Source organism: Goodfellowiella coeruleoviolacea, from assembly GCF_024171785.1.
Classification (GTDB): Bacteria; Actinomycetota; Actinomycetes; order Mycobacteriales; family Pseudonocardiaceae; genus Goodfellowiella; species Goodfellowiella coeruleoviolacea.
Map to the genome: position 1 here is coordinate 3,896 of NZ_JAMTCK010000011.1, position 57,671 is coordinate 61,566.

A 57,671-nucleotide genomic window follows, 5' to 3' on the forward strand; every position below is an offset into this window, starting at 1 on the left:
GACACCACCACCCCACCACCCGACACCGCGACCGCCCCAGCCACCAACCCCACCCGCTCCTCGAACAACCCCGGCAACGTCCCCACAACCCGCCCAGACCGTCCTGTTGGGCCGAGCAGACGCTGGCGTTCCGCCGCGTCCAGCACGTCGCTGCTGGCGACAGGCCGATCTGGGGCGGTTGTCATCAGGCTCAGCAGCGTGAGCAACCGGGTCACCAGGAGCCTGGCGGCTTCCTCGTCACACGCGCCGTCCCGGTAGAGCAGCCGCAATCGCGGTCGTTCTCCGGGCAGCACGACCAGGGTGAGCGGGTAGTGGGTGGCTTCGAGACCGCTGATGCCGGTGATCCGCAGTTCCGCGGCCACGCCGTTGATGGCGTCCAGGTCGAGCGGGTAGTTCTCCACCACGGTCACCGTGTCGAACAACTCGCCGATCCCGGCGGCCCGCTGGATGTCAGCCAGTCCGAGGTGGTGGTGCGCGATCAACCGCGCCTGCTCGTCCTGCACCCGGGCCAGCAGCGCTGGCCACGGCTCGTCCGGGCGCAACCGCACCCGCACCGGGATCGTGTTGATGAACAGCCCCAGCATGTCCTCCACGCCACGCAGGTCGGGCGAGCGACCGGACACCGTGGCGCCGAAGACGACGTCGTCCCGACCGGTCAGCCGGCCAAGCAACACCCCCCAGGCTCCCTGCAGCACCGTGTTCAACGTCAGTCCGTGATCACGGGCCCACTCGGTGAGGCCGGCGGGAAGCTCTGCCGTGATCCGGTGCACGGCACCCGTGGCCACACCGGAGCGCACCGGGACCAGCCGGGTCGGTTCGGCCACTCCGGACAGGGCCGCCTGCCAGGCTCGCGCCGCGGCCACTCGGTCCTGCTGGGCGAGCCAGGCCAGGTAGTCCCGGTACGGCCGGGTCGCCGACGGCTGGGCAGCCGGCTCGTGTGCGGTGTACAACGCGAACAGCTCGCGCACCAGCAGGGGCATCGACCAGCCGTCCAGCAGCAGGTGGTGGTAGGTGACCACGAGGCGGTGCCGGCGCGGGCTCCGGTGCACCAGCGTCAGTCGGAGCAGCGGTGGTGCGGCCGGGTCCAGACCAGGTTCCTCGGCCAGCGCGGAATCAAGCCCGGAATCAAGCGCAGAATCAAGCGCTGAATCAAGCGCGGAATCCGCACCGTCCGCTGTGGACAGATCGATCTCGCGCCATGGCACGGTCAGTTCGTGCGGCACGAACGACGTGGGTTCGCCGTTGTCGCGGTAGCGGAAACCAGCTCGCAGGTTCGGGTGCCTGGCGAGCAGGGCGTCACCCGCGGCGCGCAGCCGCGCTGCGTCGACCGGCCCGTCCAGGTCGACGAGCAGCCGCTCCACGTACACCTCGGGGTCACCGTCGAACGTGGTGTGGTAGAGCAGTCCCACCTGCATCGGGGACAGCGGCCAGTCGTCCTGCCCGTGGTGCTCGTCGTGGCGGTGGTCCCACTGCTCACGCCGGTCCGGTGGCGGTTGCTCACCCGGCGTGGTCGGGCGAGCAACCGCGGCCAGTGCGGCGGGAGTCCGGTGCTGGAACACCTCTTCCGGGCTGATCAGCAGTCCGGCTGCCCGAGCCGCGCGCACCAGGCGGAACGCCACGACGCTGTCCCCACCGAGGTCGAAGAACCCGTCATCGACACCGACCGCCGGCAGGGCCAGGGTCTCGGCGAACAACCGGCACAGCAGTTGCTCACCTGGTGTCCGTGGCGCGCCGCTCGACACCAGCCCCTGCCAGTCCGGGGCTGGCAGGGCGGCGCGGTCCAGTTTGCCGTTGCCGGTCAACGGCAGTTCGTCCAGCGGGACAACGGCGGCCGGGATCAACGCCGGGGGCAGCCGGGAGGCGAGAAAGGCACGCAGCTCAGCCGGATCGGGCCGGCCAACCACGTAGCACACCAGACGGCGCTGTCCCGGCTGGTCCTCCCGAACCAACACCACCGCGCGCTCAACCTCCTCGTGCCCGGCGAGCACGGCCTCGATCTCACCCGGCTCGACCCGGATGCCTCGGATCTTGACCTGGTCATCGGTTCGGCCGAGGAACTCCAGATCTCCCGCACCGCCCCAGCGCACCACGTCGCCGGTTCGGTACATCCGCGCTCCGGACTCGCCGAAGGGATCGGCCACGAACCGTTCGGCTGTCAGGTCAGGCCGGTTCAGGTAGCCGCGCGCCAGTCCGGGGCCGGCCACGTACAGCTCCCCCGGCACCCCGACCGGTACCGGCCGCAGCGCGGCGTCGAGCACCCGGCAACGCACGCCGCTGATGGGCCGGCCGATCGAGATGGGCGTGTCCGCGTCGAGCGGTCCGCTCAGCGTGACCGCCACGGTCGTCTCGGTCGGCCCGTAGCCGTTCACCACGCGCCGCCCGGGCAACGCCCACCGGGCAACGGTGTCCCGGTCCAGCACCTCCCCACCGATGAGCAGCCCACGCAGTGCGGGCAGCTCGATGTCGGGCACGGTCGCGAGCATGCTCGGTGTGGCGGTGACATGGGTGATCGCCCGGTCGGCGAGTGCGGCGGCGAACGCCGCGCCGAGCACCCCGGCTCGTTCGGGCAGCACCAGGGTGGCGCCCGTGCACAACGGGGTCAGCAGGTCCGCGACCGACGGGTCGAAGGTGGGCGAAACCGCTTGCAACACCCGGCTTTCCGCATCGATGCCCAGCGCGTCGCGATGCGCTTCCACCAGTGCGGCCAGCCCGGCGTGTGCCACCACCACCCCCTTGGGGCGCCCGGTCGAGCCTGAGGTGTAGATCACGTACGCGGGGTGGTGTGCCAACAGCGGAGCGAGCCGGTCCGCGTCGGTGAGGTCCCGGGTGGACAGTTCCGCACCGGCGTGGACGATCTCGGTGGAGTCCACCAGCAACGCGGGCGCGGCGTCGTCGAGCAGCAAGGCGGTCCGCGCTGGCGGGTGCTCCGGGTCGACGGGCAGGTACGCGCCACCGGCCTTCACCACGGCGAGGACCGCGATCACCAGCTCCGGTGAGCGCGGCAACCGCAGCGCCACCACCGACTCCGGCCCGATGCCCAGGCGCACCAGGTGTCGCGCCAACTGGTTCGCGCTGGCGTTCAACTCCTGGTAGGACAGTCGTAGCGGCCCGCATTCCAGTGCGGTCGCGTCCGGATCGCGCCGCACCTGCGCCTCGAACAGCTCAGGCCAGGTCCGCGGAGTGGGCCCTGGCCCTGCTTCACCCGGCGCTACCGGGTTGTGCGTGTCGCGCTGCCGCGCGGACCGGCTCGCGGCCCGGGCAGGTGGCCTCGGCAGCCGAATCGGATCGGTCATCGGTCACTCCCCCAGGTGTTGCGCCAGCACCCGGCCGACCTGGTCGAGTGCTGGTGGCCGCAGCAGGTTCTGATGGGTGGCGGGTACCGGAACCACCTCAAGCTCACCGTCCACTACGTAGGGTCGCCACGCGGATGGCGCCGGGCGCGACTCGGCGTCCGCCATCGCTCGGATCAGCAGCACGTCTCCGCTGAAGGCCTGGGGAACATGCCGGTAGGTGAGTTCGGTGGAGTGCGCCAGCAGGGACAGGCCGGCCTCGGCGTGCCGCTCGTCCAACACCCCAGGCTCGAAGCCGGGTTCCTGCGCCGCGAGCGCACGCAGTTCCTCCCGGGAGGGTGGTGGGTGTTCAGCGGCGAACGCCGGATCGACCGGGTAGCTGTCCAGCAGGGCCAGCAGGCCGAGGCGTTCGCCGTCGCGCTGCAGGCGGACCGCGATCTCCTGTGCCACCAGCCCGCCGAAGGACCAGCCGATCAGGTGGTACGGGCCGGTGGACTGAACCGCACGGATGTGGTCGAGGTAGTACGTGGCGATGTCCTCGACCGTCGCGTGCGGTTCGCTCAGCCCGTCCACGCCACGGGCCTGCAGCGCGTACACGGGTCGGTCGGGGCTGAGCTGCCGCAGCAGCCCGGCGTAACCCCAACCGAGGCCGCCGGCCGGCGGGAGGCAGAACAGCGGCGGCAGGGAACCCGTGGCCCGCAGGGCGAGCAGCGCGTCGAACTCGACGCCGTCGCGGTACCCGTCGAGCCGTTCGGCCACCCCGGCCACGGTCGGTGCCTCGAACAGCACACCGATTCCGATGTGGACCTGAAACGCCGTGTTGATCCTGTTGACCAGCCGGGTGGCCAGCAGGGAGTGCCCGCCCAGCGCGAAGAAGTCGTCGTCCACGCCGATGTCGCCGACTCCCAGCGCCTCGGCGAACAGCTCAGCGAGCAGCCGCTCCCTCGGCGACGCCGGACCTCGCGTCGAGGTGGTGACCGGCAGGTCGGGCGCGGGCAGTGCGCGCCGGTCCAGCTTTCCGTTCGGAGTGCTCGGCAGGCTGTCCAGGGCCACCACGGCGGCCGGGACCAGGTACGCGGGCAGTTCCTCGGCGAGGGCGGCGCGCAGTTCCGCCGGTTGCACGACCGCCCCGGCCGCTGGCACGACGTACGCCACCAGTCGCCGGTCGCCCGGTCGGTCCTCCCGTGCCACCACCGCGGCCCGCGCGACCTCGGCGCGCCGGTTGAGCACGGCCTCGACCTCACCCGGCTCGATCCGGAAGCCGCGGATCTTGACCTGGTCGTCGGCTCGGCCGAGAAACACCAGGTTGTCGTCTGCCAGCTGGCGTCCGAGATCGCCCGTGCGGTACATCCGACCCCCGGGCGGCCCGAACGGGTCAGCGACGAACCGCTGCGCGGTCAGCGCCGGCTGGTTGAGGTAGCCGCGGGCGAGACCGGGCCCGGCAACGTAGATCTCGCCGGGGACCCCGACCGGTACCGGCCGGAGCGCACGGTCCAACAGGTACACGCGCAAATCGGGCAGGGGCCGGCCGACAACACTGCCGAGCCCGGCCGAGGCCAACCGCGAACCGAGCCCGAGCCGGGTCACGTGCACGGTGGTCTCGGTGATCCCGTACATGTTCACCAATTCCGGCGCGCCCTCCGGATGCCGGGTGTACCAGTCCACCAGCGTGTCGAACCCCAGCGCCTCGCCGCCGAGGATCACCTGGCGCAGCGCGGATCCGCTGAGCGCGGTGGGGTCCTGCTGGTCCGCCCGGTTCAGCTCGGCGAACGCGGACGGCGTCTGGTTGAGCACGGTGACGCCCTCGCGCGCCACCAGGTGCACCAGGTCCTGGGGTGACCTGGCGACCTCCTGCGGCACGATGACAGCCCGTCCCCCGTGCAGCAACGCGCCCCACAGCTCCCAGACGGAGAAGTCGAACGCGTAGGAGTGGCACAGCGCCCAGACATCGCGGACCGTGAAGTCGAACTGGTCGGCGGTGCTGCGGAACAGCCGCACCACGTTCTGGTGCGTCACGACCACGCCCTTGGGTCTGCCGGTCGACCCCGAGGTGTAGATCACGTACGCGGGGTGCTGGGCGGTCAGCGGGCCCCGCCGGTCCGCGTCGGTGAGGTTGGCTGCCGCCGCACCGTCCACTGTGTCCTGCTCACCGAGCACGACGACGGGAACACCCACGTCCACCGGAGTCGCCGGGGTGGTGAGCACGGCCACCGGTGCGGCGTCGGTGAGTGTCAGGGTGACGCGCTCCCCCGGGTACTCCGGATCGATCGGCAGGTAGGCCGCGCCCGTCTTGAGCACCGCCAGCGTCGCCACCACCTGGTCGAGCGACCGCGGCAGCAGCAGCGCCACCACCCGGTCTGGCCCGGCGCCGCGCTCGACCAGCACCCTGGCCAGCCGGTTCGCCCTGCCGTTGAGGTCCGCGTAGGACAGGTGTCCGGTGCCGTCCGACAACGCGATCGCGTCCGGTGTCCGCGCTACCTGTGCCTCGAACAACGCGGGCAGGGTCGACTCGGCAACCGGTCGCGCCGGCGGGGTCCAGTCCAGTGCCGGGCGCCGGACGTCGAGCGGCACCAGCGCGTCGGGCTCGCTGGCCAGCGAGCGCAGCAGTTCCAGGAGAGCGTCGGCGATCGACGCGATGGTGGCTCGGTCGAACAGCTGGGTGGCGTACTCCACCTGAACCGCGATGTCCGCGGTGTCCGCTGCTTCGATCAGCACGAACAGCAGGTCGTACTTTGCCGTGCCGAGTGCCATGCCGCCGAAGGAGGTCAGCCCGTCCGCACCGAAGTAGGAAACCTCCTGGCCCTCGATCTCGGTGAGCCTCGGGATCGTCTGGTGCACGTACATCACGTCGAACAGGGGGGTGCGCGCCAGGTCCCGCACCGGCGCGACCGCCTTGACCACCTCGTCGAACGGGATCTCCTGGTGCTCCAGGCCCGCGGTGACCACGGCACGCACCCGGTTCACCAGCTCGCGGAAGGTGGGGCTGCCATCGAGGTCCGTGCGCAGCGCGATGGTGTTGTTGAAGAAACCGATCAGGTTCCACAGTTCGAGCTTGCTGCGGCCCAGTGTCGGCGTGCCCACCACGATGTCCCGCTGGCCCGAGTACTGGGCGAGCAAGGCGGTGATCCCGGCCAACAGCACCATGAACAGCGTGGCGGACTCCTGGGTCCCCAGTTCCCGCAAGTCCCGCACCAACTCGGCCGGCAGGCGGAACTCGTGCACGTCCCCGCGGAAGTCCTTGCGGGCGGGCCGTGGTCGATCCGTGGGCAGCTCCAGGACGGGGGCGTCGTGGAGTGTGGCACGCCAGTAGGCCAGCTCGCCGTCGAGGGCGCCTGAGGCGACCAGTTGCCGTTGCCAGCGCGCGTAGTCCCGGTAGCGCACCGGAAGCGGTTCCAGCTGGGCCGGCCTGCCCTCGCGGCGCGCCCGGTACAGCTCGGCGAACTCGCTGCTCACGATCGCCGTGGCGAACCCGTCGTTGACCGCGTGGTGCATGGTGACGCAGATGACGTGGTCGTCCTCGGCGACCCGGATGACCATGAGCCGCAGCAGCGGGTCGTGTTCCAGGTCGTACGGACGGGTCAGTTCCGCGACGGCCGCCTGGTCGGCCGCGGTGGTCGGGTCGAGCGCGGTGGAGACGTCAACGAACTGGAAGAACCCCTCCAGGCGCGGGCGGATCACCAGGCGCGGCGCACCGTTGACCGCGAGGAAGTTCGAGCGCAGCACCTCGTGCCGGTCGGCCAGATCCTCGAAGGCGCCGCGCAGCGCGGCCACGTCCAGGAAGCCCCGCACCCGCGACCGCGTCGGCAGGTTGTACAGCGTGGTGCCTGGCTCCAACTGGTGGTGGAACCACATCCGTTCCTGCCCGAAGGAGAGCACCATGTCGTCGGAGCGCGTGATCGGTGGCAGGGGGTCCGCTGGTGCTGTCCGCTGCGCCTCCACGAACGCCGCCAGGTCGGCCAGCGAGGAGTGCTCGTAGGTGTCGAGCAGCTTCATGGTGACGCCGTACCTGTCCTGGATGAGCTGCACCAGCTGCATTCCGATGACGGAGTTCCCACCCATCTCGAAGTAGTCGGCGTCGTCCGGCACTTCGGTCTCGTGCAGCAGGGTGGCGAACAGACCGCGCAACCACTCCAAGACCGACCCGGTCGGCTGCTCCGGTGCCACCTCGGCCAAGCGCACCGCGGGCGGCAACACCCGGGGGGCGGCCGGCACGCGCGGTGTCGACCCGTGCTCGGGCCAGCGGACGAGTTCGTCAGCGGACCGGGCCCAGCAGCGTTCACCGCGGAAGGGGTAGCCGGGCAGGGACAGCCGCGGGGTCGAACCCGCCGGCGTGACGACCGCCCAGTCCAGGTCCACACCCAGTTCGTAAAGCCGGCCGAGAGCAGTCGGCCACCCCGCGTCCCCGGCCGGCAACCGCAGCACCTCCGCGTCGGCGCGGCCGGCCAGACAACCGGTGAGCAACTCGCTGAGTTCACCACGCGGGCCGAGTTCGACGAACACCGTTGGAGCCGAGGCCAACAGCGCGTCGGCAGCGGCCCGCACCCGCACCGGGTCGGCCGGCCGGTGCTGTTCCGGATCGTCCACATCGGATTCGTCACCGGCCAGCAGGCGGGTCGCCCGCCGGGAGATCCCTGAGCTGAGGGTCGCCGCGATCCGAACGCCACAGCTGACGAGCCGGTGGTGGGCCGCCAACTGCGCGGAGACCAGGTCCGGTGTGCCCTCGCCGTCACCGGACAGCAGCGCGACCACCTGCCAGCCCCGTCGGGCCGGGTGTTCCCCGCCCGCCACGCGCAGCAGTGCCTCGGCCAGTTCGCCGGTGCTGCGCGCGGTCACGGCGACGCGGTGCTCGTAGTGGTCCCGCCCCTGGTTCAAGGTGACCGCGACCGCGTCCAGGTCTGGCCGCTGCGCCTGGAGCGCACTGCCCAACCGTTGGCACAGTTCGGCGAGCACGGCACCGGTGCGCGCTGACACACCGACCAGCACGGGCTCATCGCCACGCGTCGAGGCCGCGGGTCGGTCGGCTTCGACGGCCTGTTCCACCACGCAGTGCGCGTTGATCCCGCCCAGGCTGAAGGAGTTCACCCCGGCGCGCCGGGGGTGGCCGTTCGCCGGCCACGGCCGGCCCTCGGTGACGACCTCCAGCCCGGCAGCGTCGAGATCGATCCCGTCGGCCGGGCGTTCGAAGTGCAGCGAGGGGAACAGCTCGCCGTGGTGCACGCTCAACACCGCCTTGATCAGCCCGGCGATCCCACCGGCGTGATCGAGGTGGCCGATGTTGGTCTTCACCGAGCCGATCGGCAGCGGTGCCTCCGCGTCGTGTCCGCTCCTGGCCAACGCCAGTCCGTGCGCCTCGACCGCGTCCCCGAGCCGCGTCCCCGACCCGTGTGCCTCGATGTAGCCGGCGGTCGCCAGGTCGAGGCCGGCCAGCCGCCAGGCCGAACCGATCGCCTCCGCCTGGGCGGACGGGCTGGGTGTGCTGATGGTCGCCGAGTGGAACCCGTTGTGCAGCACGGAGCTTCCCTGGATCACGGCGTAGATCGGGACAGCGTCGCGCAGTGCGCGCGCCACGGTGGTGAGCAGCAGTACGGCGCCGCCTTCTCCGCCTGCGGTGCCGTCGGCCCGGTGGTCGAAGGCGCGGCACCGACCGGTCGGGGACATCACCCCGGTGTAGCGGGACACCTCCTCGGCGGGTGGGCACACCGAACGCAGGCTCACCCCGCCCGCCACCGCGAAGTCCGCGGCACCCAGCACGAGTTCGCGGCAGGCGTGGTGCACCGCGACCAGTGACCCGTTGCAGCCGGTGTCCACGCCGTAGCAGGGGCCGACCGTGCCGAACCGGTAGGCGACCTGGGAGGGCAGCCCCGACGGGACCGTGCCGATCATGCTCAGCGTGTCCGGATCGCTGATCAGGTTCGCGTAGTCGGCGCTCGGTGCGCTGAACACCACCGCTGTGCGACTGCCGTGGAAGCTGGAGGGCCGGTAACCGGCGTCGGTCAGCGCGTTGTGGGTCAGGCACAGGGCGAGCCGGTGTTGCGGGTCGAGCACCTCGGCTTCCCGTTTGGACATTCCGAAGAAGCGGTGGTCGAACTCGTCGATGCGGTCCAGGTAACCCAGTGGCCCGTAGTCGACGGCCGGGTCCAGGCAGGTCGACGCGGCGCGCATCGGTGGCATGGGGCGGACGGAATCCCGGCCCGCCCGCAGGTTCTCCAGGAAATCCGACAAGCTGTCGGCCTCCGGATACCGCAGGGCGATGCCCACGATCGCGACGCCGTAACCCGCCATGTCTTCTCCTCCTCGTGAGCCGCCCGTCGCCGCCGTCAGACTTCGAAGCGCCTCGGGATGGCTTGCTCGTCGCGTCCGCCGGCCCCGCCCTGGCTCCTGGTGATCACCTCGGCCTGCTTCTCGATCGTGGGGAGGTCGAACAGCTCGGCGATGTTGATCGCGCCCGGCCAGGTTTCCTCCAGCCGCTCGAAGAGATCGATCAGCTTCAGGGAGGTGCCGCCCACCACGAAGAAGTTGTCCCGCAGACCGCTTTCGGCGTGTCCGAGCACGGCCGTCCACGCGGCGGCGACCGTGTTCTGCACCGAACTCCACTCCTCGTGCCCCGGTGCGTCCACTGGTGACCCGGCGCTGATCCGCGCGGCCAGCGCGGCACGGTCGGCCTTGCCGGTCGCGGTCACCGGTAGCCGGTCGATCCACTCGAAGCGTTCCGGGATGGCGTGCTCCACCAGGTGCGCTCGGCAGAACTCGCGCAGGACGAGGGTGGACGGCCGGTCGGCGCCGGTCGTGTCCGCGACCAGGAAGGCGACCAGCTGGCCGTGGCCGAACACGGCCACCACCTGCCGGACTGCCGGGTGTTCCTCCAGGACGTGCTCGATCTCGCCGAGTTCGACCCGGTTGCCGCGAATCTTCACCTGGTGGTCGACACGGCCGTGGAACTCCAGCTCACCGCGCTCGTTGACGCTGGCCAGGTCCCCGGTCCGGTACAGCCGTTCGCCAGGTCCGTGACCGGTGGGGTCGGCCACGAACCGTTCGGCGGTGAGTGCGGGTCGCGCCGCGTAGCCCATGGCGACGAACCCACCGATGTAGAGTTCACCGGTGGTTCCCGTGGGCACCGGTTGGAGCCGCTCGTCGAGCACCAGGGCCCGTGCGCCAGGACACGGTTTGCCGATCGGCACGGTCGGCGCCGAGGCGTCGACCCGGTGCGCCGTGCAGGACACCACGGTTTCGGTCGGCCCGTAGATGTTGACCAGTTCCGTGGCGGGCAGCTTCTCCTGGTGCCGCTTGGCCAGCTCGCGAGTGCACACCTCACCCCCGACGATCGCGAGGGTCAGGCTCGTCAGTGACCGCGCGTGATCGAGCAGCAACCGGTAGAACGACGGCACGACAAAGGTGTGCGTCGCCGCGTGCTCACGGGCCAGGCGTGCCACTTCCACCGGGTTGGGGAGTTGGCGGCGGTCGGGGAAGACGGCGGTGCCGCCCTGGCCGAGAGTCCAGAACAGGTCGCCGAGTGCCCCGTCAAAGGACATCGACATCACCACCAGGAACACCGGGCGCCCACCTCGGGCCCAGGCGTTCCGGGCCGCGACCGCGGTGGCCAGCTGGCCCCGGCTCACCATCACCGCCTTGGGTGTTCCGGTGGTCCCCGAGGTGAAGATGAGGTAGGCACAGGCATCCTCGTGCACCGGCACCGCGCTGGTTGTGGCCTGCTCCGGCACGTCGATGTCGACCAGCCGGGGTCCGTCACCCGAGGCTGCCAGCGCGGTCCAGAGTGGCGTGTCCGACGCGGCGGTGTCCGCGCCGGAGTGCACAATCGCGGCGCAGTCGCTGTCGGCCAGCAGCGCGCGGATCCGCGACAGCGGGTGGTGTGGCTCGATCACCGCCCAGGAGGCGCCTGTTCGCAGTGCGGCGAGCATGCCGACCACGGTGTCCGCGCTCTGGTTCAGGTACAGGCACACCGTGCGGCCTGGGCGCACTCCGTTCTCGACCAGCCGTCCGGCAAGTGCTGCCGAGGCCTGCTCCAGCTCGCGGTAGCTGAGTGCTCGATCGCCCACGACCAACGCGGTGGTGTCGGGCGTCCTCGCCACCTGCGCCTGAAACAGTTCGATCACTGGTTGGGCCACCTGGCCACGTTATCGACGGGCCACGGCGGCCAGTAGTTTGTTAACTCGTCAGGAAAAAGCGGTGTCTGGCAGCCGTGGCGCGCCAGCGCCGACCGGGTTGACCGGTGTTGGCCACAGCGTTGCCGACAGCACGCCGATCGCGCGTCAAGTGGACGGGATCAAGGACTTTTCCTCCTGGGGAAACATGAGTCAGGACACAGGATCGCGGGTTGCGGGACGCCTCAACAGGTCAATAGCCTGCGACCAATTTGGTTTTCCGGGAGAGCAGGAGTCTCCGCACTGACCGCCCACCCCAGCTCTGGTCGTCGCCGTTGTCGAGTCACCGCGTGGTGCGCCGGCGCCGGACAGGAGCGGACTGTTCGCAGCACTGGGCGGGAACAACAACCGAACGAACCGGGGAGCGTGCGCTGTGGCCGAGGGACAGCAACCAGCAGTCGCGGAACCTCCTGGCGAGCTGACCGAGCAACTGCTGCGGTTCTTCTCCACGCTCACCTCGGTCGACATCGGCCCCGATGACGACTACTTCGCGCTCGGCCTGGTGAACTCGTTGCGCGCGCTGGAGATCGTCACCCACGTCGAGCACGCCTACGGGATCTCCGTGGAGATCGACGATCTCGACCTGGACAACTTCCGCACGGTCACCAGAATCGCGGAGTTCGTGGCGCGCAAGCAGCGGCGGGCGGCGGATGCCAGCGGGGAGAGGCGTTAGCCCATGCTGGACCTGTCCACTCTGGTCGCACTCGCCGAGGCCGACGCCGACGGCTGGGACAGCGATGCCGGCCTGCCCGATGAGGTGATCAGGTTGGCCGCCCGGCTCGGCGTGTTCGGCATCGACCAGCCGACCGAGTACGGAGGACTCGGGCTGGGCCCGGGTGAGCTGGGTGCGGCGGCGGCGCGCCTGGGTGGCGTCTGCACGGCGTTGCGCTCGCTGCTCACGGTCACCGGGGTGGTGACCGCGGCGATCCAGCGCTGGGGCACGGCCGAACAGCGCGCCACGTGGTTGCCTCGGCTCATCGCCGGGGAAGCGGTGGCCGGATTCGCGGTGACCGAGCCGGGCGCGGGCAGTGACCTGTCCGCCGTGTGCACCCGGATCGAACCGGGTCCCGGTGGCCACCGGGTGCACGGCCGCAAGCTCTGGATCACCTTCGGGCAGGCGGCCGATGTGCTGCTGGTGCTGGGCAGGGCACCGAACGGTCCGGTGGCGGCGCTGGTGGAGACCGACCGTCCCGGAGTCGTTGTCGAGCCGGTGCGCGGACAGCTGGGGTTGCGCGGCTGTCGGCTGGCGCACGTGTCGTTCGAGGGCGTGCACCTGCCCGCTGACCGGCTCGTCGCTCCGGCCGGGTTCGGTCTGTCCCATGTGGCCAGTACGGCACTGGACCACGGCCGGTTCACCGTCGCCTGGGGCTGTGTCGGCATGGCGCGGGCCTGCCTGGCGGACATGACGGCGCACGTGTCGACCCGACGGCAGGGCGATGTCGCGCTGGCCGACCACCAGTCGGTGCGCACCCGGCTGGGGCAGGCGCACGCCGAGGTCGAGGGCGCGTGGGCGCTGTGTGAGCGGGCCGCGCGGGAACGCGCCAGCCAGTCACCGGGGCGGATCATGGCGACGGTGCTGGCCAAGTACGCGGCGGGCAGGGCCGCGGCGTCGGTCAGCCAGCGGGCGGTGCAGGCGTTGGGCGCGGTCGGCTGCGCACCGGGCAGCCGGGTGGCGCGGTTCTTCCGGGACGCCAAGGTCATGCAGATCATCGAGGGCGCGGACGAGGTCGCCGAGGTGGTGCTGGGGGATCACGTGCTGGCCGCGCACCACGGCTCGCGAGCCGACCGGGAGTGAACCCACGGGAGGGGAATCGGGTGGCACGGACCGTCAAGTGTCTGGTGTGGGACCTCGACGACACGGTGTGGGACGGCGTTGTGCTGGAACAGGACGGTGGCCGGCCCAAGCCGGAGGTGTTGCGGGTGTTGGACATCCTGGACCAGCGCGGCATCCTGCACGCGGTGGCCAGCCGGGGCGACCACGCGGCGGCCACCGAGCACCTGCTCCGCCACGGCGTCGCCGACATGTTCTCCGAGCTGCGGGTGAACTGGGGAGCCAAGTCCGCCTCGGTGCGCCAGATCGCCGAGGCGTTGAACATCGGCCTGGACACGATCGCCTTCATCGACAACGATCCGGTGGAGCGGGCCGAGGTGGCCGCGGCGCTCCCGGAGGTTCGCGTCTACCCGGTGGAGCGGTTGGCGGAGCTGCCCGACCTGCCGGAGTTCACGCCGCCGACGCTGACCGAGGAGGCCAGGCAGCGGCGGGCGCTGTACCGGGCTGACCGGGTGCGGCAGCGCAGCGAGGAGGCGTTCGAGGGCTCGCCAGCGGATTTCCTCGCCTCCCTCAACCTGGAGATGACCGTTCGCCGGGCCGCTGAGGCCGACCTGGCCAGGGCGCACGAGCTGACCGTGCGGACCCACCAGCTCAACACCACCGGCCAGACCTTCGACATCGACGAGTTGCGGGAACTCACCCGTTCACCCCGCCACGAGGTGTTGGTGGCGGCCTTGCGGGACCGGTTCGGCAGCTACGGCACGATCGGGTTGGCGGTCTCCGAGACACGCGGCACTGACAGCGTGCTGCGTCTGCTGCTGATGTCCTGCCGGGTGATGTCGCGCGGTGTGGGCACCGCCCTGATCAGCCACATCGTCGACCGGGCGCGGAACAGGGGTTTCCGGGCGGTGGCCGAGTTCGTGCCCACCGAGGTCAACCGGGTGATGTTGGTGACGTTGCGGTTCGCCGGCTTCGCCGTTGTCGACGCGGAGTCCACCCCCATGGTGCTGGCCGTGCCCGACCAGTCCGGCGCACGCCCGGACACCGGGCACGTGGTGGTCGTCGACGTGGACGAGTCCAGATGAGACAGCCGGCGGCGGAGTCGGCTCGAACGCCGGTGCCGTCGGCGCCAGTGCACGGGTGACGGACCGGACCCCACTGGGACGGAGAGGACGGTGTGGTAGGTGCCAGAGTCAGTGGAGTCCACTGTGGTCGGTGTGGTGGGTGCCGGCACCATGGGCGCGGGCGTGGCGCAGTGCGCGGCGCAGGCCGGGTACCGGGTGGTCGTGGTCGATCCCGCCCCGGAGGCGGTGGCGCGGGCCCGCGCCCGCGTGGTCGAGTCGCTGAAGTTGAGCCGCCTGCTCGCCCGTGGCACGGCGACCGCCACTCCGGACGAGGTGCTCGCCCGGGTGAGCTGGGCCCAGCGGCTGGACCAACTGGACGGGGCCGGGTTCGTCGTCGAGTGCGTGACCGAGCGGCAGGACCTCAAGGAGGCGGTGTTCGCGGAGTTGGACCGGTGCACGCCGGCCGAGGCCGTGTTGGCCTCGTGCACCTCGGCCATTCCGATCGCCGGTCTGGCCGCGCGCACCACCCGGCCGGACCGGGTGCTCGGCCTGCACTTCATGAACCCGGCGCCGCTGAAGAAGACCGTTGAGGTGGTGCGCGCACCGGCCACGTCCGAGCGGGCCATGAACGCGGCGCTGACGCTGCTGCGCAACCTGGGCAAGGACGCCGTCGTGGTGCCCGACGGGCCTGGCTTCGTGCTCAACCGGGTGCTGATGTTGACCATCGCGGAGGCCGCGGCTGCGGTCACCGCCGACACCACGGGCGCCGAGACCGTGGACGCGGTCTTCGAGCGCTGCCTCGGGCATCCGATGGGACCGCTGCGCACCGCCGACCTGATCGGATTGGACAACGTGCTCGACACCCTGAACGTGTTGCGGGCCAACACCGGCGACGACCGGTACCGGGTACCGCCGGTGCTGGCCGACCTGGTCCGGAACGGGCACTTCGGCCGCAAGACCGGTCGGGGCTTTCACGTCTACTCCTGAGTCGATCAGCCGCTGGCGGAGGGGAACGAGATGCGCGTGGACAGCGTGGGCGGGCCAGAGCCGGGTCAACCGGTGCAGACGCGGGCCGAGCGCACACCGGAGGCGACAGCGGTGGTGACCGGCGTGCGTCGGCAGGGCGTTCGGCCGACGCGGCACGGCGCGGGCCAGGCCCTCGGCCGACGAGACCGTGCCCGCCTCGCCGCAGGGACGCGGTGAGCGGCGGTGTCCGCGATCGCACTGCGGGCGGCGTCCTGGTACCTGCCCGACGACTCGCTGGCCGTGGCCGACCTCCCGGAACTCGCCGGGCTGCGTGCGGTGGAGCGCGAGACCTGTCTTGCCCTGGGCGTCGACCGGGTCGCGGTGGCTGACGACCTGAGCGCGGTCGACCTGGGGGTGCGCGCCGCCCAGCAGGCGCTGGCGCAGGCGGGGTTGCGACCAGACGACGTGGATGTGCTGATCCTGGTGCAGCCGCGGGCGCCGGAGGCGTTGATGGCCTCCGACGCCACCCACACCCAGGCGTTGCTCGGCGCGCACCGCGCGTTGTCGTTCTCCGTGGGGGATCTGGGCTGCGCGTCGATCGCACCGGCCCTGCTCACCGCCCGGGGCCTGCTGAGCGCCGATCCCGACCTGCGGACCGTCCTGGTGGTGCACGGCAGCAAACCCGCGCCGCCGCACCGCTACCGCCACCCGGTCACGGTGAACGGCGACAGCGGGCAGGCGCTGGTGGTGTCCAGACAGGGCCCGGTCCGCGTGCTCGACATCCTGGTGGAGACCAACGGCGCCTACTGGGACCTGTTCCGGGTCGACTACCGCGACCAGCCGTGGCAGCAGTGGCGGGAGAAGTGCACGAACGTGGCCACGTACTCGTTCCGACTCGGTGGGGAGACGCGCAACCGACTGCGCGCTCTTTATGACCGGCTGTTGCGGCGCAACGGGCTGCGGCCCGACGAGATCACCCACCACGTCAGCCACAACCTGTCGCTCGGGGGATTCCGCTTCCTGGAGGAGTCGCTCGGTGTCGAGATCGACGAGGTGTGCCGCACCAACCTCCGGCGCTACGGCCACCTCGGCCCCAACGACATGCTGCTCAACCTCTACGCCGCGCTGGGGCCGCGACCGGCCGGCACCACCAGCCGGGTCGTCGCGTTCAACGCCAGTCCGGCGGCGGCGTGGAGTGCGATGCTGGTCGAAACCGGGCACAAAGTGCTGGCCGGTTGACCGCTGGCGGCGCGCGGGGGCGGCTCGGGCAGCACCGAGGGGCGAGTCCCGAACCGCCGCGCCCCGTCAGGGCTGGAGGTCGGTCACTCCTCTGCCGCTGGCCATGTCCAGTGGCACCGAAACCTGGTCGTGCGCGATCAACCACTCGCCGTCGACCTTCCGGAAGCAGAACGTGGCCCGGACCCACATGCCGCTCGTCACCGTCCCGTTCTTCAGCGTCCCGCTGAGCCGACCGAAGCAGTGCCCGAACGCCACGGTCTCGTCCACGGTGAGCGTCAGATCGCGCACCTCGTAAGCCAGGTCCTGGAAGAACGTGAAGGCGTTGGCCCAGTTCTTCAGCTTCGCCGCGATCCCGACATGCCGCAGTGGCGGCTCGACGTCGAAGGACACGACGTCCGTCGTGTAGAGCCGCTTGAGGCCGTCGAGATCCTTGGCGCGGATTCCTTCGACGATCTTGTCGATCCGCTGCCTGATCTCGGCTTCGTCCACCTCGCGTTGTGCGGGCACTGCCGCCCACCCCTTCCATCCGGTGTGAAATCGTCGCTTCCCACCAGTACGACGACACGGTCCACCGGAATGTCAGGGGCGGGGGCAGCCCGGCAGGGCCAGCCCGGTCAGGAACGCCGGGCAGGCGTGGAGCCCCGGGGACATCGGCGTCCTCCCCCGCCCCTGGGGCCGCTCGGGTGGTGAACTGGGGTGGGTCAGCCGCCGACGGCTTTTCTCAGGTGCACCGCGGTGGGGCTGTCGCCGTTGTCCAGCATCTCGGCCGGTGTGCCGGTGAAGATGACCTGTCCTCCTTCGTGTCCGGCGCCGGGGCCGATGTCGATGATCCAGTCGGCCTGGGCGATGACGGCGAGGTTGTGCTCGATCACGACGACGGACCGGCCGGTGTCGACGATGCGGTTGAGCATGGCGTTGAGGGTGTCGGTGTCCGCCAGGTGCAGACCGCTGCTGGGTTCGTCGAGGACGTAGGTGTGCGCGTCCGAGGTCAGCGAGGCGGCGAGCTTGAGGCGTTGCCGTTCGCCGCCGGACAGGCTGGTCAGCGGCTGGCCGAGCCGCAGGTAGGGCAGCCCGACGTCGAGCAGCCGCCGCAGGGTGGCGGCCGCCTTGCCGGTGTGGAAGACCGCGAGGGCGTCGGAGACCTCCAGGTTGAGCACTTCGTCGATGGTGAGCCCGTGCAGGCGGTGGGTGAGCACCTCCGGCTTGAACCGGCGCCCGCCGCACTCCTCGCACGTGGTGGTGACACCGGCCATGACGGCGAGGTCGGTGTAGATGACGCCGTGGCCACCGCACGCTGGGCAGGCACCGTCGGAGTTGGAGCTGAAGAGGGAGGCCTTCACCCCGTTCGCCTTGGCGAAGGCGGCGCGGATGGTGTCGAGCAGACCGGTGAAGGTGGCGGGGTTGGACCGGCGCGATCCGCGGATCGGTGACTGGTCGACGAGGACCACCCCCTCGCGGGCGCTGAGGGATCCGTGGATGAGCGAGGACTTCCCCGACCCGGCGACACCGGTGACGGCGACGAGGACTCCGGTGGGGATGTCCACGGACACGTCCTTGAGGTTGTTCGTCGTGGCGTGCCTGATGGCGAGGTGGCCGGTTGGGGTGCGCACGGTGTCGCGCAGCCTGGGTGGTCGGTCGAGGAGACGCCCGGTGACCGACTCGGAAGCGGACAACCCGCTCGGCGGTCCGGAGTAGACGATCCGCCCGCCGGCGTCGCCCGCGCCGGGGCCGAGGTCGACGACGTGGTCGGCGATGGCGATCACCTGGGGGTTGTGCTCGATCACCAGGATGGTGTTGCCCTTGTCCCGCAGTTGCAGCATCAGGTCGCTCATCCGGGCGACGTCGTGCGGGTGCAGACCGGCGGTCGGCTCGTCGAAGACGTAGGTGACATCGGTCAGCGGCGAGCCGAGGTGGCGGACCATCTTGACGCGTTGCGCCTCACCGCCGGAGAGCGTGCCCGACTCCCGGTCGAGGCTCAGGTAGCCCAGGCCCAGGTCGACCATGGCGGTGAGCATGCCCGCCAGCGAGGCGCGCGCGGGCGCGATGGCGGGATCGGCCAGCGATTCGACCCAGGGCAGCAGCTCGGTGATCTCCCACCGGGCGCACTCGCCGATCGTGCTGCCGTTGACCGTGGCGGTCCGGGGCGCTTCGGCCAGCCGGGTGCCCCCGCAGTCGGGGCAGGGGCTGACCGTGGACGCCCGCTCGACGAACGCGCGGATGTGGCGCTGCCGGGACTCGGTGTCCTTGAAGAAGACGCGGCGCACCTTGGGCACGAGCCCCTCGTAGGTGGTGTTCATCCCGCCGAGGCGCGTCTTGGTCGGCTCCTGGTACATGAGCCACGCCCACTCCTCGGGTGTGTAGTCGGCCAGGCGCTTGTCCGGGTCGAGCCGCTCGGACTCGGCGTAGTAGCGCCAGTACCAGGTCCCCGGGCCGAAGTTGGGGACCGTGATCGCTCCCTCGTTCAGGGTCCGGGACCGGTCGACCAGCTGGGTTTCGTCGATCGAGGCGAGCCGGCCGAGACCTTCGCAGGCCGGGCACATGCCCTCGGGCAGGTTGAAGGAGAAGTGGCTCGACGAGCCGACGTGCGGGGTGGAGAGCCGGCTGAAGACCAGCCGCAGCAGCGAGTACACGTCGGTCGCGGTTCCCACCGTCGAGCGGGCGTTGGCGGCGAGGGGCTCCTGGTCGATGACGATCGCCGCGGTGAGGTTCTCCAGGGAGTCGACCTCCGGGCGGCGGTAGGCCGGCAGGTAGGTCTGCGCGAACGCCGAGTACGTCTCGTTGATGAGCCGGCGCGACTCGGCGGCGATCGTGGCGAAGATCAGTGAGGACTTGCCGGACCCGGACACCCCGGTCGCGACGGTCAGCTTGCGCTTGGGCAGGTCGACCGAGACGTTCTTCAGGTTGTGCGCCCGGGCGCCCCGCACCCGGATGGTGTCGTGGTGGTCCGGCTGGCGGTCGTTCGCGGTCATGGTGCCTTGTCTCTGTGCGGTGCGGGTGGCATTGCGGTGCGGACGGCGGTTCGCGGGCGCGCCTGGTTCAGCGCGCGAGCGAGCGGTACTGGCGGTAGGCCAGCGGCAGGAAGACCGCGGTGAGCACGGCCGGCCACAGCACGGCGAGCAGGACCGAGTGGTCCGCGGCCCAGGTGTGCGCGGCCCAGGTGGGGTTGCCGAACAGCTCCCGGACGGCGGTGGCGGTCGCCGAGAGCGGGTTCCACGTGGCGATCGCTCCCAGCCAGGTGGGCATCGTCTCCGGGGAGACGAACGCGCTGGAGAGGAACCCGACAGGCCACACCAGCACCTGCACGGACACGGCCGACTCCGGGGTCCTGAGCAGGAGCCCGAGGTAGATGCCGAGCCAGACGAAGGCGAACCGCAACCACAGCAGCAGCCCCAGCGCCACCAGGGCGGGGACGAGGCCGTGCTGCGGCCGCCACCCCACCACCAGGCCGGTGGCGACCATGACGGCGAGGCCGGCGAGCGCGTTGAGCATGTCGGCCCAGCTGCGCCCGGTGAGCACGGCGACCCCGCTGACCGGCATCGCCCGGATCCGCTCGGTGACGCCCCTGGCTGCGTCGGAGGTCACCGCCACGACCACGGACTCCAGGCCGAACAGCATGGTCATGGCGAGCATGCCGGGGATGACGAAGTCGGTGTAGGTGCCGTCGGGGATGGCCATCGCACCGCCGAACAGGTACCCGAACATCACCACCATCAACACCGGGAACAGCAGCTCAAGCAGGATCGAGGCCGGGCGCTGCCGCCAGTGCAGGAGGATCCGGCGGGTCAGGGTCGCGGCATCGCGCGACCACGAGGCGAACTGCGGTGCGCCGGTGGGGGTACTCATCGTGCTGCCTCCGCGGCTGGTGGGGTGGACGTGGTGGCGGTGTGCCCGGTGAGGTGCAGGAACACCTCGTCCAGGCTCGGCTTGCGGACGACCGTCTCCAGCCGGTCCGGCCCGACCTTGGCCTTGAGTTCGTCCGGCGTGCCCTCGGCGACGACGCGGCCCGCGTCGATGACCGCGATCTGGTCGGCCAGCTGGTCGGCTTCCTCCAGGTACTGCGTGGTCAGCAACACCGTGGTGCCGGTGTCGACCAGATCGCGGACATGGCCCCAGACCTCGATGCGGGCGGCCGGGTCGAGCCCGGTGGTGGGTTCGTCCAGGAACAGCACTGGCGGGGACAGGATCAGGCTGGTGGCCAGATCGAGTCGACGCCGCATCCCGCCGGAATAGCCCGCGACGGGCCGCTCCGCCGCCTCGGTGAGACCGAACTGGTCCAGCAGCTCACCGGCTCGCCGCCGCGCTGCCCTGGCCGTCAGGTGACCAAGCCGACCGAACATCTCCAGGTTCTGCCTACCGGTCAGGATCTCGTCCACCGAGGCGTTCTGGCCGACCAGCCCGATCCGGTACCGCACCTGCCTCGGGTGGCGGACCGCGTCGAAACCGGCCACGAACACCTCGCCGCTGTCCGGACGCAGCAGGGTGGTCAGGATCCGAACCGCGGTGGTCTTGCCGGCACCGTTGGGCCCGAGCAGCCCGCACACCGTGCCGGGCCGCACGCTCAGGTCGAATCCGTCCAGTGCGATTCGGTCGCCGTATCGCTTGCGCAGGCCGCTCGCGCGGATCCCCTCGGGCGGCCCGTTTCGCACACTCTCTCCGTACGCCATACGGAGAACGCTAGCACAGCTCTCCGTAGACCGTACGAAGTCATCGTCTATCCTGGACGCGTGGCAACCGAGAGCAGCGGCAGTGGCGATCCCGCCAGGACGATCGCGCTGTTGTGGGGCACTCTCCAACTGCCCCGACGCGGACCGAAACACGCCCTGACCACCGACCAGATCATCGCCGCCGCGGTCGAGATCGCCGATGGCGACAAGGACCTGGCCCCGCTGTCGATGCGGCGCGTGGCCGAGTCACTGGGCGTGGGCACGATGTCGCTCTACACCTACGTCGCCTCACGAGCCGAGCTGGTCGAGGCGATGTTGGACTCCGCCTACGGCGAGGCGGTCGCCGAACTTGAGAAGATCGACGCGGACGACTGGCGGGACGGCCTCCGCCAGATCGCGGCCATCGAGTGGGCGATGTACCTGCGCCACCCGTGGATGCTCCAGGTCTTCACCGGACGCCCACCGCTCGGCCCCAACGCGATCGCCAAGTACGACCTGGAACTGCGCGTGGTCGACGGCATCGGGCTCACCGACGTCGAGATGGACTCCGCGATCACCCTCGTGCACACCCACGTCGAGGGCGTGGCCCGGCGCAAGGTCGAGGCCGCCCGGGTCGAGCGGCAGACCGGCACCACCGACCAGCAGTGGTGGCAGGCGATAGCGCCAGCACTCGCCGAAGTGCACGACCCCGCGAGCTTCCCGCTCGCCGACCGCGTCGGCCTGGCAGCGGGACAGGCCCACCAGGCCGCCCACAATCCCGAACACGAGTACGCCTTCGGGCTGGAGTGCCTGATCGAGGGGATCGCGGCCCTGGTCCGCCGGGCAGCGGGCTGAGCCGGCGCCACCCGCGGACGTCGGCCCACCACGTCGAAAGCCTGGCCCGGTGCCAGCACTGCGGCACCGGGCCAGGCACTCCCGCGTTCCGGGTGGTTGGCCGGAGCTTCAGCCGAAGTTCACGTCACTGCACCACATGTAGGTCTGGTCCAGGTGCGAGGCCTGCCAGATCGTGAACACGACGTGGTGTCCCCTGTAGGCGCCAGAGGTCTGGACGTTGAACGTGATCTCCTTGGCCGGAGCGTACTTGCCGGTCTGCGTGATGAAGTCGAGGTCGCCCCAACCGAGGCGCTGGGTGGTCGGGTCGTACCCGTTCTTGCTGATGTAGACCCGGAAGTAGTCAGCGCCGTGGCTGGCCTGGTCGTACAGGCGCATCGAGAAGCTGCTGCCGACGTTGGTGGTCTTCCACGCGCCGGGCGTGTTCAGCGAGTTGTTGCGGGAGAGGGCATTGCTGCAGAGCTGCCCGTCGGGGGTCGACCCCTGGAAGTTTCCGCCAAGTCCGTCCCGCAGCGCGCTCATCCAGTTCCACATGGTGTCGGCGTTGGCCTGGAAGGCCTGCCAGCACATGGGGTCCTGCTGCTGCATGGCGGGGTTCGTGTGTTGGCTGCCCCAGGTTTGCCAGCACTGGTAGGCGCGGGTAGCGGGACTGACGATGGTGCCGTGCGCCGAGGCTGTCGGGGTCCAGACGAACATGCAGGCCAGCGTGGCGATGATCAGCGTGGTGATGCCTCGCCGTCTGGTGATGGACCCGGAGGTACTGCGCATACGCATGGATGGGCCTCCACTCTCCGGATGATCGAGCGGTGGTGATCGATTTGGGAGCGCTCCCAAAGCATTCATCAGCCTATACGTCACACACCGAAACTTCAACGAAACTTTGAGTAAGTGTTTCGACCCGTTCAACACCTCGGGACGCGATGTGCGCGACACCAGGACGCCGACCCGCTCGTGCGACGTCGGCGCCCGACGGCGATCGGGCCCGGCGCGACCGGTCAGATCCTGCGGTACACCGACGGCCGGACGCCGACGTGGCTCAGGAAGGCCGCTGACAGCGCTCCGGGACTGGCGAAACCGCACCGCTCGGCGATCTGTGCGATGGTGAGGGTGCTGTCGGCCAGCAGCCGCCGCGCTCGTTCGATCCGCAGCCGGGTGAGGAACCGGTGGGGCGTCTCGCCGGTGGCCGCCCGGAAGACGCGGATGAAGTGGTACACGCTCAGGTGCACCTCAGCGGCGATGTCGGCCAGCGTCAGCGGCTCGGCCAGCCGGTCCCGCATGAGGGCGACGCCCGCGCGGACCGCCGCGTGTTCGGGGCCCGGCAGGCGGACGTGCCGCCCCTGGGTCAGCAGGTGCGTCGCGAGGAACGCCGCGGCCGACTCCGCGTAGAGGTCGTTGGCGCCGCTGGCGGCGGGCAGCGCGCGGAGGAGCTGTTCGACAACCGGGTCGCCCGCGGCCACCGCCGCGGACAGCGATTCGAAGTCGGGCTCCGGGCCGCCCAGTTGGGCCGCGGCCCGGTTGACGGTCGCGGACGGGATGTGCACCTGGATGGTGCGCATCGGCGCCGTCGTCCGGTACTCGCGCACGCTCGCCCGGCCGGGAATCATGAGTTCCAGGTTGCCGGGAATCCAGCGCCGGCGGACCGGTTTTCCGTCGACGCGCGTCCGCATGGTCACGTCCCCGGCCACGCAGAGCACGAGGTGCAGGTCGGCCACGCCGGGCAGCCGAAAGCGGTCGACCTCGGGCGCGTGGTCGAAGCACTGCACGAGCAGCGACCGCCAGCCCGCGTCGTTCCAACTGCAGTAGGTGCGCCGCACCTGCGCTGACACGGCGAACTCCGCGTAGGGCGCCAGATCGAAGTCAGGCGAGTCGAACACCGCACAAGGCTAGTCGACCGGCCCGGCGGGTGTGGGCGGCGCGTGCGTGGGTACCTGCGCGGTGTGCGTGCGCTGACCGTTGACCCGAAGCAACCCGACTCGCTGCGGGTGTCCGAGCTGCCCGATCCCCAGCCGGCAGCCGGGGACCTGCTGGTCGAGGGGCTGGCCGTGGGGGTGTGTGGCACGGACAAGGAGATCGTGCGGGCCGAGTACGGGTGGTCGCCGCCGGACCGGCAGCGGCTGGTGCTGGGCCACGAGTCGCTGGGGCGGGTGCGCACCGCGCCACCCGGCAGCGGCTTCTCCCCCGGCGACCTGGTGGTCGGCGTGGTGCGCCGGCCCGACCCCGTGCCCTGCGGGGCGTGCGCGCACGGCGAGTTCGACATGTGCCGCAACGGCCGGTACACCGAGCGGGGCATCAAGCAGCGGGACGGGTACGGCAGTCAGCTGTGGTGCGTGGAGATCGACTACGCCGTCACCCTGGACCCCCGACTGGCACACGTGGGCGTGCTGGTGGAACCGACCACGGTGGTCGTCAAGGCGTGGGAACAGGTGTGGCGGGTCGGCGAGCGCGGCTGGTTCGAGCCGCGGCGCGCACTGGTCACCGGTGCCGGGCCGATCGGCCTGCTGGCCGCGCTGGTGGGCCTGCGCCGCGGCCTGGACGTCCACGTGCTTGACCGGGTCACCAGCGGACCGAAACCCGCGCTGGTCCAGGCGCTGGGCGCGACCTACCACCACGACAGCGTGGACTCGGTGGCCGAGCGGGTTCGGCCCGACGTGGTGGTGGAAGCCACCGGCGCGGCCAGCGTGGTGTTCGACGCGATCGCCAGCACGCCGCCCTACGGCATCGTGTGCCTCACCGGGGTCTCCCCCGCGGGGCGCACACTCTCGGTCGACGCGGGTGGCATCAACCGGGGACTGGTGCTGGAGAACGACGTCGTCATCGGGTCGGTCAACGCCAACCTGCGGCACTACCGGCAGGCCGCGCAGGTGCTCGCCGAGTCCGATGTGGACTGGTTGGGCGGGCTGATCAGCAGGCGCGTGCCCCTGGACCGGTTCGCCGACGCCTTCACCGCGCAACCCGACGACGTGAAGGTCGTCATCACCCTCGACGGGTCCGGGTGAGGCGTGTCCACCGCGCCGATCGAGGACTACGCGCTGCTGGGCGACCTGCACACCGCGGCCCTGGTGGGCCGCGACGGCGGCGTGGACTGGCTGTGCCTGCCCCGGTTCGACTCCCCCGCCTGCTTGGCCGCGCTGCTGGGCGACGAGCGCGCCGGCACCTGGCGGCTGGCGCCCGCCTCCGGTGCCCCAGCCACCCGTCGCCGGTACCGCGGGGACACCCTGGTGCTGGAGACCGAGTGGGACACCCCGGACGGCACGGTGCGGGTGGTCGACTGCATGCCGCCACGGGGTGCGACGGCCGACCTGGTGCGGGTTCGTCGCCGAAGCCCGGGCCCTGGCGGGAGTGGCTGGTGCGGGCGGTGGCGGGCGACCCGGCGGAGTTGCGCATCATGTACGGGCTGGACGGCAGCAGGCAGTTGCCCGAGCAGATTCTGGACTGGTTGCCGGGGTACGGCGCTACCAACCCGAGGGTGGCGTTGACGGGCTGCCCGGTGGTGAGGGCGCGTTCCTCGCGTGCAGCTTCTGGCTGGCGGACGCGCTGCACGGCATCGGCCGCACCGGCGAGGCGAGAGCCCTGTTCCAGCGGCTGATCGAGCTGCGCAACGATGTCGGCCTGCTCAGCGAGGAGTACGACCTCGACGCTGGCAGGCAGGTCGGCAAACACCCCAGGCGTTCATGGGTGCGGTAGGTCACACCTGGTTCAGCCCAGCGTGTATGAGTTCGGCGACCTGCTCGGGTGCTGCTAGATGCACGTCGTGTCCGGTGGCGATCTCACGCAAGGAGAGCAGAGGCGTGTCGGCAGCAGCGGCACCGAGTTGCTTGGCGAACTCACCGCGATATGCGGCAAACGCAGCACCGACCTCATCGGGCAGCATCTGCTCGAATTCCGGTTGCGTCGACGAGACCACGACCAGGCGGCACTGGGTGGCACGATAGGTCGCGATCAGGTCTAGTTCGTCGAACGCACTGATCAGCGCGGCTAGGTCTGGATCGCCGGACGCGTCAAGTTGTTCGTCGATAAACGCTCGCAGCACCGGACCTGTGGGGTTGGTGTGGCCGTCGAGGTTGACCGCGAGAGGACATTCGGGGTGCATGGTGGCCCACAAGGCGGCTACCATGCCGCCAAGCGAATGGCCTACCACCGCAGGCCGAACAAGGCCGAAATACTCGATCACCTTGGCGAGGTCCATCAACGCCGTCTGCCAATTCCAGGCTCCTGGCCGGAAGTTGTAGCTGACGACTCGCAGGTCGGGCAAGAACCGGATGAGCGGATCCCAGTCGTACATCGTGCGGCCGCCGCCATGGAGCAACACGACCGGGGGCCCATCACCGCCATGATCACGCATCTCCATGACCGTACTGTGCACGCTGTTATCTCGGGCGGCAACGGATTAGATTCTGAATCAGGCCACTCGGCTCTCGACTGTGTCCGCTGGCGCGGCATCCAGCCATCTCAGCCGTCACGCACCAGCGCAACTGGACGATCCGCCGCCTGGACTACCTACCCAACCTATCCCGTTCCGGCTGGAGACCTCGGCCGGGACGCGCAACTTCCGGGACTTCCTCGCCCGCGCGGCCGACCTGGTCGCCTCCCACGGCGGTTCGCTGTCCGGCGAACACGGTGACGGCCAGGCCCGGGGGCAGCTGCTGACCCGCATGTTCGGCCCGACCGTCGTGCGGGCGTTCGCCGAACTCAAGGCGCTGTTCGACCCGACCAACCGGATGAATCCGGGCAAGGTCGTGGCGCCGCACGCCGTGGACGAGGATCTGCGGCTGGGCGCGGCCGGCCGGGCCCTCCGCGGCCTGGCCAGTGCCCGGCGTGCCCCCTCGGGCACCCAGCAGGCTCGGCGGCGCGGCCGACGCGCCTGAGGCATCCGTCCACACGCGACGCCAGTTGGGTGTGCACCCGCGACTTCAGCGCAGCCGGTGGCGATCAGCCGTGTCGTGCCGCAGGCTCATCCCGTGCCCCGGTGCCTCGCCCGGCGCCACCGTGCCGCCGCCGGGATCGAGAACCCCGGTGAAGAACTCCGACTCGATCCGGTCGTGGTCGGCGAACCACTCGATGTGCCGGAAGTTCGGTGTGGCCACGGCGATGTGCGCGGACAGGTTGGGCGCGCAGTGCGCGGACACGTCCCGGTTGTGGGCGGCGGCCACCGCCGCGATCCGCGCCCACTCGGTGTACCCGCCGCAGCGGGTCACGTCCACCTGCACGCAGTCCACCGCGGCGGCACCCACCATCCGGGCGAAGTAGGGCAGGTCGTAGCCGTACTCCCCGGCGGCCACGTCCGGGCTGGTCCGCGCTCGCACGTGGGCCAACCCGGGCAGGTCGTCGCTGGAGACCGGTTCCTCGAACCAGGTGACGTCCCACTCGGCGAGCCGCTGTCCAACGCGGACGGCCTGCCCGACCGAGTAGGCCCCGTTGGCGTCGACGAAGACCTCCGCCCGGTCGCGCACCCGCCCGAGCAGCGTGGCCAGTGGCAGCTCCACCGAGCGGGCGGCCAGGTCCCACAGCGCGATGTCCACAGCGGACAGTGCCGAGGCCGCCAGTCCTGGCCGGCCCACGTTGCGCACGGCGCGTTGCATCGCGTGCCAGCCCGACCGGACGTCGAGCTGGTTGGTGCCGACGACAACGCCGGCCAGCATCCCGTTGACCAGGTCCGCGCAGCTGGCGTCGGTGTAGGTCCACCCCAGACCGGTCCTGCCGTCGGCCCGCGCCGTCACGACGACGATCGTGGTGGCGTCCCACGCGAGCGTCCCGTCCGCCTCGGGCACGGGCGTGGGCACCCGGTAGGCGCTCGCACCGACCGATTCGATCATCGCGCCCTTCCTCCCCTGAACGGCGGGGTGGCCCGGCCCCTCCAGCATGCACCAGGCCCGGCGGCGGTGCCGCGTCAGCCGGTGCCGGCGTTGGGTTCCTCGCTGGCGCGCAACAGGTCCTCGCGGGCCCTGGCCACCCGCGACCGGACCGTGCCGACCGGGCAGCCGCAGACCTCGGCGGCCTCCTGATAGGACAGTCCCAGGATCTGGGTGAGCACCAGCACTTCGCGGCGTTCCCGGTCCAGCCCGGCGAGCAGCAGGTTCAACTCCACCACGTCCTCGAAACCCGCGCGCACCCCGCGGTCCCGCGCCTGCGCCTGTTCGGCCGCGTCGACCCAGTCCACGCCGGCGCTGGTGCGGGGCCTGGCCACGGCCGAGCGGACCTGGTCGACCACGACCCGGCGGGCGATCGACAGCAACCACGTGCGGGCCGAGGAACGGGCGGCGAACCGACGCAGGCTGCCCAGCGCGCGCAGGTAGGTCTCCTGGGTCAGGTCGTCCGCTGCCGCGACACCGGCCAGGTGCGCCACGAAGCGCCACACGTCACGCTGGGTAGCGCGGACGAACTCCTCCAGCGCACGCCGGTCGCCTCGACCGGCGGCCAGCGCCAGCTGGGTGGTCGGTAGGTCCGCACTGTCCGGGCTCGTCATGATCAGGCAGCGTAATCCAGGACCCGGCCGGAACTTCTAGGCCCGTTCGGCCGACAATCTGGAACGTGGACTGCACGACCTGCCGCGAGGCGCTTTCCGCCCGCATCGACGGTGAACAGGAACCGGTACCGGCCGACCGGACCGACCAACACCTGCGTGACTGCGCGGCGTGCCGAGCGTGGCAGGCCCGACTCGCGGTGTTGAACCGCTCGCTGCGCGTCCGCCCGGCCACCACCGCCCCCGACCTGGCCGACGAGATCCTGGCGCGGGCACCCGCCCCACCGCAGCGCGGCTGGGTGCTGCGGGCGGCCCTGGGTGTGGTGGCCGTCGCCCAACTGGCCCTCGGCCTGAGCCAGTTGCTGGCGGTCGACGCCGCCGAGCACTCCCACGGCGCCGCGGAAATGGCCGGGCACCTGTTCAACGAGAGCACCGCGTGGAACCTGGCCCTGGGCATCGGCCTTGGCTGGGTCGCCCTGCGGGCCAGGGACGCCGCCGGGCTGCTCCCCGTGTTGAGCGGGTTCGTGCTGCTGCTGGTCGTGCTGTCCGTTCACGACCTGATCACCGGTGCGGCCACCACCACCAGGGTGGCCTCGCACGGTCTGCTCGTGCTGGGCCTGGGACTGCTCTACGCCGTGCACCGCCAGTGCCGGGACCGGGGCGCGCCCACTCCCGGCCGGCCGGACGCGGCCACCAGCCCCGACGACGACATCGACACCGACGGCGACCTGGACCAGCCCGCCGGTCGGGGCATCAGGCCCGGCCGACCGCCGCTGCGGCCGGCCAGCCACCGCCGCGCGGCCTGACCGGGGGCCGCCCTGCCGCGCCACGCCGCGCTACCCGCGGTCAGGGCACGGGGATCGCCACACCGTGCCGCGTCGCTCGTACTCCAGCACCATCTCGGCGAACAGGGCGGTCTGGGGGCCGAAGAACCGCTCGGTGAGCCACAGGCCGGCGTCTAGGCCGGAGGTGACCCCACCGGAGGTGACCAGGTCGCCGTCGTCGACCACCCGGCCGCCGACCACGTTCCCGCCCCGCGCCCGCAGCTCCGCCACGGCGACGTGGTGGGTGGTGCAGGGGCGCCCCGCGGTGAGCCCGGCCGCCGCGAGCAGCAGGGACCCCGTGCACACCCCCAGCAGGACCAGCCCGGGGCGCCTGGCATCCGCCAACGCCTCGGGCAGCACGCCGTCCCGGATCTGTCTGTCCACACCGGACCCCGGACCGAAACCGCCACCGGGCACCACGACCACGTCGGCCGACCGCGGTGACCACGGGGCGCTGACCACGATGCCCATCCCGGACGCCGTGTGCACGGTGCGGGGCCCGGCAACGCTGACAAAGGTCTGGGTGATGTTCTCGACGGTGCCGAAAACCGTGACCGGGCCGACGAAGTCCTGCTCCTCCACGCCGTCGTAGAGGACGACGTGCACGCGAAGGGACGCGCCGCGCGGCCCGGCGGGCGGTCCGTCGGCGCCCGGACCGGGGCCGAACTCGGTGGCGGGTGCGGGGTTGCGTCTGTCCACGGTGGATCTCCAGGGAAGTGGTGCGGGGAAAGCTCTTCCTGGCTCACTATGTCGGCGCCCGGTGGCCGGGGACAGTGGTGCGACCGCCGACAATCCGTAAGATCCGGCCACATGCACGTGGTCGCGGTTCTCGCCCTCAACGGTGTGGTTGCCTTCGACCTGGCCATTCCGTGCCAGGTGTTCGCCGCCACCCGGCACCCCGACGGCAGGCCGGCCTACGAGGTCCGGGTGTGCGCCGAGCCGGCGGTCACCGCGACCGTCGCGGGACAGGAGTACTTCCAGGTGCGCTCGCGGTACGGGTTGGACGACGCGCGCGACGCCGACACGCTGATCGTGCCCGGTGTCGCACCCGGTCAACCGCCGCACCCGCGCACCGTGCGGCTGCTGCGCGACGCGGCCGCCCGGGGCGCACGCGTGGCGTCCATCTGCACCGGGGCGTTCGTGCTCGCGGCGGCCGGCCTGCTCGACGGCCGCCGGGCGGCCACCCACTGGCTGCTCGCCGATCAGCTGGCCGAGGAGTTCCCGGACGTGGCGGTGGACCCGTCCGTGCTGTTCGTGGACAACGGGCAGATCCTGACCTCCGCCGGGGTCGCCGCGGGACTGGATCTGTGCCTGCACATGGTGCGCCAGGACCACGGCGCGGCAACGGCGGCCGCCACCGCACGGGTCATCGTCATGCCGCCGCAGCGCGCCGGCGGCCAGGCCCAGTTCATCGAACACCCCGACCCCGGCACCAGCGGCGACGACCTCGGCCCCACGCTGCAGTGGATGCTGGGCAACCTCGACACCCCACTGACCCTCGCCGACATCGCCGCCCAGGCGCGGATGAGCACCCGCAGCCTGTCCCGGCGGTTCCACGCGCAGACCGGCACCACCCCGCTGCGGTGGCTGCTCGACCGGCGCCTGCAGCGGGCACGCGAACTGCTGGAGACAACCGATCTCTCGGTGGACCGGATCGCCCGGGTGACCGGGTTCGGGTCGCCCGAGACCATGCGCCACCACTTCTCCCGCCACCTCGGCACCACGCCGCGCTCCTACCGCGCCGCCTTCCACGGCTGAGCCCCGCCGCGTTCCGTCCGCACCACCGCGCCCCGCGCCGCCGTGCCCCGCGGCGAACCCGCCGAGATCGCCGGGAACCAACCGCCGTGCGGAACCGACCTGTGGCACGTGTTCTCCCGATCAGGTCGGCACGCGCTCGTGCTGATTCCGCTGTTGCTGTCCCTGGGGGCCGCCGCGTGTGGCGCGCCGTCCGGAGCGGATGCCCCGCAGACCGCGCCGTCGACACCGCCGCCGGCGACGGCCGCCGCCACCAGCTACCCGCTGACCATCGACAACTGCGGTCGCACGCTGACGTTCACCCAACCGCCCAGCCGCGTGGTGCTGCTCAACGGCACGTCCGTGGCCGAGGTCGAGAGCTTCGTCGTGCTGGGCATCCAGGACCGCATCCTGGCCAACAGCCAGTCCTACGGGGTCTCCGACGAGCCGGGCATGGTGGAGCGGGTCAAGGCCGTGCCCACCGGTGGCCTGACGCTCAACCAGAACTTCGAGGTGCCCCGCGAGCAGGTGCTGGCCCTCAAGCCCGACCTGGTGATCTCGACCTGGGCCGGCGGGTTCGACGAGAAGATCGGGTCGATCAGCCGGGACCAGCTCGCCGAGGCGGGGATCGCCAGCTTCGTCACGCCGGTGAACTGCGCCTTCGGTGACCCCCGGGCACCCGAGGCCGACCAGGAGCGCTACCTGGGCCAGTCCATCGAGTCGTCGTTCGAGCTGCTGCTGGAGCTGGGGCGGATCTTCGACGTGCAGCAGCGGGCCGCGGACTACGTCAACGAGCAGCGCACGCGGATCAGCGAGGTGGAGAAGCGGGTGGCGGGCCAGGAGCGCCGCAACGCCTTGATCGTCTACCCGGGAATGTCCATGATGAACAACAACGGGCTGCCCGCGGTGTTCGGCGGCGGGATCTACGACGACATCGTGCGGCGCGCCGGCGGGGTGAACCCGTTCGCCGGGAGGACGTTCACCGAGCTGGCCGAGATCAACGCCGAGGCGTTGGCCTCGGCCAAGGTGGACCTGCTGGTGGTCGGGTTGTTCCAGTCCGACGAGAACCCCGAGGTGCTCGCCGACGACCTGTTCGCCAAGTTCCCCCAGTGGGCTGCGGCCGAGCACCGGCGGTTCACGTCGCTGTCCGACGGCTGCTACCTGGGGCCGCTCAACGCCGTCGCGGTGGCCAGGATCGCCGATGCCGCGCACGGCTAGCCCGCACCTGGTCTCCGGCGCCGGGTTCACCGTGCTGGTCGCGGTGCTGACCGGCGGGTTGGGGGTGGCGGTGGCGTTCGCGATCGGCGTGGGCACGGTGGACGTGCCGGTCGGTGAGGTGGTCACCGTGGTGTGGGCGCACCTGTTCGGCGGCACCGACGCGCTGGACCCGTTGACCGACCAGATCGTCTGGCAGTTCCGCGCACCCCGCGTGCTGTTGGCGGCCCTGGCGGGCGGTGGGCTGAGCCTGGCCGGGGTGTGCCTGCAGACGCTGGTGCGCAACCCGCTGGCCGACCCGTACCTGTTCGGTGTCACCGCTGGCGCGTCGTTGGGCGCGGTCATCGCGCTCACCGCGGGCGCGGGCGTGGTCGCCGGCCTCGGGGTGGCCGGCGCCGCGTTCGCCGGCGCACTGGCGAGCCTGGCCGCGGTCTTCGTGCTCGCGCAGCGCGGTGGCCGGCTGGTCGGCACCAGCCTGGTGCTGGCCGGGGTGGCCGTGGCCGCCCTGGGCAACGCCGCCACCAGCTACCTGCAACTGCGAGCCAACCCGGCCGAACTGCGCGGGGTGATGTTCTGGCTGCTCGGTTCGGTGGCGGGCGCCGGGTGGCCCGACCTCGCCGCGCCGGCCGTGGCGACCGCGGTCGTGGTGGTGTGGCTGTTCACCCGGGCACGGCCGATGAACGCGTTGTCGGTCGGTGACGACACCGCCGCCGGACTGGGCGTGAACGTGCACCGGCTGCGGATCCTGCTGCTGGTCGCGTCGTCACTGCTGACCGCGGCGGTGGTGAGCGCGGTCGGCGGGATCGGGTTCGTGGGGCTGATCGTGCCGCACGCGGTGCGGCTGGTGGTCGGGCCGGACCACCGCAGGGTGTTCCCGGTGTCGCTGGTGGCGGGTGCCGTCTTCCTGGTGCTGGTGGACCTGGTGACCCGCACGGTGGACCGCCCCAACGAGATGCCCGTCGGCATCTTCACCGCGGCCCTGGGCGCGCCGTTCTTCCTGGTGCTGCTGCGCCGGCGGAAGCGGGCGCTGCGATGAGGGTCGTGGTCGACGGGGTGTCGGTGGCCATCGACGACAACCCGATCCTGAACGGGGTGACCCTGGCGGTGCGGTCGGGCGGCGTGACCGGGCTGGTCGGGCCGAACGGCTCGGGCAAGAGCACCCTGCTCCGCTGCCTGTACCGGGCACTGCGCCCCGCGACCGGCACTGTCCTGATCGGACCGGACGAGGTGTGGCGGTCCAGCGCGCGGCAGGTGGGCCGGCGCGTCGCCGTGGTCACCCAGGACCACGACCTGGACAACGACTACTCGGTGCGCGAGACCGTCGCCATGGGCCGCACCCCGCACCAGGGACTGCTGGACCGGGAGAGCCAGGCCGACCGGGACATCGCCCGCGCCGCGCTGGAGCGGGTGGGGATGGGCTGGGCCGGGCACCGGGTGTTCGCGACGCTGTCCGGTGGGGAGCGGCAGCGGGTGCTGCTGGCCAGGGCGCTGACCCAGCAGGCACCGGTGCTGCTGCTGGACGAACCCACCAACCACCTCGACATCGGCGCCCAGTTGGAACTGCTGGAGCTGGTGCGCGGCCTGGGATTGACCACGATCGCGGCACTGCACGACCTGGACCACGCCACCGCCTACTGCGACCAGCTGGTGCTGCTGCACCGCGGCCGGGTGATCGCCACCGGCCCGCCGGCCGACGTGCTCAGCCCGGACCGGGTCGCCGCGGTGTTCGGCGTGCGGGGTGCCATCGCCCCGCATCCGATCACCGGACGCCCCCACTTCGTCACCGCCCCGCCGGCCTGACGCCGGCCTCGACTCACACCTGCCCGCCCGCACACGACCAGAGGTGATCCACGCCCATGTCCCGCAGGAACCGCAACCCGGTGACCGCACGCCGGGGTCCGTCCCTGAACCTGATCCTCACCGCCGTGGTGGTCGTGCTCGCGGTCGCCGTGCTCGGTGGTGTGCTGCTGACCAACCGGTCCGCCGCCGACGGCACCTCGGCCGCGCTGCGCCCACCCGGCAGCCACACGCTGTCCCAGTCCACCGACGACAAGGTCACGGTGGTGGAGTTCCTGGACTTCCAGTGCCCCGCCTGCGTCGCCTACCACACGAACATCACCCGGCAACTGGAGCAGGACTACCAGGACCGCTTCACGTTCGTGCCGCGCCACTTCCCGCTGGACATGCACCCGCTGGCCGTCCCGGCGGCCCGGGCGGCCGAGGCCGCCGGCAGGCAGGGCCGGTACCGCGAGATGCACCACGCGCTCTACGACGGGTTCGACAGCTGGGCGGTCACCGAGGACGGTCGGTCGACCAGTGCTGACCTGGCCCGCGCCACGGCGGCCTTCGAGCGCTTCGCCAGCCAGGTCGGCCTTGACCTGGACCGCTTCCGGGCCGACCTGTCCTCCCCCAAGGTGCAGGCCGCCATCGACCAGGGCCGCGCCGACGGCCGCAGGCTCGGTGTCACCAGCACGCCGACGTTCTTCGTCAACGGCGTGCGGTTCCAGCCCCAGGCCACCAGCATCGCCGACATCGACCGGGAACTGCGCGCGCTGATCGACCGGGAACTCGCCGGATGAGCCGCAACCTCGCCTGGCTCCACACCGTTGGCGGCGGGCTCGGCCTGATCGCGGCGACGGCACTGACCCTGGAGAAGATCGCCAGGCTGCGCGATCCCAGCTACGTCCCGACCTGCTCGCTCAACCCGGTGCTGTCCTGCGGGTCGGTGATGGACAGTGCGCAGGCCGAGGTGTTCGGCTTCCCCAACCCGCTGCTCGGCGTCGCCGGGTTCGCCGTGGTGGTCACCACCGGTGTGGCCGTGCTGGCCGGTTTCTCGCCGCCGCGCTGGTACCGGATCGCGATGAACGCGGGAACCGCGTTGGGCGTGGTGTTCGTGCACTGGCTGATCGCCGCCAGCCTCTACGACATCCACGCGCTGTGCCCGTACTGCGTGGTCGTGTGGATCGTGACGATCCCGCTGTTCTGGTACACCACAGTGGACACCTGGCCCGTGCTGTCACCGCTGCGCGCGGTGCACGGCGCGGTCCTGGCCCTGTGGTACGCGGTGATCGCCGCACTGGTGCTGGCCGCGTTCTGGGACTACTGGACCAGCCTGCTGTGACGGCGCGACCACCAACTCGGCCTTCACCGGATACGGTGACATTTGGCCGGTGTGGCGCGGGCCGACGATAGGTTCCTCAGCAGGCCACCGGTTTCAGGTGGTCGGTGCTGGAACACCGGGTCGGTGCTGGAACGCACTGATCCACGTCGAGCAAAGGCTTCCGCTGTGTCTGATCGAGATGAGCTTGCGCTGTCCACTGTCGGCGCGATGACGTCCCTGGTCACGCCCTGGGTGCTGCGCACCGCCGTCACCCTGCGACTACCCGACCTCATCGCGGCGGGCGTCACCAACACCACCGAACTGGCCACCCGTGCCGGCGCCAACCCCGATGCCCTGCAGCGCGTCATCCGCCACCTCATCCACTGCCGGGTTCTCCGCCAGGCAGGCCCCGACCGCGTCGAACTCACCGCGCTCGGCGAGTTCCTCCGCACCGACCACCCCGCCCGGCTCGCCAACACACTCGACCAGAACAACCCCTACAACCGCAGAGAAGCCGCGGTGCTCACGCGCCTTCCGGACGCGGTCCGCACCGGACAACCCGTGTGGGCGTCGTGTCACGGCCACGACTTCTGGGCGGACCTGAACCGGGACGAGGCGTTGGCGAGCGGGTTCGACCACGCACTGGCTGGCTTTCCCGACTTCCTCGCCGGCCGGATCGCGCGGGGCTACGACTGGACGTCGGCACGGCACGTGGTGGATGTCGGCGGCGGCACCGGGCGGGTGCTCGCCGAGTTGCTGACCACCCATCCCCGGTTGCGCGGCACGCTGGTGGATCTGCCGCACGCCGCGGCGCTGGCTGCGGCCCGGTTCGCCGAGCAGGGCGTGGCCGACCGGGCGAGCGTGTCCGGGCAGACCTTCTTCGACCCGCTTCCCACCGGGGGCGATGTCTACCTGTTGGCCAACGTCCTGCACTGCTGGACCGACGAGGACAGCCGGAAGATCATCGACCAGTGCGTCGCCTCGGCCGCTCCCCGGGCGGTGGTCGTCGTGGTCGACCAGGTCATGCCCGAGCAGCCGACCGGGGGTGACCAGCGCGGTCTCGACGAGACCGATCTGGGGTTGCTGCTGCTGTTCGGCACGAAGATCCGCAGCGAACGGGAGTTCCGGCGGTTGGGCGACTCAGCCGGGCTGACCCTGCGCGGCTGCACGGCGATCGCGCCGGCCGACGGCTGGTCCCTGCTCACCTACACGGTTGACGACTGATTCCGGGAGGTCCGCGCGACCATGAGCGACCGCACGGCCGACACTCCGCTCCGCCACCCGCTCGACTACCCGTTCGCCCAGTCCTCGCCCATGACGCCGGCCGCGGACCTGGCGCGGGTCCGCGCCACCTGCCCGGTGGTGCGCGCACGGCTGGCCGACGGCCAGTTGGTGTGGCTGGTGACGCGTTACGCCGACATCCGGTCGGTGCTGTCCTCCCCGAGCTTCGTCCTGCACGTGCCTCGGCCGACCGGGCCGAGCGGGGCGCAGCGCAGCCGGGACGAGTTCATGCTGACCGACGACGTGGCCAGGCACAGCCGGCTGCGTCGGCTGGTCGCCCCCGCGTTCTCGCTGCACCGGGTGGAGAAGCTGCGGCCGCGCGTGCGTGCTGTCGTGGCCGAACTGCTGGCCGCGCTCACCGCCGGGGGCCGCGCGGCGGAGCTGATGGAGAGCTTCGCCCTTCCCCTGCCGCTCACCGTGATGTGCGAGGTGATCGGGATACCCGTGCCGGACCGCCGCCGGGGCCGCGCCTGGGCCGCGGTCTCGCTCGGTGACACCGCCGAGGTGGGCGATGATCAGGCGCTCGCCGCGTTCCAGGACGTGGAGGACTACGCCACCGACGTGATCGCCGCCCACTCCGGCGACGCCACCGGCGTGCTCGGCCACCTCCTGCGGGTGCACGCCCGGCGTGACGGTCAGCTCAGCACCGGCGAACTGCACGCCATGGTGGTGGGGTTGCTGCTCGCCGGCTACCTGACCACGGCCAGCACGATCGGCCGGGGTGTGCTGGCGCTGCTGCGCGCTCCCGAGCAGTGGTCGGCGTTGCGGCACACCCCCGCGCTGGTGCACCCGGCGGTCGAGGAGATCCTGCGGTACCGGTTCACCGGCGTGGAGGTCGACACGCAGCGCCGCGCGGTGGCCGACGTCAGTGTGGGTGGTGTGCTGGTTCGACGCGGCGACATCGTGATCACCCCGCTGGTGGCGGCCAACCGCGACCCGCAGCGGTTCGACGATGCCGACCGGTTCGACATCGACCGCGCCGACAACGCCCACCTGGCCTTCGGCTTCGGCACGCACCACTGCCTCGGTGCCGCGTTGGCCCGCATCGAGTTGCAGGAAGCCGTGGCCGCGCTGGTCCGCACGCTCCCCGGGCTTCGGCTCGCGGTGCCCGCCGACGAGCTGTCCTGGAACCCGTCCGGCGCCGAGGTGGAACTGCGCGCGCTTCCCGTGGTCTGGTGACCCGTCGCGGCGGACCCGTTCACCCCGGTGCGGGTCGCCGCTGCTGGCCGTCCGGGTGGGGAAAGAACCCACTGGCCACGAAGTAGTCGATGTAGCGGCGGAGCACGGTGTCGTCGATCTTCGGGCAGTGGATGGCCGAGCCGGCGAGCACGCTGGCGGTGTTGGTGTCGTCGAACCGCAGCGCTGAGGCAGCCCGCAGCATCGGCACCAGCTGGGCGAACAGCGCGGCCACCGGAAACGGATCGGCACTGTGCGGGTCGTCCTGGTCCAGGTGCGCCGCCAGTCGCGCCGACCACTCCTCTGGCGCCACCGGGTCGATGCGGTACCCGGCCCTGCGCAGCGCCGACAGGATGTCGTCCAGCGCCACCGGCTGCGCGCTGCTGAGGTGGAAGGTGTTGCCCGGCGCCCGGGGTGAGCACGCCACCTCGACGGCGGCCCGCGCGACGTAGTCGACCGGCACCAGGTCGACCTCGATACCGGTGTGCTCCCCGGCGAAGCACGGCGCCATCCCGAGGCCCAGCATCGTGCGAACGACGAACCAGAAGGCATCGCTGGTGCCGGCGGCGCCGCTGGTGGTGTGACCGCTGACCCGGCCCGGTCGGAGGATCGTGGTGGGGACGCCCCGCGCCCGGGCGGCACGCACCATCTCCTCCGCGACCCACTTGCTGCTGACGTACCCGTTGGGGTTCACCAGAGCCACCGGCAGCCGGTGGTCCTCGCGCACGGTGCCGGTGCTGCCGTCGGCCGCGATGGCCGCCCCCATGGTGGAGACGTAGTGCACCGGCGTGATCCGACCGGCCGCCGCGAGGCGCAGCACCTCGTGGGTGCCCACGACGTTGGCCGCCCGCAGCCGCTGGTACGGGTGCAGCGTGTGCACCCAGGAACCGTTGTGGTAGATGACGTCGACCTGCTCGGCGAGCCGGTCGAACAGGTCCGGGGCCAGGCCGAGCCGGGGTTGTTCCAGGTCTCCCGGAACGGCGACGAGCCGCCCGGCTGGCAGCTCATCCGCCAGGTGGTACCGCCGCAGCGCGCTGCGCAGCCGCTGCTCGGCGCTGGCCGGGTCGGGCGCCCGGACCAGGCACAGCACCGTGGCCCGGGTGCGGCGCAGCAGCTCGGTGAGCAGGAAGGCACCGAGGAACCCGGTTGCCCCGGTCAGCAGGACGTGCTCGGGGTCCAGCCCCCGGCTGGTCGGCCGGGGGCGGCTGTGCGCGGTGCTGACCGCCGGGTCCAGCGCGGTGTCCGCCAGCAGCTGCGCGCTGGTCGGTCCGGTGGGCCGCGCTGGCCCGGCCTGGTTCAGCGCGTCGGACAGGCCAGCGACGGTGGGTGCGTGGAACAGCGCGGACACCGGCAGGGACGTGCCGAACTCCTCGTTGATCCGGCTGACCAACCGGGTGGCGAGCAGGGAATGGCCGCCCAGGTCGAAGAAGTTGGCGTCGACGGTGACGGCGGAACGGCCGAGGATGTCGGCGACGATGCGGCACAGCCGGTGTTCCTGGGGGGTGCGGGCGCCGCGGCCCCGGGTCTCGGCGCCCAGCACCGGCATCGGCAGCGCGCTGCGATCGAGTTTTCCGTTGGCGTTGAGCGGAAACCGGTCGAGCCCGACCACGGTGGCCGGGATCATCGGCTCGGCGAGGCGCTCGCGCAGGTAGTCACGCAGGCCACCGGCGATCCGGCGGGCCCGGTGGGTGGCCGCCGGGTTGGTGGCCAGTCGGGTGGGCGCGACAGCGGGCCGGGCCGGCCGGTACGGCTCGACACCCCGCAGCGGCGCGCGATCGGCGTGGAACAGCACGTCGACACTGCCGTCGCTGGCGTCACCAGTGAAGGTCACGGCGACCTGGTAGCCGAGTTGGCGGCCGAGTTCCACCCAGGTCTGCGGGTCGACCCCGCGCAGCGGCGGGTGGTGCAGCCGCTGGACCGCGCCGGCGACGTCACCGTCCTCGGCCAGTGCCCGCGCCGCGGCGAGTTCACCGGCGAGCCGCCCGTTGGGCACGTTCACCAGGCGGAGCCGGTCCGGGCGGTGGATCGACAGCAGGTCGGCCACCTGGGCCGGGTCTTCGGCGTCGTGTCCCCAGGTCCACTCCGCGCCGGTGGGCTGTTCCGCGGTCACCTGGTCGGTGTGGCAGTGCAGGACGACGTCGTAGCGGTGCCTGGTCAGCTCGGTGTGCTGCCACCCCTGTTTGAGTTGCAGGTCGACGCTGGTGATCGCGGTGAACCTGGTGGGCAGCCCGGCGAAGTAGTCCGGGTCGATCAGCAGCTCCTCCTCCCCGGCGATCCGGTGCTCGATGGCGCGTCGCACCGCCACCGGGTCCGCGGTGAGGTCGGGGCGGTGCAGTTCCACCGCGGTGTGCAGCAGCGGCAGGGTGCGCAGGTTGCGCACGTCGCCGAGGAAGATCCGCCCGCCGGGCGCGAGCAGGTCGACGGCCTGGCCGAGCACTCGTTCGAGATAGGCGATGTCCGGGAAGTACTGGACGGTCGAGTTGAGCACGACCAGGTCGAACCGGTTCGCGGGTAACCCGGTGACGTCGTCGGCCGGTGCGGTCCGCAGCCGCACCACGTCCGCCAGTTCCGGCCGCTGCGCGAGGTGCGCGCGCAGGCGGGTGATCGCCGCGGCGGAGATGTCGCTGCCCCAGTACTCGGCGCAGGTCGGGGCGAGGGCGGCCAGCAGCAGGCCGCTGCCGACCCCGATCTCCAGCACCCGGCGTGGCGCCAGCGCGCGGAGCCGGTCGACGACGGCGGACCGCCACTCCCGCATCGCCGGCAGCGCGATGGGGTGGCCGTCGTAGCTGCTCACCCAGCCGGTGAAGTCCTCACCCCAGGTGCTGGGCCCGCTGGTGGCGTACAGCGAGTCGTTGACCGAGCGCCACTGCCCGACCTGCTCGGCGGCGTCCTGCTCGGCCCGGCCCGTGGGCGGCGTGGGCACGATGTAGGCGATGAGCTGGGGGCCGGCCGCGGGGTCGGTGCGGGTGACGACGGCGGCCTCGGCCACGTCGGGGTGCTGGGACAGCACCGCAGCGACCTCACCCGGCTCGACGCGGAAACCCCGGATCTTGACCTGGTCGTCGGCGCGGCCCACGTACTCCAACTGGCCGTCCTGGCGCCACCGGGCCAGGTCACCGGTGCGGTACATGCGCTGGCCGTCGGCGGTGAACGGGTCGGCCACGAAGCGCAGGGCGGTGAGCGCGGCCCGGCCCGCGTAGCCGCGGGCGAGGCCGGCCCCGGCCACGTAGAGTTCACCGGCCACCCCGGTCGGGCACGGCCGCAGCCGCGCGTCGAGCACGTAGGCCCGCAGTTGGTGGCTGGGTCGGCCGATCGGCGGCAGGCCCTGCCCGGTCAGCGGTGCGGACAGGGTGGCGCACACGGTGGTCTCGGTCGGTCCGTAGCCGTTGATCAGGCGCCGGCCGGTGGCCCAGGCGGCCGCGGTGGCCGGTGGGCAGGCTTCGCCGACCACGACCAGCGTGCGCAGGCTGGGCAGTTGGTCCGGGCGCAGGGTGGTCAACGCGCTCGGGGGCACCAGCAGGTGGGTGACCCGCGCCCGCCCGACGATCTCGGCCAGCTCCTCGCCGAGCACCGGTCGGGTGCCCGGCGGCAGCACCAGGGTGGCGCCGTTGAGCAGGGTGCTGAACACCTCGGCGACCACGCCGTCGAAGCCCAGCGCGGCGAACTGCAGCACCCGGTCGCCCGGGCCGAGGGCGAAGTGCTCGCGGTGGGCGGTGATGAGCGCGGCGATGCCGCGATGCGCGACGACCACGCCCTTGGGTGTTCCGGTCGACCCGGAGGTGAAGATCACGTACGCCGCGTTGTCCACCGACAGCGCCGGTGGCTCGGCGTCGGGGCCCGGGTGGGCTGGCCCGGCACGCCAGGCCGCTGGCTGGTCGACGGGCAGCGGCCCGAACCGGGCGAGGTCGGGCAGCCGTGCCGCGAGATCGGTGGTGGTGAGCACCGCGTGGGGCTGGATGTCGGTGAGCAGCGTGCTGATCCGGCGCGCCGGGGTGTTCGGGTCGACGGGCAGGAACGCTCCGCCGGCCTTGAGCACGGCCAGCACCGCGACCACCCAGTCCACCGAGCGGGGCAGGAGCACGGCCACCACCCGCTCGGGTGCCACGCCGCGGTGGCGCAGGCAGTGGGCCAGGCGCGCCACCCGCCGGGCCAGGTCCGCGTAGGACAGCGACTCGGTTCCGGCGCACAGTGCCACGGCGTGCGGGTCGCGGGTCACCGCGGCGTCGAACAGGTCCACGGCGGTGGCCGGCGCGACCGGCGCGGGAGCAGTCCCCCACCGCGCCAGGCGGTCCCGTTCCCCCGGCACGAGCACGTCCACCTCGCTGATGCGCTGGGTGGGGTCGGCGGCCACGGCGGTCAGCACGCGCACCAGCCGGTCGGCGCACTGCCGCACGGTCGCGTGGTCGAACAGGTCCCGGCTGTACTCGATGATCGCGGCGAGCCCGTCGGCCGCCCCGCTGGGAGTGCGGCGTTCGATGAAGGAGAAGCCGAGGTCGAACTTGGCCACGTCCAGGTACATGGGCTCCATGTCCGCCCGCAGGTCCGGCAGGTCGAGCCGGATCTCGGGGAGGTTCTGCAACACCAGCATGACCTGGAACAGCGGCTGGCGCGCGGCCGAGCGTTCCGGGTTGACGGTCTCGACCACCAGGTTCAACGGCACGTCCTGGTGGGCGTAGGCGGCGAGGTCCACGGCGCGGACCCGGTGCAGCAGGTCGGCCACGGTCGGGTCACCGCTGGTGTCGGTGCGCAGGACCAGGGTGTTGACGAAGAAGCCCACCAGATCGTCCAGTGCGGTGTCGGTCCGGCCGGCGACCGCGCTGCCGACGGGGATGTCGGTGCCCGCGCCCAGCCGGGTGAGCAGCACCGCCAACGCGGCGTGCAGCACCATGAACAGCGTGACGTCGTGGGCGCGGGCCAGGTCCAGCAGGTGCTGGTGCAGCCGCGCGTCCACCTCGAAGGACACCACCCCGCCCCGGTGTGACGACACCGCCGGGCGCGGCCGGTCCGCGGGCAACACCAGCCGGTCAGGCAGGTTCGCCAGTGCCCTGGTCCAGTGGTCGAGTTGGCGGGCGCACAGGCTGTTCGGGTCGGTGGCGTCACCGAGCAACTGGTGGTGCCACAGCGTGTAGTCGACGTAGTGCACCGGCAGCGGCGGCCAGTCCGGGGTGGTGCGCTCCCGGCGCGCCCGGTAGGCGGCGGCGAGGTCGCGGCACAGCGGTGCCATGGACCAGCCGTCGCCGGCGATGTGGTGGATCAGCAACAGCAGCACGTGCTCGTCCCCACCGTCCACAGTGAACAGTTCGGCGCGCAGCGGTGGCTGTCCGGTGAGGTCGAAGGTGTGCTGGGCGGCGGTGGTCAGCCGCTGCGGCAGCTCGGTCGCGCTGACCGAGTGGTGCGGCAGTTCCGGTGGTGCGTCGGGTGGGTCCAGCACCACCTGGCAGGGCTGTCCGTCGATCTCCGGGTACACCGTGCGCAGGCTCTCGTGCCGGCAGCGGACGTCGTGCAGCGCGCCCCGCAGCGCCCCGGGGTCGAGGTGGCCGGCGAACCGCAGCAGCGCCGCCATGGTGTACGTGGCGCTGGGGCCCGCCATCCGGTGCAGGAACCACAGCCTGCGCTGGGCAGCCGACAGCGGAACCGGATTCGGCCTGGGCAGGGGGCGCAGCGCGGGCCGAGCCGAACCGCCGGTGAGCCGGTCCGCCAGCGCGGCCGGAGTTGGCGCGGCGAAGACCTCAGCGATGCTCAGCTCGGCACCGAAGACGGCGCGGCCGCGGTTGGCCAGTCTGGTCGCCAGCAGCGAGTGCCCGCCCAGGGCGAAGAAGTCGTCGTGGGCGGACACCGCGTCGACGCCGAGCAGCTCGGCGAACAGTCCACACAGGATCTGCTCCTGCGGCCCCCTGGCCGCCGCGCCACCCCGGTGCGGCGACGGCGCGGGCAGTGCGGCGCGGTCGAGCTTGCCGTTGGCGGTCAGCGGCAGGCGGTCCAGGAGGGTGATCGTGGCCGGCACCATGTGCCGGGGCAGCCGCGCCGCCAGGTCGCGCCGCAGCTCGGCCAGGTCCGGGTTGCTGTTCCTCCCGGCCACGACGTAGGCGGCCAGTTGCGGCCGGCCGGTGCTGTCCGGTCGGGCCAGCACGGTCGCGGCGGCCACGGCGGGGTGGTCGGTGAGCGCGGCCGCGATCTCCCCCGGTTCGACGCGCAACCCGTGGATGTTGATCTGGTCGTCGGTGCGGCCCAGGTAGTCCAGGTGCCCGTCGGCTCGCCAGCGGGCGCGGTCGCCGGTGCGGTACATCCGAGCGCCGGGCTGGAACGGGTCGGCGACGAAGCGGCTGGCCGTCAGCGCGGTCTGGTGCAGGTATCCCCGGGCCAGCGCGGGACCGGCGAGGTAGAGTTCGCCGGCCACGCCGGTGGGGCACGGATGCAGCCAGGCGTCCAGGACGTGGGCGCGGACACCGGGAAGGGGCCGGCCGATGGGCGGTGGGCCCGCGTCGGTCAGCGGGTCGGAGATCGTGGCGCAGACCGTGGTCTCGGTCGGACCGTAGGCGTTGATCACCCGGCGGTCGGGCGCCCAGGCCGCGACAACGCTGGCCGGACAGGCTTCGCCCGCGACGACCAGGGTGCCCAGCCCCGGGTGGTCGGCCGGATCCATGCCGGCCACCACGCTGGGCGGCAGGGTGGCGTGGGTGACGCGCTGAGCGGCCACGAACTCGGCCAGCCCGGCACCGGGCAGGTGCTCGGCCCCGGTGGGAATGACCAGCGTGGCGCCGGCCAGCAGGGTGCTGAGGACCTCGGCGATGGCCGCGTCACAGCCAACGGCCGCGAAGAAGAGCACCCGACTGCCCGGCCCCAGGGCGAACCGGTCGGCCTGGGCGGTGACCAGTCCGGCGATCCCCCGGTGGGTGACCACAACCCCTTTGGGCGCTCCGGCCGACCCGGACGTGTAGATCACGTACGCGGGGTGGTCCACGTCCGCGCGGCACGCCGCGGGACGCCCGCCGGGCGCGTGGGGCGCCGCGACCGGCCGCAGGTTGTGCTGGTGGGCCACGAACAACTCGACGCTGTCGGGCAGCCGGGTCTGGTTGATCTGCGCCTCGCCGGAGATGAGCGCGTGCGGGCGCGCGTCCGCGACAACGCCGCTGGTGCGCGCGGGCGGGTGGGCGGGATCGATCGGCAGTGCGGCGCCACCGGCGCAGGCGACCGCGAGCAGTGCGGTGACCCACTCCGGGGAACGGGGCAGCAGCACGGCCACGGTCCGCTCCGGTCCGACGCCGCGCTCGCGCAGCAGCCGTGCCCAGCGCAGGGCCCGCGCGCGCAGTTCCGCGAAGGACACCGAACCGGTGGTCCACGCCAGCGCGGTCGCCTCCGGTGTGTGCTCCGCCTGGGCGGCGAACAGCGCCCACAGCGTGGCCGGGCGCGGCTGGGCAGGTAATGCGTCGTGCCGGGTGGGTGCGGTGGGCGCGCCCACCTCGGTCCGACCGGTCACGCGCGCCAGCGGCCGGCGGGGATCGCCGACGAAGCCGGACAGGAACCGCGCGAACCGGCTCAGGTGGTCGGCGATGCCGGTCGCGTCGTACACCTCGGCGTTGCCGGCGAAGTCGATCCGCAGGCCGTGGTGTGCCGAGTCGTGGATGGTGACGGCCAGATCCTGCACCGGCCCCGAGGTCAGCGTCTCCACCGCGCCCGGGCAGCCCGCGAAATCGAGGTCGCTGGCAAAGGGCAGGTAGTTGATGACCGGCGAGAGCAGTGGCCGATCCGGTGCGGCGATCCCGAAATCGCGCCGGATGTGCTCCAGGCGGTACCGCTCGTGCGGGCGGGTCGCTGCCGCTTCCCCGGCCACCTGCCGGACCAGCTGTTCGGCGCTGGTGGCGGGCGACACCCGCACCCGGATCGGCACGATGTTCGCCATCATTCCCGGCGCGCGCCACAGCGCGGGCGTGGGGCGGCACAGCCTCATCTGGCCCACGACCACCTCGCGGGCCCCACTCAGGCGGGCGAGGTGGGCCGCGACGGCCGCGGTCAGCACCTGCTGCGGGCTGGTGGTGGCGGCCCGGGCCAGCCGGCGCAGGCCCGCGGCCAGGTCGAGGGACAGTCGGGTGCCGGCGCGCACGACTCCCCGCTTGTGCTTGGCCCACCGGCCGGCCAGGTTGACCGGGTCCGGGCGGTCAGCCAGCCGCGTCCGCCAGAACTCACCGTCCACAATGTACTGTTGGGAGGCGCGGTAGGCCGCGTCGTCGGCGCAGAGCAGCCGGTACTCGCCCAGGCCGGCACCGCCCGGGCGGCCGCCGGTGACCAGTGCCGTGTAGACGGACGCGACCCTCGCGTCGATCAGGGACAGGCTGAAGCCGTCCACGGCGATGTGGTGCGCGTGGTTGACCCAGACGTGCCGCTGGTCGGCCAGGCGCACCAACGCCGGGGCGAACAGCGGCCCGTCCAGCACGCTCAGGCCCCGAGCGGTCTCGGTGGCGATCCACTGGCCGGCCGCCGCGTCGGGATCGCTCTCGCCGGTGAGGTCGACGAACCGCAGCGCGGTGTCCGGGCTGGCGGTGATGACCTGTCGGGGTGTCCCGTTCCGCTCGACCAGCCGCAGGCGGAGCACCTCGGCCTCGGCCAGCACGCGCCGGACGGCCTCGGTGAAGGCGTCCCGGTCCAGTGGTCCCCGCACGTCGATCCGCTCGGTGACGCCGTAGGCGTTGCTGCTGGGATCGAGCAGCTGCCCGGCCCAGATTCCCCACTGGCCGGACAGCAGTGGGAACTCCGACGGCGAGAAGTCGGTTCCTGACATGATGTGGCACCTCACGACGTGGTGTGCGGCCAACACGGGCAGCGGTGACGGCTGTGCGGCGAGGTGGGCGGACGGCTAGAAGAAACCGCCGATTCCGTTGCAGCCCGCGTCCGGGTCCAGGGTGCAGTAGAACGTGATGTAGTCGGCGACGAGGTCGTCGATGCTGGCGTAGCCGTCGCCGTCGGCGTCCATGCTGTCGAACGCGGCGTCGCGTTCCTCGTCGGTGAGTCCGTCGTCCTGGGTGACCCGGATGAAGTCGTCCTTGCTGACCCACCCGTCCCCGTCGGAGTCCATGTGGGACAGCAGGCACCGGATGCCGTCCTCGAAGATGAACCGGACCCGGTCGCGATCAGCGGACAACTCGATCAGCGCGGCCACGAACTGGTCCCGGTCCACCTGTCCCCGGCCGGCCCGGTCCAGTGCCTGCCACCAGCGTTCCACGCACGTGCGCAGTGGTCGCAGTTCCGGTGCGGTGTAGTCGCGGCCGGTGCGCTCGGCCTCGTGGCGGGCCACGACGCGCAGGTCGGTGAAGCGCACCACGCCGTCGCCGTCGTGGTCGAACAGGCTGAAGCCCTTGCCGAACTTCCGGGCCTGGTAGTCGCTGATGGCGGTCATGGCTGCTCCTTGTGGCGGTGCCCGTGCGGTACGAGGTTCTGCTCGGCCATGACCAGCAGGCTGTCGCTGATCGCGGCGACGATGTGGTCGATGTCCGCTTCGGTGTGCGCCGCGGACAGGTTCATCGTGGGCATGCCCGGCGTGTACACCCCGCGCAGCCGCAGGTGCAGGCTCAGCAGCTGCAGGGCGCGCGCCAGTTCCGGTGAACTCAGCTCCCGAACCCAGTCGTGGTAGCCGGCCGTGTCGGGCAGGGGCGCACCGAGCGCGAGGACGGTCACGTGCCGGGGATTTCCACGCAGGTGCACGGGGATACCGCTGCGGCGGGCGAAGTCCGCCAGGCGCTCCCGCAGCACGGCGTGGTGCCCGCTGATCCGGTCGACGATCTCCGGGTAGTTGTCCCGCAGGTGCCGCAGCTGTGCCAGTGCGGCGACCACGGCCAGGTGGTTGGCCTGGTTGGTGCTGGACAGCCAGGTCTTGCCGGCCGCGGCGTCCGCGAGCAGGCCGTCGGTCCGGGCGGTGTCGAGCAGGTCGGCCCGGCCGGCGACCGCGGTCAGCGGGATGCCGAGTCCGCTGGTGAGCTTGCCGAAGCACGCCATGTCCGCGGTGATGGACAGCGCCTCCTGGGCACCGCCAAGTGCCAGCCGGAAACCGGTGATCACCTCGTCGAAGATCAGGGGAATCCCGTGCTCGGCGGTGACCGCGCGCAGCGCGGCCAGGAACTCCCGCGCGGCCGCCGGCGCGTGTGTGCGGTACCGGGGCACCGGGTCGACCAGCACCCCGGCCAGATCGGCCGCGTGCCGGGTGATCAGCGTCAGCGCCGCCTCGTGGTCGAACGGCAGCACCAGCAGTTCCGCGTCGGAGAGCAGGCGCAGCCCGCTGCCGCTGGGTCGGGGCGCGAATCCGGTGACCGGGCCGGTGCCGACCGCCTCGGGCAGACCGGCGCTGTTGTACAGGCCGACCTCGTGCGAACCGTGGTAGCTGCCCTCGAACTTGGCGATCAACTGGCGGCCGGTGGCGGCGCGGGCCAGCCGCACGCTGGCGGCGATGGCCTCGCCCCCGGTGTGGAACAGCCCCACCCGGTCCGCGCCCGGCACGAGTTCCGCGACGAGTTCGGTCAACTCCACCTGTTCGGCCGAGAAGTAGCCGGCGCCCACTCCGCCGGCCAGCTTCTGCCGCACCGCCGCGACCACCGGCGGTGGGTTGTGCCCGAGGATCGCCGCCGAGTAGCTCAGGTGGCAGTCGATGTACTCGTTGCCGTCGATGTCGCGCAGGCGTGCGCCCTGGGCCCACTCGCAGCAGATCGGCAGCACGGGCGGGGAGAACGGCAGGTTCGCCGGCAGCGAGGTCGCCGCGCGGTGGGCGCGGTGACTGAGCCGCAGCGAGTTGGGTTGCCGTCGGGCCACGGACCGGACCAGTTCCCGCAGTGCGGCGTCCGCGCCGCACAGCGCGTCCAGGCTGGCCAGGTCCGGCGCTGTGGCCGTCGGGTCAGCAGTCAGGCTCATGGGGGCAGACCTCCCGCGGTCGTCGGGGTCGTGACTGTCCACTCGGCACGGCGCGGCCGGACGCGCGTCAGTGCCCGGGTGTCGTGGTTGTGGCCCGACCGGTGCAGACCGGTCGGCTCTCGTGGTGCTGGTCGTCGGTCAGCGCTGGCCGGCGAGGTCCACGGCGATGGGCACGGCCACCGGGCGCACGCTGTGCGGCTGCCCGGTCGTGGTGGGCGCCGCGGTGAAGCGCATGGTCGACCACCGTGGCCGGATCGCCCGCAGCACCTCCTCCATCGCGATCAGCGAGAGCGTCCGGCCCAGGCAGAAGTGCCGGCCGACGCTCCAGGTCAGCGGTGGGTGGGTGAACGCACGGGTGATGTCCAGGCGGTCGGCGCGCGGATAGATCGCGGGATCCTGGTTCCCGGCGATGATGTGCACGAAGACGAACTCACCGCGCCGCACCGGCACCCCGCAGAGTTCGGTGTCCTGCCGGGCGATGCGTTCGGTGGCGAACACCGTCGGCCGCAGCCGCGCGCACTCCAGCACCGCGCCGGTCACCAGGTCGTCGCGCTGCCGCACCAGCTCCCACTGCTCCGGGTGCTCGGTCAGGGCGGCGATCATCAGCGCGATCTGCGCCGCGACCATGTCGCTGCCGGCCCCGAGCATGGTGACCGCCAGCCGCAGCGATTCCTCCGGGCTGTGGTTCCCGCCGTTCTCCGCCCGCATCAGGTGGGACACCAGGTCGTGGCCGGGATCCGCGCGGCGCGTGCGGAACAGGGCGAGCAGGTAGCTGTCCACGCTGTCGCGGAAGGCCTGGTACGCCTCGGGTTCCTCGAAGCGCAGCACGGTGGAGAAGCCGACGGAGAAGCGGTGCACCAGGTCCGCGTCGGCGTCGGGCACGCCGAGCAGGCGGCAGAAGAACCGCGCGGCCACCGGAACGCCGATCTGCTGGACGGCCTCGCAGTCGCCCGGCGCTGGGATCGACTCGATCACCTCGGTGGCGATCCTGGCCGCGCTCAACCGCGTTCGGCGCAGCCTGGCCGGGGCGAAGAAGCCGGCGACACCAGCGCGCAGCCGGCTGTGCTCGGCGCCCTCCCTGCTGTTCAGCTCCTCGGCGACGAAGCCGACCACGTCCTGGTTGGACACACCGAGAACAGCCGCGAGTTCCGGCATGCACGGGGTGAGGCTGGTGTTGGCGAACGCCTCCTGGCACGCCCGGTAGCCGAGCACCTCAAGGCCCCGCTCGCTGCGGGCGATCGGTGTGCCCTCGGGCAGCGCCGCCAACATCCGGCTCGTGTCGAAGGCGTGGTCCGCCGACATCACATCGAGGGTCGGCAGCTCGCGTTCCACCATCACACCTGCCCTGACGCCGAGGATGACGCCCATCCCGGCTCGATTTCCGACGTGTCCCGATGTTCCTGGTCGCGCTGGCACCGCGGATCGTCGTGCTTGGCTCGACCACCGCGGACGCACCCGTCAGTGATCGTTTGACTGTCGGCGGTAATCGTCGTGGGGTCGGGCGGCGACGGGCAAGAGACGCCGTTGCCTATCACTCGGCAGAGCCACCGAACTGGTGACGCTGGCGGGCCGGCACGGGGTCGCCGCGAGCACTGCGTAGCGCAGTGTGTGCGCCACCCGGTGGCACACACCCGGATGTCGCATCGGCTTCCACCGGCCCCGTTCCCGCCGGCCCGGTTCACCCCGTCAGCCGTTGTCCCGGGGCGCGGCTCGGGCGGCTCGGCTCAGTGTTTCGGGGGTGCCACGCTGCGCCGCTCGACCAGCGTCGGGCTGATGGTCCGCCTCGGCTCGGCTGCCTCCTCGGCGAGCTGCGCCAGCAGCAGGCCGAGGGTTTCCGTGGCCACCGCGTCGAAGTCGGGGCGGATGGTGGTCAGCGGCGGGATGAAGTACGCGGCCTCGGGAACGTCGTCGAAGCCGACGATGCTGATGTCCCCGGGAACCGACCGGCCGCGCTCGCTCAACGCCCGCAGGATGCCGAGGGCCAGGTGGTCGTTGGCCGCGAACACCGCCGTCACCTCGGGCATCCTGGCCAGCATCTGGCCCGCCCGGTAGCCCTCGGCGGCGCTCCAGTCGGCGGCCAGCAGGGGCGGCACCTCCCGGCCCGCCGCCTCCAGCGCCCGCTGCCAGCCGCGCACCCGGCCGGCCGCGTCAAACCACTCCGCCGGCCCGGAGACGTGCCAGACCGTGGCGTGCCCGGCGTCGAGCAGGTGCGCGGTGGCGGCGAACGCGCCCGCCTCCTGGTCGACGGTGACCAGCGGGGTGGCCCGCCCGGGGTCGCCGTCGACGGTGACCAGCGGGACCCCCGCGGGCACCTCGGCGAGTGCCTCGCTGGCCGACTCGGTCGGCGCGATGACCACGATGCCCGCGACCCGCTGGTCCCGGTGGTGCTCGATCGCGGCGGCGATCGAGGCGCGGTCGAGCACCCGCACCCGCCGCACGCTGACCAGGAACCCCGCCGCGCCGGCCGCCAGTTCGAAGGCGGCCAGCAGCGAGGCCGGACCGTAGAGGGTCGAACTCTGCGCCACCACGCCGATGAACTGGGTCCGGCCGGTCACCAGGGCGCGGGCCGCGCCGTTGGGCCGGTACCCCAGTTCCTCGACGGCGGCCCGGACCCGCAGCCGGGTCTGCTCGCGGACGTTCGGGTGTCCATTGAGGACACGTGACACGGTCTGGTGGGACACGCCGGCGAGCCGGGCCACATCGGTCATCGCCGGGGCGCGCACGGCCTGCCTGGACACCGGCCGCCCGGCCACCGCCTCGTCCACGGGCGAACCTCGTCTCTGCTCGCTCCAACCACCTGACACGGTCAAGGGTAATGGCCGAGGCACCGGCCGCCGCCGGGATCACCCGCTCTCAGCTCACTCGGCCGGCTGTCCCGGTGCGCCTGATCCGCGGGACTGGTCGAGGTAGTGCCGCAGCGCGCGTTCGACCCGCTCGGTGTCGTTGGTGGCCAGCGCGTCCAGCAGCAGGCCGCGCAGCACGGCCAGGGTGAGCGTGGACCGGACGCGGTCGTCCGGCTCCTCGTCGTTCATCGGTCCCAGGATGTCCAGCCACTGGTACACGCTGGCCGAGGCGAAGTCACCGTAGGGGCAGGCGCCCTGCAGCGAGTGCAGGTAGATCTCGAAGAACAGCCGCATCAGGCCGGCGCGGCCCGGGTCGGCCAACCAGGACCGCCACAGCCGCCACATCGCCTCGTCCGGGTCGTCGGTCGCGTCGAGCGCGCCGTTGAGCAGGTCGAGCTGCCGCTGCCTGCAGACCCCGAAGACCTCGGTGAGCAGCCCCTCCTTGGAACCGAACAGGTACAGCAGCACGCGCGGGCTGCTGCCGATGGCGGCCGCGAGGGTGCGCAGTGACACGCTGGCCGAGCCGTGCTCGGAGACGTAGGCAACTGTGCGTTCCAACAGGGTCCGACGTCTGGGTGAACCTTCCGGAACGGGCTTATCGGGGGTGTTGTCGGCCACATCCCGATGCTAGCTTGCCCACTGAAACAGACGTTTCAGTGGAGGAAGCTGACGCTGATGGAGAGTCCTCGGTTGGCTCCGCGCACCACGGTCTCCACCGAAATCGACCAGGCCGTCACGGATCTGTGGCCGCGACTGGTGGACTGGCGCCGCCATCTGCACCGGCACCCGGAGTTGTCCTTCCGGGAGCGGGAGACCGCCCGCTACATCGGCGATCACCTGTCCGCGCTGGGGCTCGACGTGGCGTTCCCCGTGCCCACCGCGGTGGTGGGCCGGCTGCGCACCGGTCGGCCCGGCCCGACCTTGGCGCTGCGCGCCGACATCGACGCGATCGCGGTGACCGAGGACAGCGGGCTGGACTACGCCTCGGTGAACCCCGGCGTGATGCACGCCTGTGGGCACGACGGGCACGTGGCCGTGCTGCTCGGCGTGGCGTCGGTGTTGCACCGGCTGCGCGACCTGCTGCGCGGGGAGATCCGGCTGATCTTCCAGCACGGCGAGGAGCAGGTCCCCTCCGGTGCTCCCGAACTGGTCGAGGCGGGGGTGCTGGACGGCGTGCAGGCGATCATCGGCCAACACCTGTGGGCGCCGCTGGAGGTGGGCCGGGTCTGCGTCCGGCCCGGCCCGCTCATGGCCAGCACCGACTACTTCGAGGTGCTGGTGCACGGCAAGGGCGGGCACGCCGGCCTGCCCCACCAGACCGTGGACCCGCTGGCGGTCGCGGCGCAGGTGGTGACCAGCCTCAACCACCTCGTGGCGCGCGAGACCGACCCGCAGGACTCCCTGGTCGTGTCGGTGACCCGGTTCCACGCCGGCGAGACCATCAACGTCATCGCCGACCGGGCGGCGCTCGGCGGCACCATCCGGGCCCTGGACGAGCGGGTCAGGCAGGCCGCGCCCGGGCGGATCGAGCGGGTCGTGCACGGGGTCGCCGAGGCCTTCGGCGCGCGGGCCGAGGTGAGCTTCCGGTTCGGTCCGCCCGCCGTGGACAACGACCGCGCACTGGTCGACAGCGTGGCCGAGGCGGTGCGCCGCCAACTCGGCGAGGACGCGCTGACCCACTACACACCGGTCATGGGGGGTGACGACTTCTCGTTCTACCAACAGCACGTGCCCGGGGTCTACCTGCTGGTCGGCGCGGGCGTGCCCGGTGCGGACAACCCGCCGCACCACCACCCCGCCTTCCGGCTGGACGAGCGGGCGCTGGCGCACGCCGCTCGGGTGCTGGCCGACGCCGCGGCGTGGTTCTGCGACCGGGAACGGGGCGCCGACGACGGGTGAGGCGGCCCGGGCCCCCGCCCGTCCAGAAGCGCTGACACCGCTACCCGCGCACGAGTTCGAGCACGACGAGCAGCACCGCAGTACCCACGTGCGGGGCGCGTCGGACCGAGGTTGGCAGCCTGCCGGGACGACGCGTGCCCACTCGCTTCAACGCGCTCACCCGGTGAGCCCGAGGAGATATCTGATCATGGCCGTTTCAACGCAGAGACGCTCGCCCACACCGCCGTCCGAGGCGCACCCCGAACCGCTGTGGCCGATCCGGAGCCTCGGCCGGGGCAGCGCCATCGGCCACCACGGCGAACTCCTCCAGGGTGCCTTCGACGACGGCAGCGGACAGCCGCACCCGGCCCTGGTGACCCTGCCGCTGCCCACCCTGGTCACCACCGCCGAGTTCCGCCCGTTCCCGCACCCGTCCACCGAGCCGCCCACGGTCACCGTCAGTCCACAGTGGAAGACCAAGGCCCGTGCCGCGGCGGAACTGCTGTTACGGGAACACGTGCCGCAGTCCGCCGGCGGCGAGCTGGTGATCCACGACGCGGGCACACCCCCGGGTGTCGGACTGGGTACGTCCACATGCGACGTGACAGCCGCACTGCGCGCCACCGCCGACTGCTACCGACTCGACCTGCCGGTCGAGCGGCTGGCCACGCTGGCGGTGCGGGCGGAGGGCGCGTCCGACTCGGTCATGCTGGAGAACCGGGCGGTGCTGTTCGGCCAGCGCTCCGGGCGCGTGCTGGAGGACTTCGACCGGGCCCTGCCGGAGATGATCCTGGTCGGGTGCGACACCGATCCCACGCACACCGGCGTGGACACCCTGTCGCTGCGACCGCCGGACTACACCGCGGAGGAGATCGGCCGGTTCCGGGTGCTGCTCGGGGTGCTGCGCCACGCCCTGGACACCGGCTCGGTGCCGCTGCTGGCCCGGGTCGCTGAGGCCAGCGCGCTGATCAACCAGCGCCGGTTGCCCACCCGAGGGCTGGACGTCCTGCGGGAGGTCGCCGCCCGGACCGGCGGTCTGGGCGTCCAGGTCTCGCACAGCGGCACGGTGGCCTCGATCATCTTCGACCCGGCGACGCCCGGTGTCGCCGAGCACGTCGAGCGCTGCGCCCGGCTGCTCGACGAACGCGGCTTCGGCCCGGCGCGCGTGCTGCGCGTCACCACCGAGGAGGTGGCCCGGTGAACCGGCGCGCCGCCCTGGCCGACGCGGTCGAGGCGTACCGCCTCCCCCGGCTGGTCCGGCTGACCGGCAACACCTACGCGGCGGTGTTCTCCCTGATGAAGCTGTTGCCGGCCGACCACATCCTGCGTGCCGCCACGCTGCGCGGCGACGTGCGCCCGGACACCACGATCGTCGAGACCACCTCGGGCACCTTCGGGCTCGGGCTGGCCATGCGCACCGCGCTGACCGGCAACCCGCTGGTCCTGGTCAGCGACCCGGTGATCGACGACCGGCTGCGGGAGCGCCTGGAACTGCTCGGCGCGCGGGTCGACATCGTGCGCGACCCCTCCCCGGTCGGCGGCTACCAGGCCGCCCGCCTGGACCGGGTCGCCCAGGTGCGGGCCGAGATCGCCGACACGTTCTGCCCGAACCAGTACAGCAACCCGGACAACCCGCTGGCCTACGCGCTGGCCGCGGAGGCCGTCGCCGAAGCGGTCGGGCAGGTGGACTGCCTGGTCGGGCCGGTCGGCTCGGGCGGGTCGATGTGCGGCACGGCCAACAACCTGCGCACCGCCTTCCCCGAGATGCGCGCGATCGGCGTGGACACCCACCTGAGCGTCCTGTTCGGACAGCCGGACGGCCATCGGCGGTTGCGGGGCCTGGGCAACAGCCTGATGCCGGCCAACCTCGACCACCGGACCTTCGACGAGGTGCACTGGGTCGGCGCGGCCGAGGCCTACCAGGCCACCCGGGAGCTGTTCCGCCGGCACGCGCTGTTCACCGGGCCCACCAGTGGCGCCGCCTACCTGGTCGGCCGCTGGTTCGCCGAGCGCAATCCCGACGCCACCACGGTGATCATGTGCCCGGACGACGGCTACCGCTACCAGGACACCGTCTACCACGCCGGCTGGTTGGCCGAGAACCACCTGCTGGACCGCGGCGAGCGGGAACCCACCCCGGTGGCCGACCCGACCAGGGGCACCTCGGGCTGGGCCTTCCTGCCCTGGCAACGCCGCAGCCTCGACGAGGTGCTGCGCAACGAGCCCGCGCCCGTGTCCGCGGAGCTGAGGGGAGGACGCCGCACATGGCGGTGAACACCGGCCGGGTGACCCGGACGCTCACGCCCACCGCGCGGCAGATCGTGTTCGGGGACAACGCCGACCACGACATCGACGCGGAACTGGGGCCGATGACCGAGATCGACCTGGCCCACCTGGTCATGCTGGCCGAGTGCGAACTGGTGCCCCGGTCCCGGGTGGCCGCGCTGCTCAAGTTGATCCAACGGCTGCGGGAGGCCGACTTCGCGCCGCTGCGCGGTCGGGTCGCTCCCCGCGGCCTGTTCCTGATGTACGAGGACCACCTCATCGAGGTCCTGGGTGACCAGATCGGCGGCAGCCTGCACACCGGCCGGTCCCGCAACGACCTCAAGGCCACGGTGTTGCAGCTGCGCCTGCGCGAGCAGGTGCGCGGCCTGTTCGAGGACGCCGTTCGGCTGCAGGTGATCCTGCTGCGCCGGGCACGTCGGTACGCCGACGTGGTGATGCCGGTCTACACCCACTTCCAGCCGGCTGTCCCGGTCACCTACGGGCACTACCTGCTCGGGGTGGCCACCGCGCTGGACCGGGACATCGCCGCGCTGCGGCAGGCCGCCGACGGGTTGCGGTGCTGTCCGATGGGCGCCTGCGGGGTGGGCGGCACCGACCTGCCCATCGACCCCGCCCGCGTGGCCCACCTGCTCGGCTTCGAGCACACCGCCACCAACAGCATCGACGGGGTCGCCTCGCGGGACGTGCCGCTGCGGGTGCTGTTCGCCGCCACGTCGCTGGCGTTGACCACCGGGCGGTTCGCCACCGACGCCCAGCTGTGGAGCACCCAGGAGTTCGGCCTGCTCGACTTCCCCGACCACCTGGTCGGCACCAGCTCGATCATGCCGCAGAAGCGCAACGCGTTCCTGCTCGAACACATCAAGGCCAAGCCGGCCGTGGTCGCCGCCAGTGCCCAGACGCTGGTCATGGCCAGCAAGGGCGTGCCGTTCACCAACTCGATCGAGATCGGCACCGAGGGGGTCTCGGGGATCTGGGACGGGCTGCGCGCCACCCGGGACGCGGTCGTGCTCACCCGGCTGATGGCCGCCGACGCCGTGCCCCGTCCCGACCGGATGGCCGACCGCGCGGCCGAGGGGTGGACCACCGCCACCGCACTGGCCAACCGCCTGGTCCGGGACGGCGTCCCGTTCCGCCAGGCCCACCACCAGGTCGGCGCCCTGGTCCGCCAGTGCCTGGCCGAGGCGGACAGCACCGCCCCGGCCAACGGCAACGGCAACGGCCAGCGCGGCGTGCTGGTCGGCGGTGCCCGCACCGAGGTGCCCAGTCCGGCGCAGGTGGTGGCGGACACCGTCCACGGCGGGGGCCCCGGCGGCAGCTCCGTGGCCGACCAGTTCGAGCGGCTGCGGGGTCGGCTGGCCGAGCACGTCGCGGCCGACCGCGCCTGGGGCGAACTACTGCGCTCCCGACGCAGGGAACTGGTGGAGACGGTCGCGCGGGGCATCCGGAGGTGGCGGGATTGAGCGGGACCGACGTGCGCACCGCGGGCGCGCCCTGGCTGGTGCTGGTGGAGAGCAACACCACCGGCACCGGCCTGCTGTTCGCCACCACCGGGCGGGCCCTGGGCCTGCGGCCGGTGCTGCTGGCCGCCGACCCGGCGCGCTACCCCTACGCGGACGGCATCGGGCTGGAGGTGGTGCGCACCGACACCGGTGACGCCGAGGCACTGCGGGAGAGCTGCGCCCGGCTGGCCGAGCGCGCTCCCGTCGGCGCGGTCACCTCCAGCAGCGAGTACTTCATCGCCGCCGCCGCGGCCCTCGCCGCCGAGCTGGGGCTGCCGGGGCCGGACGCCGAGGCGGTCCGGCGCTGCCGGGACAAGGCGGTGCAGCGCCGGGTCCTGTCCGTGCTGCCCGCCAGCCCCGACCACGTCGAGTGCGCCACCCCGGACCAGGCCGCCGAAGCGGCCCGACGGCTGGGCGGCACGGTGGTGGTCAAGCCGTGCCAGGGCTCGGGCTCGGAGGGGGTGCGCGCCTGCGAGGGACCGGAGCAGGCCCGGTCGT

The 57,671-nt window shown here is 72.0% G+C and carries 42 protein-coding genes and 1 pseudogene (1 of these 43 cut by a window edge); 24 read left to right on the plus strand and 19 right to left on the minus strand.

The features are described 5' to 3' along the window. The 3 genes from LX83_RS22915 to LX83_RS22925 all read right to left on the minus strand — a co-directional run. Positions 1–3,293: non-ribosomal peptide synthetase (locus LX83_RS22915; protein WP_253774739.1), on the minus strand; the 3,293-nt coding region annotated here is incomplete at its 3' end. A gap of 3 nt (positions 3,294–3,296) precedes the next feature. Continuing rightward, positions 3,297–9,572, minus strand: coding sequence for a non-ribosomal peptide synthetase (locus LX83_RS22920; protein WP_253774741.1), 6,276 nt, complete (start codon positions 9,570–9,572; stop codon positions 3,297–3,299). Positions 9,573–9,607: 35 nt separating this feature from the next. Beyond that, a complete protein-coding gene (locus LX83_RS22925) occupies positions 9,608–11,401 on the minus strand; it encodes a non-ribosomal peptide synthetase (protein ID WP_253774743.1) in 1,794 nt (597 codons plus the stop codon). Positions 11,402–11,822: 421 nt separating this feature from the next. Here LX83_RS22925 and LX83_RS22930 point away from each other — a divergent pair, with 421 nt between their 5' ends. From LX83_RS22930 to LX83_RS22950, 5 genes are all read left to right on the plus strand, one after another. Continuing rightward, on the plus strand, positions 11,823–12,122 hold the full coding sequence (locus LX83_RS22930; RefSeq protein ID WP_308204029.1) for an acyl carrier protein: 300 nt from the start codon (positions 11,823–11,825) through the stop codon (positions 12,120–12,122). A gap of 3 nt (positions 12,123–12,125) precedes the next feature. After that, entirely contained in the window at positions 12,126–13,244 is a 1,119-nt protein-coding gene (locus LX83_RS22935) for an acyl-CoA dehydrogenase family protein (protein WP_253774745.1), read from the plus strand. A 20-nt stretch (positions 13,245–13,264) separates the two neighbouring features. Then, a complete protein-coding gene (locus LX83_RS22940) occupies positions 13,265–14,305 on the plus strand; it encodes an HAD-IIIC family phosphatase (RefSeq protein WP_253774747.1) in 1,041 nt (346 codons plus the stop codon). 99 nt (positions 14,306–14,404) lie between these two features. After that, complete coding sequence (locus LX83_RS38490) at positions 14,405–15,271, plus strand: 3-hydroxyacyl-CoA dehydrogenase family protein (protein ID WP_253774749.1); 867 nt, start codon at positions 14,405–14,407, stop codon at positions 15,269–15,271. Positions 15,272–15,493: 222 nt separating this feature from the next. After that, the gene (locus tag LX83_RS22950; RefSeq protein WP_253774763.1) at positions 15,494–16,489 is read left to right on the plus strand and encodes a 3-oxoacyl-ACP synthase; all 996 of its coding nucleotides are present in this window, start codon (positions 15,494–15,496) and stop codon (positions 16,487–16,489) included. A 66-nt stretch (positions 16,490–16,555) separates the two neighbouring features. On the opposite strand, the gene LX83_RS22955 is transcribed toward LX83_RS22950, so the two are convergent. The 4 genes from LX83_RS22955 to LX83_RS22970 all read right to left on the minus strand — a co-directional run bounded on the left by LX83_RS22955 (position 16,556) and on the right by LX83_RS22970 (position 21,153). Beyond that, positions 16,556–16,996, minus strand: coding sequence for a YybH family protein (locus LX83_RS22955; RefSeq protein ID WP_253774765.1), 441 nt, complete (start codon positions 16,994–16,996; stop codon positions 16,556–16,558). A 194-nt stretch (positions 16,997–17,190) separates the two neighbouring features. Then, complete coding sequence (locus LX83_RS22960; RefSeq protein WP_253774767.1) at positions 17,191–19,458, minus strand: ATP-binding cassette domain-containing protein; 2,268 nt, start codon at positions 19,456–19,458, stop codon at positions 17,191–17,193. Between the two features lie 67 nt (positions 19,459–19,525). Further along, positions 19,526–20,332 (minus strand): ABC transporter permease, encoded by an 807-nt coding sequence (locus LX83_RS22965; RefSeq protein ID WP_253774769.1) that lies wholly within the window; start codon positions 20,330–20,332, stop codon positions 19,526–19,528. Next, positions 20,329–21,153, minus strand: a complete 825-nt coding sequence (locus tag LX83_RS22970; RefSeq protein WP_253774771.1) for an ABC transporter ATP-binding protein — start codon at positions 21,151–21,153, stop codon at positions 20,329–20,331. Before LX83_RS22970 ends, LX83_RS22965 begins: the two co-directional genes overlap by 4 nt. Before the next feature lie 60 nt (positions 21,154–21,213). Between LX83_RS22970 and LX83_RS22975 the strand changes: the two genes are divergently transcribed. Further along, on the plus strand, positions 21,214–21,987 hold the full coding sequence (locus LX83_RS22975; protein ID WP_253774773.1) for a TetR/AcrR family transcriptional regulator: 774 nt from the start codon (positions 21,214–21,216) through the stop codon (positions 21,985–21,987). Between the two features lie 108 nt (positions 21,988–22,095). On the opposite strand, the gene LX83_RS22980 is transcribed toward LX83_RS22975, so the two are convergent. Beyond that, on the minus strand, positions 22,096–22,758 hold the full coding sequence (locus tag LX83_RS22980; RefSeq protein WP_253774775.1) for a lytic polysaccharide monooxygenase auxiliary activity family 9 protein: 663 nt from the start codon (positions 22,756–22,758) through the stop codon (positions 22,096–22,098). A 221-nt stretch (positions 22,759–22,979) separates the two neighbouring features. Further along, entirely contained in the window at positions 22,980–23,858 is an 879-nt protein-coding gene (locus LX83_RS22985; RefSeq protein ID WP_253774777.1) for an AraC family transcriptional regulator, read from the minus strand. A 42-nt stretch (positions 23,859–23,900) separates the two neighbouring features. On the opposite strand from LX83_RS22985, the gene LX83_RS22990 reads away from it, so the two are divergent. The 3 genes and pseudogenes from LX83_RS22990 to LX83_RS38500 all read left to right on the plus strand — a co-directional run bounded on the left by LX83_RS22990 (position 23,901) and on the right by LX83_RS38500 (position 25,668). Then, entirely contained in the window at positions 23,901–24,980 is a 1,080-nt protein-coding gene (locus LX83_RS22990) for a glucose 1-dehydrogenase (RefSeq protein ID WP_253774779.1), read from the plus strand. Between the two features lie 3 nt (positions 24,981–24,983). Further along, positions 24,984–25,235 (plus strand): annotated as a pseudogene (locus tag LX83_RS38495) (trehalase-like domain-containing protein); the annotation flags it as partial. A 34-nt stretch (positions 25,236–25,269) separates the two neighbouring features. Beyond that, a complete protein-coding gene (locus LX83_RS38500; RefSeq protein ID WP_253775207.1) occupies positions 25,270–25,668 on the plus strand; it encodes a glycoside hydrolase family 15 protein in 399 nt (132 codons plus the stop codon). Between the two features lies 1 nt (position 25,669). Here the strand turns inward: LX83_RS38500 and LX83_RS23005 are convergent, their stop codons facing one another. Beyond that, the gene (locus LX83_RS23005; protein WP_253774780.1) at positions 25,670–26,332 is read right to left on the minus strand and encodes an alpha/beta fold hydrolase; all 663 of its coding nucleotides are present in this window, start codon (positions 26,330–26,332) and stop codon (positions 25,670–25,672) included. Positions 26,333–26,405: 73 nt separating this feature from the next. Between LX83_RS23005 and LX83_RS38770 the strand changes: the two genes are divergently transcribed. After that, a complete protein-coding gene (locus tag LX83_RS38770) occupies positions 26,406–26,849 on the plus strand; it encodes an FAD-binding oxidoreductase (RefSeq protein WP_407649645.1) in 444 nt (147 codons plus the stop codon). Positions 26,850–26,894: 45 nt separating this feature from the next. Here LX83_RS38770 and LX83_RS23015 read toward each other — a convergent pair whose 3' ends face one another. Then, a complete protein-coding gene (locus tag LX83_RS23015) occupies positions 26,895–27,797 on the minus strand; it encodes an enolase C-terminal domain-like protein (RefSeq protein ID WP_253774782.1) in 903 nt (300 codons plus the stop codon). A 74-nt stretch (positions 27,798–27,871) separates the two neighbouring features. Beyond that, complete coding sequence (gene sigC / locus LX83_RS23020; RefSeq protein WP_253774784.1) at positions 27,872–28,447, minus strand: RNA polymerase sigma factor SigC; 576 nt, start codon at positions 28,445–28,447, stop codon at positions 27,872–27,874. A gap of 65 nt (positions 28,448–28,512) precedes the next feature. On the opposite strand from sigC, the gene LX83_RS23025 reads away from it, so the two are divergent. Beyond that, positions 28,513–29,250, plus strand: a complete 738-nt coding sequence (locus LX83_RS23025) for a zf-HC2 domain-containing protein (protein WP_253774785.1) — start codon at positions 28,513–28,515, stop codon at positions 29,248–29,250. 30 nt (positions 29,251–29,280) lie between these two features. On the opposite strand, the gene LX83_RS23030 is transcribed toward LX83_RS23025, so the two are convergent. Next, complete coding sequence (locus LX83_RS23030; RefSeq protein WP_253774787.1) at positions 29,281–29,967, minus strand: DJ-1/PfpI family protein; 687 nt, start codon at positions 29,965–29,967, stop codon at positions 29,281–29,283. Positions 29,968–30,078: 111 nt separating this feature from the next. On the opposite strand from LX83_RS23030, the gene LX83_RS23035 reads away from it, so the two are divergent. The 8 genes from LX83_RS23035 (at position 30,079) to LX83_RS23070 (ending at position 37,777) form a co-directional block, all read left to right on the plus strand. Further along, the gene (locus tag LX83_RS23035; protein WP_253774789.1) at positions 30,079–31,026 is read left to right on the plus strand and encodes a GlxA family transcriptional regulator; all 948 of its coding nucleotides are present in this window, start codon (positions 30,079–30,081) and stop codon (positions 31,024–31,026) included. Between the two features lie 138 nt (positions 31,027–31,164). Further along, positions 31,165–32,220, plus strand: a complete 1,056-nt coding sequence (locus tag LX83_RS23040) for an ABC transporter substrate-binding protein (protein WP_253774791.1) — start codon at positions 31,165–31,167, stop codon at positions 32,218–32,220. After that, positions 32,204–33,253, plus strand: a complete 1,050-nt coding sequence (locus LX83_RS23045) for a FecCD family ABC transporter permease (RefSeq protein WP_253774793.1) — start codon at positions 32,204–32,206, stop codon at positions 33,251–33,253. The genes LX83_RS23040 and LX83_RS23045 overlap by 17 nt, the downstream gene beginning before the upstream one ends. Next, positions 33,250–34,017, plus strand: a complete 768-nt coding sequence (locus LX83_RS23050; protein ID WP_253774795.1) for an ABC transporter ATP-binding protein — start codon at positions 33,250–33,252, stop codon at positions 34,015–34,017. The genes LX83_RS23045 and LX83_RS23050 overlap by 4 nt, the downstream gene beginning before the upstream one ends. A gap of 56 nt (positions 34,018–34,073) precedes the next feature. Continuing rightward, positions 34,074–34,796: a DsbA family protein gene (locus tag LX83_RS23055; RefSeq protein ID WP_253774796.1), complete on the plus strand. Its 723-nt coding sequence runs from the start codon at positions 34,074–34,076 to the stop codon at positions 34,794–34,796. Next, positions 34,793–35,338: a vitamin K epoxide reductase family protein gene (locus tag LX83_RS23060; protein WP_253774799.1), complete on the plus strand. Its 546-nt coding sequence runs from the start codon at positions 34,793–34,795 to the stop codon at positions 35,336–35,338. Before LX83_RS23055 ends, LX83_RS23060 begins: the two co-directional genes overlap by 4 nt. 165 nt (positions 35,339–35,503) lie before the next feature. Beyond that, positions 35,504–36,541, plus strand: coding sequence for a methyltransferase (locus LX83_RS23065; RefSeq protein ID WP_253774801.1), 1,038 nt, complete (start codon positions 35,504–35,506; stop codon positions 36,539–36,541). A 21-nt stretch (positions 36,542–36,562) separates the two neighbouring features. Then, the gene (locus tag LX83_RS23070; RefSeq protein ID WP_253774803.1) at positions 36,563–37,777 is read left to right on the plus strand and encodes a cytochrome P450; all 1,215 of its coding nucleotides are present in this window, start codon (positions 36,563–36,565) and stop codon (positions 37,775–37,777) included. A 19-nt stretch (positions 37,778–37,796) separates the two neighbouring features. Here LX83_RS23070 and LX83_RS23075 read toward each other — a convergent pair whose 3' ends face one another. The 6 genes from LX83_RS23075 to LX83_RS23100 all read right to left on the minus strand — a co-directional run bounded on the left by LX83_RS23075 (position 37,797) and on the right by LX83_RS23100 (position 52,068). Further along, positions 37,797–46,550, minus strand: a complete 8,754-nt coding sequence (locus tag LX83_RS23075) for a non-ribosomal peptide synthetase (RefSeq protein WP_253774805.1) — start codon at positions 46,548–46,550, stop codon at positions 37,797–37,799. 75 nt (positions 46,551–46,625) lie between these two features. Further along, on the minus strand, positions 46,626–47,165 hold the full coding sequence (locus LX83_RS23080) for an EF-hand domain-containing protein (RefSeq protein ID WP_253774807.1): 540 nt from the start codon (positions 47,163–47,165) through the stop codon (positions 46,626–46,628). Beyond that, positions 47,162–48,667, minus strand: coding sequence for an aminotransferase class III-fold pyridoxal phosphate-dependent enzyme (locus LX83_RS23085; RefSeq protein ID WP_253774809.1), 1,506 nt, complete (start codon positions 48,665–48,667; stop codon positions 47,162–47,164). The genes LX83_RS23080 and LX83_RS23085 overlap by 4 nt, the downstream gene beginning before the upstream one ends. Positions 48,668–48,805: 138 nt before the next feature. After that, positions 48,806–49,999, minus strand: coding sequence for a cytochrome P450 (locus tag LX83_RS23090; protein ID WP_253774811.1), 1,194 nt, complete (start codon positions 49,997–49,999; stop codon positions 48,806–48,808). A 392-nt stretch (positions 50,000–50,391) separates the two neighbouring features. After that, on the minus strand, positions 50,392–51,375 hold the full coding sequence (locus LX83_RS23095) for a LacI family DNA-binding transcriptional regulator (protein ID WP_301328774.1): 984 nt from the start codon (positions 51,373–51,375) through the stop codon (positions 50,392–50,394). A 150-nt stretch (positions 51,376–51,525) separates the two neighbouring features. Next, positions 51,526–52,068, minus strand: a complete 543-nt coding sequence (locus LX83_RS23100) for a TetR/AcrR family transcriptional regulator (RefSeq protein ID WP_253774815.1) — start codon at positions 52,066–52,068, stop codon at positions 51,526–51,528. Positions 52,069–52,185: 117 nt separating this feature from the next. Here LX83_RS23100 and LX83_RS23105 point away from each other — a divergent pair, with 117 nt between their 5' ends. From LX83_RS23105 to LX83_RS23125, 5 genes are all read left to right on the plus strand, one after another. Next, entirely contained in the window at positions 52,186–53,409 is a 1,224-nt protein-coding gene (locus tag LX83_RS23105; RefSeq protein ID WP_253774817.1) for a M20 metallopeptidase family protein, read from the plus strand. Between the two features lie 187 nt (positions 53,410–53,596). Beyond that, positions 53,597–54,589: a GHMP family kinase ATP-binding protein gene (locus tag LX83_RS23110; RefSeq protein ID WP_253774819.1), complete on the plus strand. Its 993-nt coding sequence runs from the start codon at positions 53,597–53,599 to the stop codon at positions 54,587–54,589. Continuing rightward, the gene (locus LX83_RS23115) at positions 54,586–55,662 is read left to right on the plus strand and encodes a pyridoxal-phosphate dependent enzyme (protein ID WP_253774821.1); all 1,077 of its coding nucleotides are present in this window, start codon (positions 54,586–54,588) and stop codon (positions 55,660–55,662) included. The genes LX83_RS23110 and LX83_RS23115 overlap by 4 nt, the downstream gene beginning before the upstream one ends. Beyond that, positions 55,653–57,134, plus strand: a complete 1,482-nt coding sequence (gene argH / locus LX83_RS23120) for an argininosuccinate lyase (RefSeq protein ID WP_253774823.1) — start codon at positions 55,653–55,655, stop codon at positions 57,132–57,134. The genes LX83_RS23115 and argH overlap by 10 nt, the downstream gene beginning before the upstream one ends. After that, positions 57,131–57,671, plus strand: the beginning of a protein-coding gene (locus LX83_RS23125; RefSeq protein WP_253774825.1) for an ATP-grasp domain-containing protein. Its footprint extends 755 nt past the window's final position; 541 of the gene's 1,296 nt are visible here — the first part of the coding sequence; the start codon lies at positions 57,131–57,133; its stop codon lies off the right edge, out of view. Before argH ends, LX83_RS23125 begins: the two co-directional genes overlap by 4 nt.

Coding starts and splice junctions, on each gene's coding strand:
- LX83_RS22920 (WP_253774741.1), bottom strand. CDS start 9,572: ATGGCGGGTTACGGCGTCGCGATCGTGGGCATCGCCCTGCGGTATCCG.
- LX83_RS22935 (WP_253774745.1), top strand. CDS start 12,126: ATGCTGGACCTGTCCACTCTGGTCGCACTCGCCGAGGCCGACGCCGAC.
- LX83_RS22960 (WP_253774767.1), bottom strand. CDS start 19,458: ATGACCGCGAACGACCGCCAGCCGGACCACCACGACACCATCCGGGTG.
- LX83_RS22965 (WP_253774769.1), bottom strand. CDS start 20,332: ATGAGTACCCCCACCGGCGCACCGCAGTTCGCCTCGTGGTCGCGCGAT.
- LX83_RS22970 (WP_253774771.1), bottom strand. CDS start 21,153: ATGGCGTACGGAGAGAGTGTGCGAAACGGGCCGCCCGAGGGGATCCGC.
- LX83_RS22980 (WP_253774775.1), bottom strand. CDS start 22,758: ATGCGTATGCGCAGTACCTCCGGGTCCATCACCAGACGGCGAGGCATC.
- LX83_RS23005 (WP_253774780.1), bottom strand. CDS start 26,332: ATGGAGATGCGTGATCATGGCGGTGATGGGCCCCCGGTCGTGTTGCTC.
- LX83_RS23015 (WP_253774782.1), bottom strand. CDS start 27,797: ATGATCGAATCGGTCGGTGCGAGCGCCTACCGGGTGCCCACGCCCGTG.
- sigC (WP_253774784.1), bottom strand. CDS start 28,447: ATGACGAGCCCGGACAGTGCGGACCTACCGACCACCCAGCTGGCGCTG.
- LX83_RS23035 (WP_253774789.1), top strand. CDS start 30,079: ATGCACGTGGTCGCGGTTCTCGCCCTCAACGGTGTGGTTGCCTTCGAC.
- LX83_RS23045 (WP_253774793.1), top strand. CDS start 32,204: ATGCCGCGCACGGCTAGCCCGCACCTGGTCTCCGGCGCCGGGTTCACC.
- LX83_RS23050 (WP_253774795.1), top strand. CDS start 33,250: ATGAGGGTCGTGGTCGACGGGGTGTCGGTGGCCATCGACGACAACCCG.
- LX83_RS23055 (WP_253774796.1), top strand. CDS start 34,074: ATGTCCCGCAGGAACCGCAACCCGGTGACCGCACGCCGGGGTCCGTCC.
- LX83_RS23060 (WP_253774799.1), top strand. CDS start 34,793: ATGAGCCGCAACCTCGCCTGGCTCCACACCGTTGGCGGCGGGCTCGGC.
- LX83_RS23070 (WP_253774803.1), top strand. CDS start 36,563: ATGAGCGACCGCACGGCCGACACTCCGCTCCGCCACCCGCTCGACTAC.
- LX83_RS23075 (WP_253774805.1), bottom strand. CDS start 46,550: ATGTCAGGAACCGACTTCTCGCCGTCGGAGTTCCCACTGCTGTCCGGC.
- LX83_RS23080 (WP_253774807.1), bottom strand. CDS start 47,165: ATGACCGCCATCAGCGACTACCAGGCCCGGAAGTTCGGCAAGGGCTTC.
- LX83_RS23085 (WP_253774809.1), bottom strand. CDS start 48,667: ATGAGCCTGACTGCTGACCCGACGGCCACAGCGCCGGACCTGGCCAGC.
- LX83_RS23095 (WP_301328774.1), bottom strand. CDS start 51,375: ATGACCGATGTGGCCCGGCTCGCCGGCGTGTCCCACCAGACCGTGTCA.
- LX83_RS23105 (WP_253774817.1), top strand. CDS start 52,186: ATGGAGAGTCCTCGGTTGGCTCCGCGCACCACGGTCTCCACCGAAATC.
- LX83_RS23110 (WP_253774819.1), top strand. CDS start 53,597: ATGGCCGTTTCAACGCAGAGACGCTCGCCCACACCGCCGTCCGAGGCG.
- argH (WP_253774823.1), top strand. CDS start 55,653: ATGGCGGTGAACACCGGCCGGGTGACCCGGACGCTCACGCCCACCGCG.